We start from the raw sequence: 57526 nt of genomic DNA, 5'->3' as shown, positions 1-57526 counted from the left end.
TGGGCAAGAAGCCCAACGGCAACCCGGAGAAGGCACTGAACTTCCTGACGCCGCATCAGAAGTGGGGCATTCACAGCACCTACAGTGACAACCTGATGATGCTGACGTTGTCTCGCGGTGGCCCGATCATTTGGCTGAGTGAAGACGATGCCAAAGAAATCGGAGTGGAAGACAACGACTGGATCGAGGTGTTCAACAGTAACGGCTCTATTGCGGCGCGTGCTGTCGTCAGCCAGCGGGTGATGCCCGGCATGGTGATGATGTACCACGCCCAGGAACGCAACGTGAACGTGCCCGGTTCTGAAATTACCGGTACTCGCGGCGGCATCCACAATTCCGTTACCCGGATCTGCCCGAAACCGACCCATATGATCGGTGGCTATGCCCAGTATTCCTACGGCTTCAACTACTACGGCACCGTAGGCTCGAACCGGGATGAGTTCGTGGTGGTCCGCAAGATGAAAAATGTGGACTGGCTCGACGGCGAAGGCAATGACACTGTTCAGGAGGCTGTAAAATGAAAATCCGTTCCCAAGTTGGCATGGTACTGAACCTGGACAAGTGCATTGGTTGCCACACCTGTTCCGTTACCTGCAAAAACGTCTGGACCAGTCGCGAAGGCATGGAATACGCCTGGTTTAACAACGTCGAGACCAAGCCTGGTATTGGCTACCCGAAAGAGTGGGAAAACCAGGACAAATGGAAAGGCGGCTGGATGCGCGACAGCTCCGGCAAGATTCGCCCGAAAATTGGCGGTCGTTTCCGGGTACTGGCGAATATATTTGCCAACCCGGACCTGCCGGAAATCGACGACTACTATGAGCCGTTTGATTTCGACTACCAGCATCTGCACACCGCCGGTGATGTGAAGCATCAGCCGGTCGCCCGGCCCCGCTCGCTGATCTCCGGCGAGCGCATGCAAAAAATTGTATGGGGCCCCAACTGGGAAGAAATCCTGGGTACCGAGTTCGCCAAGCGCCGCAAGGACAAGAACTTCGACCAGATCCAGGCGGACATATACGGCCAGTTCGAAAGCACCTTTATGATGTACCTGCCGCGCCTGTGCGAGCACTGCCTGAACCCGACCTGTGTCGCCAGCTGTCCCAGTGGCGCTATCTACAAGCGGGAAGAAGACGGCATTGTGCTGATTGACCAGGACAAGTGCCGCGGCTGGCGCATGTGTGTGTCTGGTTGCCCGTACAAGAAGATTTACTTCAACTGGAAAACCGGCAAGTCCGAGAAGTGCATTTTCTGCTATCCACGCATTGAAGCCGGCCTGCCCACGGTGTGCTCCGAGACCTGTGTCGGCCGCATCCGCTACCTGGGTGTGCTGCTGTACGACGCTGATCGCATCGAAGAAGTGGCCAGCACCCCGGGCGAGCACGAGCTGTATGAAAAGCAGCTGGAAATCTTCCTGGACCCGAACGATCCAAAAGTGATCGAACAGGCGAAGAAAGACGGCATCCCGATGAACGTCATCGAAGCCGCTCAACAAAGCCCGGTGTACAAGATGGCGGTGGACTGGAAACTGGCCCTGCCGCTGCACCCGGAATACCGCACCCTGCCCATGGTCTGGTACGTGCCGCCACTGAGCCCGATCCAGTCCGCAGCGGAAGCCGGCAAGGTCGAGTTTGATGGCATATTGCCGAAGATCGAAAGCCTGCGGATCCCGGTCAAATACCTGGCGAACCTGCTCACCGCCGGTGACGAAAAGCCGGTCGTGCGGGCGCTCAAGCGGATCATGGCCATGCGCTTGTACAAGCGGGCGGAAACCGTGGAAGGCAAGGAAGACCTGCGTGCCCTTGAGGAAGCTGGCCTGACCAAAGCCCAGGCGGACGAAATGTACCGCTATCTGGCCATTGCCAACTACGAGGATCGCTTCGTAATCCCGACCAGCCACCGCGAGCTGGCCAAGGAAGCCTTCCCGGACGCCCACGGTGAGCGCGGCGGCTGCGGCTTCAGCTTCGGCGACGGCTGCAGCGGCGGCGACAGTGAGTTCAGCCTGTTTGGTGGCAAGAAGCAAACCACCAGCATGGTCAGCAAACTGACCACCGTGAAGCACGTCGACCCCAAACAGCTGCAGGACTGAGGAGAACACCATGCAACTTCTTAAAGTAATGGCCCGGGTACTTGAGTACCCGACCGAAGACCTGCAGGCCGCCAAGGATGCACTGGTCGCCGCCGTCCTCGAAGACAGCCGGCTGCCCCGACAGAACAAAGAGCAGCTGCTCACCGGCATCGACCGGGTTTGCGATACCGACCTGCTGGATTTGCAGGAAGCCTACGTGAGCACTTTCGACAAGGGCCGGGCAACGTCTTTGCTGCTGTTCGAGCACGTTCATGGCGAATCCCGCGACCGTGGCCAGGCCATGGTTGATCTGATGGAGCAATACCGAGCCAACGGCCTGGAAATCGACGCTAAAGAACTGCCGGACTACCTGCCGCTGTTCCTGGAATACCTGTCGACCCGGCCCTGGGACGAAATCCAGAACTGGCTTGAGGATATCCATCACATCCTCGGCCTGCTGGGCGAGCGCCTGTACCAGCGCGAAAGCATCTACCACGTGATCATGGATGCGCTGCTGGTGTTGTCTGGTCGTAAGGCGGACCGCCAGGAACTGGCCCGTATTGTTGCCTCGGAAGAGCGCGACGACACCCCGGAAGCTCTCGACAAGGTCTGGGAAGAAGAAATGGTGAAATTTGTGGATGATCAGGGCAGTTCCTGCAACACCGGCGGCGTGGTAGGTCAGCGCCGTCGCGAGCTGGAACAGACCCAGACTATCCACCTGAGTGATCAGCTGATGACGGACGTAACCCACCGTCAGACAGGGCGCGCGTAACGCGCAGGAGGAAACAACGATGTCTTATCTCAACACATTGCTTTTCGGGGTCTACCCCTACATCGCCCTGGCCGTCCTGTTCATCGGCACCTGGGCCCGTTATGACCACGGTCAGTTCACCTGGCGGGCACAGTCCAGCCAGATGCTGAGAAAGAAAAACATGGTACTGGCCAGCGTGTTGTTCCACGTCGGCATCCTGGTGATTTTCTTCGGCCATCTGGTCGGCCTGCTGGCCCCGAAATGGGCCTATGAGTGGCTGATGACTCCCGGGCAGAAGCAGATTATGGCTGTGGTGGTCGGCGGCCTCGCCGGCGTCATGTGCCTGATCGGCGGCGCCATGCTCGCCTGGCGCCGCCTGACCGACCCACGGATCCGCGCCAGCAGCACCCTTGCGGACAACCTGGTGATCTGCATCCTGGTGGTACAGGTTACCCTCGGCCTGCTGACCATCATCCCGACCACCGGCCACCTGGACGGCTCCCAGATGCTCAAGTTCTCTGCCTGGGCGCAAGGTGTACTGACCTTGCAGGGTGGCGTGGCGGCCTATGTTGCGGATGCCCACTGGATCTTCAAGGCCCATATTTTCCTTGGCCTGACCATCTTCGTACTCTTCCCGTTCACCCGACTGGTGCACATGCTCAGCGTGCCGGTCGAGTACTTCGGCCGAAAGTATCAGGTGGTCCGCAAGCGGGCGTGATGTGAGCTTACAGCCAGGGAGACCCGGTGCGGTCTCCCTGGCCCACGCATTTCAGAGGTAAACACCATGCAAATGATCCCCGTCGGCCAGGCCGACCAACCCAGAAATCAGTTCCCGCCGGTCTATGTGGGTGACACCCTGATCCCGGAAGCCGACATCGCCCGGGAAATGCAGCATCATCCGGCTGAAGAAGCGGCAGAAGCCTGGCACCAGGCCGCCAAGAGCCTCGTCATCCGCGAACTGCTCCTGCAACAGGCCGCCCGCCTGAACCTGGACAACATCGAAGACGAAGAAGACCGCATCGCCCGCGTACTGGAACAGGAACTCGATGTCCCTGATCTCAACGAACAAGACTGCGAACGCTTCTTCGCCGCCAACCCCGGCCGCTTCCGCAGCCCCACTATTATGGCCGTCAGCCACATCCTGCTTGCTGCTGCCCCGGACGACGTCCAGGAACGCATGAGCCAGGAGGAAGTAGGCCGCCAACTGTTGTCATCGTTAATTGATGGCCGCGCCCAGTTCGCGCCACTCGCCAAACAATACTCTGCCTGCGAATCCCGCCATCAAGGCGGCAGCCTGGGCCAGATATCCAAAGGCCAGACCGTCGAAGAATTCGAACGCCCGGTGCTCAGCCTGAATCAGGGCCTCAATCCAGAGCTCATCGAATCCCGCTACGGCTGGCACATCGTCCGGGTTGACCAGCGCATCGACGGCGAGCAACTGCCGTACGAACACGTCAAACCCCAGATCCGCCAGTACCTGAGCGAAAGCGTCACCCGCCGAGCCTTCCGACAGTACCTGCAGGTTCTGGCACTGGAAACCGGCATCGAAGGCGTCGATCTGGAACTGCCGGATTCGCCGTTGATGCAGTAAACGAATACCACACCTGAGATCGAAGGCCGGCAGTCATAGCCCCTTCCAAAACCTTGCGGAGCCATGGGTGGAGCGCGTAAGCGCTTCACGGGCTGGCCATGGATGGCCTGCCCAGGACCCTCAGCGCGACGCAGGAGCAATAAGCGTTGAGGGGCGGAGCAGAGCGTACAGGGACGTATTCACAGCGTGTTTTGGAAGGGGCTATGACTGCCGGCCTGGCACCACAGTTTGTTTTCGGATTTTGGTTAGCAAAGCGAATAGTTGACTTAACTCAACTACTCAACAAGAACCCGCTTTATACCCCCATCGGGGGAGCGCATTTTCACCCGTATCCTCCTATTATTTAAAACAAGATTTCGCATGCATGAATATGCACAGAGGGATACACCATGGCCATCACCCAAAGCGCCGACAACCGACACAGCAAACCGGTCCTCGTCGCCGTCAACAACACACTTGATGAAAACGATGGCCTGGAAGCCCTCCGCAGCCATGCCCTGTTCAGCAGCCTCAAATCCAACGACCTCGACAGCCTTATCCACCAGTCCCGTCGACTTCGCCTTGGCCACCACCAGCTGCTGTACCGCCAGGACATGCCGGCCCACCACTTCTTCTTCGTGCTCTCAGGCCGACTCAGACTCTACCGCCTGGATTCATCCGGCATCGACCGAACCCTCGACAGCATTGCCCCCGGCGACTGCTTTGCCGAAGTCATGATCTACGCCGACCCGCCCCGGTACGCTTGCTACGCCGAAGCGCTCAAGTCCAGCGAAGTACTCATGATCCCGGTCAAAGCCTACCAGGAACTGCTCGATCAGCGCCCGGAATACGCCCAGGCCGCGCTGCGACACTACGCCATGCGGGCCGTCAGCCGTTTTCACGACCTGGAAATCATGACCGTCCAGAACGCCCGTGACCGCCTGATCCGCTACCTGATCGACCTGTTGCCCAACGGCACCCACGAAGGCGGCGAAGTAGAGCTGCCACTGCCCAAATGCCTGGTGGCCTCGCGCCTTGCCATGCAGCCAGAGACCTTTTCCCGCATCTTGGCAGACCTCAAAGCCAACGGCCTGGTCCGGGTCAATCGCAGCAAACTGTTTATCTCCGACCCTCAGCGACTGATTGCCATCAGTCAGTAACCTTTCCGGGTCCTCCGGGCCCTTTTTTTCAGCCTTGAACACCAGGGGAGTTTTATGATCACCAGTTACCAGGAACTTGTTCAGGCCAGCCAGCAGGAACACGAGCCCCAGCGTTTTTTGTTCGTGTTCTGCAAAGCCGAGCTGCCGGATGACGCCTCGGCGGGTGAAAAATCCGCCTTTGAGCGTGGCGAGGGTGGGGCACTGACCCCTGTCATCTGCGTAGATAAAACCCCGAAAGAAGCCCCGGAGTTCAATGTGCTTGCCGAAGAATCCCGCAGCACCGGTCAGGACTGGGACATGGTCTTTGTCGCTGCCATGTCTGGCCGTGGCGGCACTGAGCCCAGCAGCGATGAGGCCCAGCAGCCCCTGACCATGATGGTCGAAAGTATCCGCATGGGGCATATCGGGAATTATCTGCCTCTGGACCGATCGGGTCAGGCGGTCAACCTCGGGTAACCGTGGTCAGCTTACCGAATGTTGTATCCAGATAGAGGCATTTGATTTCTATCAATGGTGGTTCACCCTTGTTGTATTCCAAACGGACTGGGGGTTTGAGTGTTTAACGGAATCCGCTTAGTTTTTATCCTGCTGATGGTTCTGGCTGCGGCCGCGAACGCCCAGCCTTTGAGTGAGTATGCGCCCGTCGCGGGGCGTCAGGTGATCCAGGGCGCCATGCCCTCCGTGACCAGCTTCCAGCCGCGCGAAGACAATCGCGCCATACAGGAACTATACGCCGGTGACGAGCTGGTGGGTTACGCCTACCAGACCCTCGATTTTGTGCAAACCCCGGCCTATTCCGGTAAGCCCCTGAACGCCATGGTGGTGCTGAATACCGAGGGGATTATTCAGGGTACCCGTGTGATCCACCACGATGAGCCGATTCTTCTGATCGGCATTCCTGAAATCAAGATGCATAACTTCACCGACCAGTACACCGGCTTGAAGGCAGACCAGCGAGTTACGGTGGGCGGTAAATCATCAGAACGCCGCGTGGCCGTGGATGGACTGTCTGGGGCAACGGTTACCGTGATGGTCATTAACGAAGTGATCATGCGTACCGCGCACCGTGTGGGTGGTGAGCTGGGCCTGATTGAAGTTACCGCGGCCGGTAATCGCCCGCCGATTGCGGAAATCGACAAAACCACCTATGCCGATAAAACCTGGGAAGAGTTAACCGGCGACGGTTCAATCCGGCGACTTTTGCTGACCCGCGGCATGGTGGACGATGCCTTCAAGGGCGGCCCGGCTGAAGGCGTTGAGACTGCCGGCCCGGATGAACGGGATGACACCTTTATCGATCTCTATGCCACCTACCTGGATGTCCCGACCATTGGCCGTAACCTGCTGGGTGACAAACAGTACGAATGGCTGATGTCCGAGATGAAGGAAGGCGAGCATGCCATCGCTGTAATGGCCACAGGTACCTATTCCTTTCGGGGTTCAGGTTATGTGCGTGGGGGTATTTTTGACCGGGTACAGATCCGCCAGTTTGGTGACACCTTCAACTTCCGTGATCTCGACTATCACCGGCTCAGCGATGTCTACATTGAGGGCATGCCCCGGCTGCCGGAAATGGCCATGTTCATTGTTCGTCAGCAGTACAACTTTGATCCGGGTACTCCCTGGTCGCTGGAGCTGACCATCAAGCGCCAGACTGGGCCGCTCGACAGTGAGTTTGCGGTGGTCCCGCTGGAATATCAACTGCCAGAGCAGTACTACACGCGTGCAGAAGTGGAGCTGAGCCAGGAAGAATGGTTGGAAGAACAGCCGCTGTGGGTTCAGGTCTGGTACAAGAAGCAGTTTCAGATCGTGGTGTTGGGACTGGGCATCGGTGTTCTGCTGTTCATTCTGTTCTTCCAGGACTGGCTGGTGAAGAAACCGCAAATGATGCGCTGGATACGCCATGCCTTTCTGACCTACACCCTGTTTTTTATTGGTTGGTATGCTCTGGGGCAGCTGTCCATCGTCAATGTACTGACTTTTGCGAACAGCCTGATCAGTGGTTTTACCTGGGAAACCTTCCTGATTGACCCGATGTTGTTCGTGCTCTGGTCGGTGGTGGCCGGCATTGTGCTGCTGTGGGGGCGCGCCGTTTACTGTGGCTGGCTGTGCCCGTTTGGTGCCCTGCAAGAGCTGATCAATGAGATTGCCCGAAAACTCAAGGTTCCCCAGTACACCGTGCCTTTTGCCTGGCATGAGCGCCTGTGGGCCATCAAGTACATCATTCTGCTGGTGCTGTTTGGCGTGTCACTGGAGTCTCTGGCGACTGCTGAACGAATGGCCGAAGTGGAACCCTTCAAGACGGCCATTACGCTGCATTTTGATCGCACCTGGCCGTTCGTGACTTACGCCGTATTGCTGCTGGCGGTCAATCTCTTCACCCGCAAGGTCTATTGCCGCTACTTATGCCCGCTGGGCGCGGCCTTGGCCTTGCCCACCAAACTGCGGGTGTTTGACTGGCTCAAGCGCCGCAAGGAGTGTGGTAACCCATGCCGGCTGTGTGATCACGAGTGTGAAGTCCAGGCTATCCACCCTGATGGCCACATCAACTACATGGAATGTCACTACTGCCTGGATTGCCAGATGACCTATTTCGATGACCATAAGTGCCCGCCACTGATCGTCAAGCGTCGCGGCAAACGCCGTGGCCACAACGCACCGGACCACCCGGAGGAAATACCGGTAGTTCAGGTGCACTGAAAGGTATCGGGGCCACCAAGACGCTCCGAACAGAATGAGAACTTAAACCGCCATAACCAACAACGGAGTTGGACGCTATGAAAAAAAGAGATGAACTGACCAAAGATACGCCTGAAGCCCCGGAAAGCGGGTTTAGCCGTCGACGCTTCATGGGTGCGGCAGCACTGGCCGGTGTTGCCGGCGCCACAGGCTTGGGCGCCACCATGATGACTCGTGAATCGTTCGCCGCCGCGGCCAAGGAAGCCCGAAACAATGCGCACGTAGCGCCAGGCGAGCTGGATGAATACTACGGTTTCTGGAGTGGCGGGCACCAGGGCGAAGTTCGTGTGCTGGGTGTGCCGTCCATGCGGGAGCTAATGCGAATCCCTGTCTTTAATGTGGACTCCGCGACGGGTTGGGGGATTACCAACGAAAGCAAGGAAATCCTCGGTGGTGATCAGCAGTACCTGAACGGTGACTGTCATCACCCCCACATTTCCATGGAAGACGGTCGTTACGATGGCAAGTACCTGTTCATCAACGACAAGGCCAACACCCGGGTAGCCCGTATCCGCCTGGATATCATGAAGACGGACAAGGTCACTTTCATCCCGAACGTTCAGGCAATCCATGGCCTGCGATTGCAGAAGGTACCGCGCACAAACTATGTATTTTGCAACGCTGAGTTTGTGATCCCGCAGCCGAATGATGGCAGTGATTACAGCCTGGAAAACAGTTACACCATGTTCACTGCTCTCAATGCAGAGACGATGGACGTAGCCTGGCAGGTGATTGTAGACGGCAACCTGGATAACACCGATGCCGACTACACCGGCAAGTACGTTGCTTCTACCTGCTACAACTCCGAGAAGGCCCTGGACCTCGCGGGCACCATGCGTAATGACCGCGACTGGGTTGTGGTCTTCAATGTTGAACGCATCGAAGCGGCCATCAAGGCCGGTAACTTCAAGACCATCGGCGACTCCAAAGTACCGGTTGTGGACGGCCGTGGCGAATCTGAGGTAACCCGTTATATCCCGGTGCCGAAGAACCCGCACGGACTGAACACGTCACCGGACGGCAAGTACTTCATTGCCAACGGTAAGCTGTCTCCGACTTGTTCCGTGATCGAGATCGCCAAGCTGGATGACCTGTTCGACAACAAAATCGAGCTGCGTGACACCATTATTGCCGAGCCTGAGCTGGGCCTTGGACCACTGCATACCACCTATGATGGCCGTGGCAATGCCTATACCACGCTGTTTATCGACAGCCAGGTGGTTAAGTGGAACATCGCAGACGCGATCAAGCACTACAACGGCGAAGACGTGAACTACATCCGTCAGAAGCTGGACGTTCACTATCAGCCTGGTCACAACCACGCGTCTCTGACTGAGTCCCGCGATGCCGATGGCAAATGGCTGGTGGTTCTGTCCAAGTTCTCCAAGGACCGCTTCCTGCCGGTTGGCCCGCTGCACCCGGAAAATGATCAACTGATTGATATTTCCGGTGAGGAAATGAAGCTGGTGCACGATGGCCCCGCCTTTGCTGAGCCGCACGACTGTATTCTGGTACGTCGTGATCAGATCAAAACCAAGAAGATCTATGATCGTGGGGATGCGTTCTTTGCCAGTTGTCGTGAGCAGGCTCAGAAGGATGGCGTGACTCTGGAGGCAGATAACAAGGTTATCCGTGACGGCAACAAGGTTCGTGTCTACATGACCTCTGTTGCGCCCATTTACGGCATGCTGGAGTTCAAGGTCAAGGAAGGTGATGAGGTGTCCGTTTATGTGACCAATCTCGATACCATCGAAGACGTTACTCACGGCTTCTGTATGGTGAATCATGGTGTGAGTATGGAAGTGAGTCCGCAGCAGACCGCGTCTGTGACCTTCACGGCCGGTAAGCCTGGTGTGTACTGGTATTACTGCAACTGGTTCTGCCATGCGCTGCACATGGAGATGGGTGGTCGCATGTTGGTCGAGAAGGCCTGATAGGCTCTCTTTAATACCAGGGCCCGCAGGCCCTGGTATTAAAGCCTGCTAGTTTGGGAGTAGCAAATCGATGGGATAGAACTTTCCGAAACACGCTGTGAATACGTCCGTGTACGCTCTGCTGCGCCATCCATGGCTCCGCAAGGTTTCGGAAAGTTCTATCCCATCGTTTTGCCTGACACTGTGCGGTCCTCGGGCTGATTTTCACTTTTTTTAGAGAGCATTTGATGCATCAACTTTTGCGTTATGGGGTGGCCCTGACCGTCGCTCTTTTACCGCTTGCCGCCAACGCGGACCTGCAACAACAGCTTGATAATCTGGAACCGGGTGCTTCCATCGAGCTTCCACCAGAAACACTTTCAGCTCTGGCTATCAGGGTGCCGGGGGTGACGGTGTCCTGTGTTCCGGAAACCGTAATTGACGGCGCAGGCCAAGGTAATACTGTGGATATCCTGGCCGAGGGCGTAACGTTTGCCGGCTGTACGGTGCGTAACTGGGGCCGGGATCTGAATACCCTGGATACCGGGATTTTTGTGGCCCGGGAGGCCCGGGGGGCGGTGGTTGAGAATAACCGGCTGCAGGGGCCGGCGTTTGGGGTTTGGCTGGATGCTACGCCGGATGTGATAGTGAAAGGCAATGTCATTCGCGGCGAGCTCAGCCTGCGGTCGCAGGATCGGGGCAACGGCATTCATCTGTTCAATACCACCGGGGCGTTGATTGAGGGCAACGACGTCAGCCAGACCCGGGATGGCATTTACATCGAGACCGCCAACAACAACGAGATTCGTAATAACGTGATGACGGATCTGCGTTATGGCATTCATTACATGTATTCGATGCACAACTTGCTGGAGGGCAATGTCACCCGGGGTACGCGCACGGGGTACGCGCTGATGCAGAGCAAGTACCTGACGGTGGTGAATAACCGGTCGGAGAACGATGAGAATTACGGGATTCTGATGAACTTCATCACCAACTCCACCCTGAAGGGCAATGTGGTGACCGGGGTGTCTCAGGGGCAGACCGGCGGGGTCATGATTTCCGGGGGTGAGGGCAAGGCCGTTTTTATCTACAACTCTTTGTACAACATCTTCGAGGGCAACCTGTTTGCGGACAGTAACATCGGCATTCATCTGACCGCGGGCTCGGAGGAGAACGAGGTGTTTGATAATGCCTTCGTGAACAATGAGCGCCAGGTTAAGTACGTGGCGACCCGCACCCAAACCTGGGCGAAGGACGAGCAGGGTAATTTCTGGAGCGATTACCTGGGCTGGGATCGCAATCAGGACGGCATTGGCGATGTGGCTTATGAGCCTAATGATAACGTCGACCGGTTGCTGTGGAAGTACCCGGAGGCGAAAGTGCTGATGTTCAGCCCGGCGGTGGATACTTTGCGCTGGGTACAGGATGCGTTTCCGGTGGTGAAATCTGCCGGGGTGAGTGATCCCCATCCCTTGATGCGAATTCCCGAACACCTGCAATCGGAGACCCGATGAACTGTTTTCAATTAGATAATGTCAGCCACCGTTATGATAAGGCAACGGTGCTGCACGGAGTGGATCTGCGGCTGGAGCCTGGGGAAATCCTCGGGTTGTTCGGCCATAACGGGGCCGGCAAGACCACGTCGATCAAGTTGATTCTGGGCCTGATGAAGCCGACCGAGGGCAAGGTGTCGGTGCTGGACGGCGCGGCTGGTGATCCGCAGGTGAGCCAGCACATTGGTTACCTGCCAGAGAACGTAATGTTCTACCCGCAGCTGACCGGTCGGGAAATTCTAAGCCACTTTGCCCGGCTTAAAGGCGCGGCGTTGAAGCAGGTGCCGGAGTTGCTGGAACAGGTGGGGCTGGGCGATGCCATGGATGCCCGCACCAAGACTTATTCCAAGGGTATGCGCCAGCGCCTGGGTCTGGCGCAGGCGCTGCTGGGCAAACCGAAGTTGCTGATGCTGGATGAACCCACGGTAGGCCTGGACCCGGTCGCAACGGCGGATCTGTATCGGTTGCTGCGGCGTTTGCGGGATGAAGGGGCGGGTATCGTGTTGTGTTCACACGTGCTGCCGGGCGTCGAACCATACATCGATCGCGCCGCCATCCTTACCGATGGCGCCCTGAAAGCCGTTGGTGATCTGCCGGCTTTGCGCCGACAGGCCAATATGCCGGTAACCCTCATCCTGGAACCGGCCAACAGCCTGAGTGCCCTGGAGCAGGTAGTTGAAGGTGCCGGCTCGAGTGCCGGCCTGATGATCAAGAGTGACAACGGCCGACTGCTGGTCGATGTAAGACCGAAAGAGAAAATGGCACTGATACAAACCCTGGTAAGCTCCGGCGAAGTCGCCGATCTGGGTATCCACCAGCCCAGCCTGGAAGATATCTACGTCCACTTTATCGGCTCGGGTGGCCTGGCCCATCGGGGAGGCAGTCAATGAACGCGATCTGGACCATAGCCCGTAAAGAGCTCAGCGACAGCTTCCGTAATCGGTGGCTGGTGGCCATCTCACTGGTATTCGCCACCCTGGCCCTTGGCATTGCCTGGTTTGGTGCGGCCGCCTCGGGGCAGGTGGGGTATGCCTCCACCCCCGCCACCATTGCCAGCCTCGCCAGCCTGGGCATCTTCCTGATCCCCCTGATCGCCCTGTTGCTGGCCTATGATGCCATCGTAGGGGAAGAAGAGGGCGGCACTCTGTTGCTGCTGATGACCTATCCGCTCAGCAAGAGCCAGCTCCTGCTCGGGAAATTTCTCGGCCATGGTCTCACCCTCGCCCTGGCCACACTGATCGGTTTTGGTGTGGCCGGCATTGCCATTGCACTGCTTGTGGAGAATGTCGCCATTGGCGCACTGGCCGTCGCCATGGGCCGATTCATTGGCTCTACCATCTTGCTGGGCTGGGGCTTCATCGCCCTGGCGTACCTGGTCAGCGTCCGCGTCAGCGAAAAACCGATCGCCGCCGGCATGGCCCTGGCGATCTGGTTCTTCTTCGTATTGATCTTTGACCTGATGCTGCTGGGCGTTCTGGTCGCCAGCGAAGGCAAATTCAATCCTGATTTGCTGCCCTGGCTACTCATGCTCAATCCGACCGACATCTACCGCCTGCTCAACATCGTTGCCTTCGGCGGCAGCGGTCAGCTAAGTGGTGTCCTGAGCCTTGGTTCCGACTTGCCAATCGGTGCAGGTGGCCTGTGGTTCGCCCTTGTTCTCTGGTGCGCCATCCCGCTGGCGGGTGCACTGTTGTTGTTCAAAAACCGAAAAATCTGACCCCGACCGGAGACACCCGAAACATGGCACACCCAATCACCAAATGGTTCATCGCCGGCCTGGCAGCCATCACCCTCGCCGGCTGCTCCGGCGATGACCCGCAAACCCTGGCCAAACCCGATCCGGTCCACTTCGAATCCGGCGACGAATGCCACGTCTGCGGCATGGTCATAACCAATTTCCCAGGGCCCAAAGGCCAGGCCTTCACCGAACGGGAGCAGAACATCCGCAAATTCTGCTCAACCAAAGACATGTTCGCCTGGTTCCTGCAGCCTGAAAACGAAAACCGCGACCACACCCTCTACGTTCACAACATGGCCCAAACCCACTGGGAACACCTGGAAGACACCCACCTGATCGACGCCCGTAAAGCCTGGTACGTCGTCGGCTCCAACCGCACAGGCGCCATGGGCCCGACCCTGGCGTCTTTCGAAACCAAGACGGAAGCTGTCGACTTCGCCGCGGAGCACGGTGGTGAAGTACTGGCGTTTTCCGACATCACCATGGGCCACCTGAACGCAGGCATAGCGATGCATGGTATGGATGGTATGGATGGCATGGGTAGTCACCAAGACATGAATGCTGACCATTCAATGGCAGAGGATCGCAACGTGCGCTCAGGCCACTGAAGTCGCCTCATGTGATCATTTGGGGGTTAGTGGATTGGCAAGGACAGCCAATCGAAAGTCGGTGTTTTAAAGACTACCATTCAGAAGTCTGAAAGAGCTGGTGAGGGGCCCCCTTCCAAAACTGTGCGGAGCCATGGATGGCGGAGCCCAAGCGTTACAGGGATGTGCCGAAGGAGCGTGTTTTGGAAGGGGGCCCCTCACCAGATCGCTACCGCGAAATCAGAAGGCTAGGGACAAAAGTACGAAATCAGCCGCCGGTCATATTCATAAACCGAAGAATCTCAACATCCCCATTGGCAGAAAAATGATGCCGCTCAGGCTTCAGATCCATCGCATCGATAATCGTTTGCCGCAGCTTATCGTCCGTCACCGGGTGACCCCGCAGCACACGCATCAAATCCACCGAATGCTCATTGCCCAGACACAGCAACAGCCGCCCCTCTACCGTCACCCGAACCCGGTTACAGGTAGAACAAAAATTATGGGAATGTGGCGAAATAAACCCGACACGAATTGAGCTGTCTGGCATCCGGTAATAACGCGCCGGTCCACCAGAATTCTCCGTAGCCTCAATCAACTCATGATGCTCGCTAATCAGCTCGCGCACCTCATCGCTGGTACACAGCGCCAAGCCGCGATCGTGCTCGGAAATTTCACCCAGCGGCATCTCTTCAATAAACGTGATGTCCACCTGCTTCTTCCGGGCAAACTCGACCAGCTCCGGAATCTCCTCATCGTTACGGCCCTTCATCACCACCGTATTCAGCTTGATACCCCGGAAACCAGCGTCTCGCGCGGCATCAATGCCGTCCAGCACCTGATCCAGATTGCCGGTACGGGTGATGTTGCGGAACTTGTCCCGGTCCAGTGAATCGAGACTGATGTTGAGTCGATGCAGGCCCGCGTGGCGCAGTTTTTCCGCCATCACCGGCAGCTGACTGCCATTGGTGGTCATGGCAAAATCGCGCAGGCCATAACTGCCGATTTCCTGAACCAGCTCAAGAATGTCTTTGCGGACCAGAGGCTCGCCTCCGGTTAACCGGATCTTCTCGGTGCCAAGGCCAACAAAGTTGCGGGCCACCCGGGCGATCTCTTCCAGTGTCAGCACCTGCTGTCGGGGCAGGAAGGTCATGTCCTCCGCCATGCAGTACACACAGCGGAAGTCGCAGCGGTCAGTTACCGACAGGCGCACATAATTGACGGTGCGGCCAAATCGGTCGGTCAGCTTGGCTTGCGGCATTGGCAGGTTTCCCTGTCTGGAGGTGTATGTGTAGAGGATAGACAAAGTATCACAGAAAACCCAACTCAATCCGATACCTCTCGGGGGGTAATCCAGCCCTGGGGAAAATAGACCATTCACGACCTGTCCGCTGAGCGTCAGTCAGAATGGTGGCAGTGTTCACTATGGCTCCCATGATCAGAAACGTTGTCCCCCCCCATCATAGTGTTTGATTTTTATTCAAAGTGGGGATAATCTAAACATGTAAAATATATAAATGTTAAAAGGGGTGTTATGGAATACTTAGAAAGATGGCTGGCCATATCGAACGCGGCGATATGGGTGTCGGTCCTGGGGCTGTTGCTAACGGTTCTGCTGGCCTACCCCTTGGCGAGTGCGTTGGCATTACCGGTACAGATCGCCGCCCACATGGGAACCTTACTGTTTGCCGTTGGGGTGAAGATCGCCTACGTTGCTCGCCTGGCATTTCTCAGCAAGTTGGGCAGACCCGTCCACTGATTCGCGGTAGAATAGATGCAGTTATGAACAGTCCCCAGGCCCGCACCAGAGAAGCACAATCCGGTAAAACCGGTTTTCGAATTCTTGCGTATATGTCAGTAGGCATAGCTGCAGTGGGAGTTGTACTTCCCTTGCTGCCAACCACGCCCTTCGTGTTACTCGCCGCGTATTTTGCCAGCAAAGGCTCACCAGCCTTTGCGGTATGGCTGGAACAACACCCGACGTTCGGCCCAGCCATTGAGCAGTGGCGGCACCGACGGGCGATTCCGGCCAAGGCAAAATTGCTGGCCTGCAGCATGATGGTGATCAGCTGGAGCATGCTTGTATGGCTGGGTTTCCCAGCGTTCGTGTTGACCGTATCGGGGCTGTGTTTGCTGAGCGTTGCAGGGTACCTGCTTACTCGGCCGTCCTGTTGAAGGTTTCATTCATCTTTGGAGTATTGAATGCATATCACCCGTTATACCGACTATTCGCTCAGGGTTCTGATTTATCTGGCTGAACAGGGTGATCGGCTGGCGACGATCCAGGAAATTGCCGATAGTTACGAAATTTCCAAAAACCACTTGATGAAAGTGGTGCACCAGCTCAACAAGAAAGGCTATATCGAGACGGTTCGGGGCAAGAAAGGTGGCATGCGGCTGCACATGGCGCCGAATGAAATCAATATTGGTGTGCTGGTTCGGGAAACCGAGCAGGATCTTAGTATTGTTGAATGTTTTTCCACAAAAAACGCCTGCAAGATTGCGCCGGTGTGCGGCCTGAAAGGCATGTTCGGCCAGGCACTGAAGGCATTTCTGGATACACTCGATAAATACACGTTGGCCGATGTGATCCAGGATCATCACCGGCCGCAGTTGGTGCGCTTGCTTCAAATCGCCTGAAGCTCGCGCTTGCCTTCCAGGCGAGTTCTCAGCGAATCTGGCAGAGAGTAGCGGGCGATGCGGCTTAACACTGTGCCGTATTGCTTCGCAAACGTGCCGGTGTTGTAGGGAATGTCGTGCTTCTTGCACACGGCCTGTACCTTTTCCGAGATTTCCGGATAGCGGTGTGCCGGTAGGTCCGGGAATACGTGATGCTCAACCTGATAGCTCAGGTGGCCGCTCAGCACGTGCAACCATTTACCGCCGGTAAAGTTGGATGAGCCCGTCAACTGGCGCAAGTACCAATGGCCTTTGCTCTCGCCTTCGCATTCTTCTTCGCTGAACGTTTCCGCATCCTGGGTGAAGTGCCCACAGAAAATCACGGTCGACGCCCACAGGTTACGGATCAGGTTAGCGCCCACGTTACCTGCCAAGACAATTGGCGCTACTGGCAATGTCAGTAATGGAAAAAACACGTAATCTTTGAACGCCTGACGCCCACCCTTGCGAGCAAAGTCTTTCAGGAAGGGGATCTTGTCGCGCAGACGGATTTCACGGCGAGTCAGTTTCTCTGTTTCCAGCTCGTGCAAGCCCACGCCCCACTGGAACAAGGTGCTGAGCAGAACATAGTTAATGAACTGCAGCGAATGCCGGGGCTTCCAGCGTTCTTCGTCGCTCAGGCGTAGCACCGCATAGCCGTAATCCCGGTCTTTACCAATGATGTTGGTGTAGGTGTGGTGTTCGTAGTTGTGGGTGCGGCGCCAGGAGTCGCTGGAGCAAGCAGTATCCCACTCGTAAGTCTGAGAGTTGAGGCTGGGGTCGTTCATCCAGTCGTACTGGCCATGCATTACATTGTGGCCAATCTCCATGTTCTCCAGAATCTTGGCAATGCCCAGACTGGCAGTGGCGGCTACAAAAACCGGGGGAATAAAGCCAAAGGGCATCATCACCCGGCCACCAATTTCCAGCGTGCGGTGCAGGCGAATTATTTTGCGGATGTAGTTGGCATCACGTTCACCCAGGTCGGCCAACACTTCATCACGGATGGCGTCCAGATCTTTCTGCAGTTCGTTCAGCTGATCATCGTTAAGTTTTTTCATGGATTGCTCCTTGCGACCCGTTTGGTCGCAGCATTGAATTTTGGTTTATACGTCCAGTACGACAGCGCCCTGAGGAACTGAAACACACAGTTGCACGGTCTCTTCACCGGGCCCGGATACTTTGCCGGTAAGGCGGTTAACCACGGTGCCACTGGTTTTGCGGCAGCTGCACTGATGACAGATGCCCATGCGGCAGCCGTGCTGTGGCTTGAGGCCGGCGGCCTCGGCTATTTCAAGCAGGCAGGCATCGCCCTCGGAACCGACGTTCAGGTCACTGCGGGTAAAGGTGACTTCGCCGCCCAGCTGGCCGCGGTCCAGTTGCGCCTGGGCCGGAGGCGCAAAGAAAGTGCTGTGAATCTGCGATTCTTTAACACCGCGCTTGTCGAGCAGATCGTTGGCCAGGTCCATCAGCCCCTTCGGGCCACAGAGGTACACTTGTCGGGCTTTCAGTCCGGCAACCGACTCCAGATCGCTATCTTTCAGGTAGCGGGGCGCCTGATCTTCATCGGTCGCAATAATGTAGAGCGTCAGCGCAGGCCAGCGCTCAGCCAGAGCGGTCAGCGCTTCCCTGGCAATCACGTCATTCTGCGTCCGTACGAAGTAGAGCAGGGTAACCGGCGCCCGATAGTCCTCGGCCGCCATGGTTTCGAGCTGGCTCAGAATCGGCGTAATGCCACTGCCGCCGGCGATATAGAGCAACGGCTTGGCTGGCTCCGGGATCAGGAAGTCGCCGAACGCCTCGGTCAACCCGATGACATCGCCTTCTTCCAGGGAGTCGTGCAGCCAGTTGGTGATCAGGCCGCCGGGCAGACGTTTGATGGTTAACGTGATCTGCCCCTGACTTTCCCAGAGCAGCGGTGAGCTGGACAGACTGAACGTGCGGGTGCGACGAATGCCGTTCACATCAGTACAGATGTTCACATGCTGTCCCGCCTTAAAACCTGCCCAGCGTTTTGCCGGTGTCAGTACGAAGGTTTTGGTGTCCAGGGTTTCCGCAACAATCCGCTCAACCCGAGCCGGTGTGTACTCTTGTACCCACATCGGGTTGATGGTTTCAGCCAGTGGGTCTAACCAGGCGGCCGGGTTGTCCCGGTTCAGTAACTGCCGGCCCAGCCAGTGAAGTGCTTTGGTATTTGAAATGCGTGCCAGCATAGTCTTTTCTCCGAAATTGTTGATACTTGTCTACTCTGATGTGTACAAGTGTTCACTAATGTGTACGACTGTACACAGCAACGATGAAATCAACAATCTTTGTTTTGGTGTTGGCACAAAATGACAAGCTGGCAGGACTTTTCTTCTGTCTAATGTGTACACTTGTGAACCTGATAGAGTGGTACGGGCAGACGGATGACAGACAAACAAAGGCGCAAACCTGGTGAAACCCGCGATAAGCTGATGGCTGCGGCTCTGGCACTGGTTGGAAAGGGGCGGCATTTTGCCAGCCTGGGGATTCGGGAAGTGACGCGACAGGCTGGCGTGGTGCCCACCTCGTTCTACCGCCATTTTCGCAGCGTGGACGATCTTGGCTTGCAGCTGGTGGATGAACTCGGGCTGGTTCTGCGTCGAATGATGCGGGAGGCGCGGGCCAACGTGCTGCAGGCGGATAAGCTGATTGAAGAGTCGGTCGGCATTTTTGTGGCCCACGCCCAGGCCAACCGCAGTTTCTTCCGATTCATGGCCCAGGGGCTGGCGGGCGAGAGCCGCGCGGTGCAGGAAGAGATTCGCAGCGAAATGCGCTTCTTTGCCAGCGAACTGGCCAACGATTTGCGTCGGCTCCGGTTGATGGAACACCTCAGCGATGCCGATCTGGATCTGACCTGCGATCTGGTGGTGCGCACCGTGGCCTTCAGCCTGACCGATCTGCTCAGTATTTCAGAAGACGACGACTATCAGATCGCTCAGGTGCGCAAACGCACTACGCGTTTTCTGCAGTTGGTGTTTGTCGGCGCTGCCAACTGGAACAGCGGCAGCGCCTGACGACGCCGTTATTTAGTCGTCGCAGTTGTCGCCTTTTTCGTCCTGGTTTTGCGGGGTTTAGGAGCAAGAATCAGTTGCTCCAGTTCATCCAGCGCCTCCCCGGTGTACACCGCCAGTTTCTGCATGCTGGGCAGGGTATCCCTGCAGCCGGTATAGCCAAAGTTCAGGGAACCGTTGTAACTCAGGCAGGTGATGTTCAGCGCTCCGCCGTGTGCAATCAGCGACACCGGATAGGTAGCTTCCAGCCTGGCGCCTTCATAATAGAGTGTTCTCTCCGGCCCCGGCACGTTGGAGATGGTTACGTTGAACACCGGGCGCATGCGCCCGCCCAGGCCCGACATCAACTGCAGAATGTAAGGCGACATCAGCAACATGGTGTACTGGGTAAGGGCGCTGCGGGGCAGTTTTGACAGGTGCTCTTTGGCGCGCCGGGTCGAAGCCTTGATCTGTTGCAGGCGGTTCAGTGGGTCCGCTTCATTGGTTGCCAATGAGGCAATCATAAAACTGATCTGGGTGCCGGTGCCCTGATCATCGGCCGGACGGATGTTCACAGGAATGCCAGCGGTCAGCGGAATGTCGGGCACGCTGTTCTGTTCCTCCAAAAACCGCCGCAGAGCAGTGCCGCACAGGTATAGAACAATGTCGTTCAGTGACCCCCCGGAGGCATGGGCCAGAGTTTTCAGCCGGTCCAGCCGGTAATGCTGAGTGGCAAAGCGTCGCTGCCCGGTTACCCGATGATTGAGGATGGACACTGGACCCGTGAACGGCGCCGTCAGGCCATCTTCCGGATGCCTGACCGAGTGCAGCAGGCGGTTACCGGCCTGCCAGAGGCGCGGCGCCATATCCGCCTGGAGCTTCAAGGCGTCCATGGCTTGGGATACGGCCGCCGGAAGGCTGGCTTCTTTATCGGCTTTGTGGCCCCGCCGACGCTCTGGTCGAACCGTCCAGGGCGGTAACATGTTTCTGCGATCCGGGTCTGTGGTCAGCACCCGCTGCATCAGCCGCACGCCACTGATGCCATCAATCATCGAATGATGCATCTTGGTGTACAGTGCAAACCGGTTGTTTTCGAGCCCTTCAATAACATGGCATTCCCAGAGCGGGCGTGCAAAATCCAGAGGATTTGAGTGCAGGCGCGACACCAGGATGCCCAGCTCCCGTTCGCCACCCGGGCGGGGCAGGGCGGAGTGCCTGACGTGGTAATCGAGATCGATGTCCTTATCGAGTTTCCAGGCTGGTGCGATCAGGCGCCCGAGGAAGCCGGACCAGGCCAGCTTGTAGCCCCAGGGAGCGGCGACATCGCCTGCTTCTTTCATGCGGAGAACCATGTCCCGCAGAAAGGTTTCTGGTGCGCCATCCGGCAACGAAAAAATCTGCAGCGTGCCTACATGCATCGGGGTGTCTTCAGATTCTACCGCGAGCCATGATGCGTCCAGTGTTGAGAGACGTTTCATTCCTTGTTGTTCTCCGCCAGTCAGTCGTATTGTGATTGTTACTTGCAAGTATACTGATTAGCGCCGGAACAGACGATCAAAACACGACTATTCTCGACTAAGGGAGGGTGCTATTTTTCAATCTTTCACCGTTACACAATGTAGCGATCCTGCGCTGCAGATCTCTCTGGTAGTGTGCTAATTTCTGCTGATAACTAACGAATAACAAAGAATTTCGGAGGCATTGTGGAATCCAGCCCGCTGATTTCGGCAGGTTTGCCGGTGGCGCTTTTTATCATCATGATCGGTATCGGGATGACCCTGACCGTCCGCGACTTTCGCCAGGTAGCGGTCTATCCCCGCGGGATTGTAGTTGGCACTGTTGCCCAGATCTTCCTCATGCCGCTGGCAGCCTTCGCGCTGGCCTATCTGTTTTCGGTATCTCCGACGATCGCCGTCGGGCTGGTGATTATCGCGGCCTGCCCTGGCGGTACCACGTCCAATCTTTTCGTGTTGCTGGCGCGGGGCAATATTGCGTTGTCGATTGTGCTGACGGTGACGGCCAGCCTGATTACCATTCTGACCTTGCCGTTGTTAACCAACCTGGCGCTTCAGCATTTCATGGGCACCGAAGAAAATATTTCCCTGCCCGTCGGAAAAACCATCGGCATGCTGGTTGGTATCGTGTTGTTTCCGGTAACTATCGGTATGTTGGTGCGTACCCGCAAGCCGGAGTTGGCACGCAAGGCAGAGAGCGTGGTGAGCATCTTTGGTGGCGTGGTGCTGGCGGTTCTGATTGTGGCTCTGGTCTTTGGTGTGCGGGATCAGATCTGGGATCTGCTCAAGCAGGCCGGGCCCTCAACTATTATGCTGAATGTGGTAGGTATTGCTCTAGGACTTCTGGCGGGGAGGATGGCAGGATTGACTCAGCGCGAATCGCTGGCGGTGGCGGTCGAACTTGGGGTCAAGAACGGCACCATTGGACTGATGGTGACGCTGACGTTGCTGGAATCCAGCGCCATGTCGATACCGGCGGCTGTGTATGGGGTGCTGATGTTCCCGATCGGGTTCTTGCTGGCGATGTATGGCCGCAGCATCATTCCCAAATCCAACATGCAGGCCGCCTCCCGGTCAGTCGATTGACAGATCTGCCAGCCCCTCGCTGCCACCAGAGACAGAGGGGGATGAAGGCATCACTGTTACCCTGAGCCCACAGATTTTCAGCTCAGGATAACAATAATGATGCCTCTTGCCCTTCGAACGCCCCCTTCCTGCCACTGGATCACCCGGTGCCTTTTACTGGCGACCACCTTCGCGATGTCCTGCCTCCCGGTTGTGACCTGGGCCAACGAAGACTTGCGGGCGAAGGTTTATGACCAGAGCCTTCCCCTGGAACAGCGTATCAACGCCATGCAGGAATTGACCGGCCTGCAGCCCGATCCAGACCGGAGCTACCGGGTCTGTGTCTGGGATATCTTTGGGCGCTCCGGCCCGATTTATGGCGCAGCCCAGGATCAGCGGCACAGAATTCTTCAGTACGGTATCAACGTAGAGATGGTGCCATACACCAGCGAATCGGTGATGGTAGAAGAGCTCAAATCCGGTACCTGCGACGCCGCCCTGATGAGTGGGCTGCGTGCGCGATTGTTCAATCAATACACCGGCACCCTGGATTCGATTGGCGGCTTCCCGGATCACGAGCAAATGCGGTTGGGCTTGCAGCTGATGGCCGATCCCCGCAGTGCGGATCGCATGGTGAGCAACGGCTATGTGGTGATGGGTATTGCTCCGGCAGGCGCCGCCCACGTGTTTGTGAACGACCGCAGTATCGATACCCTGGCAAAGGCATCTGGTAAGCGAGTGGTGGTGCTGGATTACGATCCTACCCAGGCGGAGATGATTTCTGGTGTGGGCGCTACCCCGGTGGTTGCTGACATTGTTAATGCCCCCAATATGTTCAATACCGGGGTGGTCGACGTACTGGCAGCGCCGCTGGCAGCCTATGAGGTAATGGAACTGCACAAAGGGATGGAGCCGGACGGTGGCATTATCGACCTGCCGTTGACCCATATCACCATGCAGCTGATTGGCCGCGCCGAAGTCATCCCCAACGAACTGGCGCAGCTTGTGCGAGAGGCGTTTTTCCAGGGTTCCGATGAAATCATCAGCCGTGTCCGGATGGAAGAGGAAAAGGTGCCGGACAAGTGGTGGATCAGAATTCCCGCTGAAGACCGCCGGGAATACGATGCGATGATGCAGGCAGCGCGGCTGGAGTTGCGCGAGCAAGGCTACTACAGCGGGGACATGTTGACCCTGCAGCGCAAGATCCGGTGCCGCGCTGACGGTAGCCGTGAGGAATGCAGTAATCCGGTGGAGTAAGCCATGACCACCGATTCCCGGACTGCTCCCGTAACGGCCAGTCGCACCTGGTCAATGACCCTGGCCAGTGTGCCGATGCTGGCCATTCTTGTGCTGACGTTGTTGGCCTCGGTAGGCGAAACCCTGCACTCACGGATACTGGAAATCGGCGGGGAAACCTGGCCCGACTACTTCAACTTGCGGGTGATCGACCGGATCAGTGCGCCGGGTTGCCAGGTCGTGGTCGACGAAGAGGCGGCGGTAGACCTCGCTGTTGCGGTCAAAAAAGCCGAAAAATCTGCCGACCCATTTGCCGATGTGTTCGGCGACCAGATCGACCGTGAACAGATCCGCGCCTCGGTGTTGGCCGCATCCCGCACCTGCGCGAATCGCCTGGCTAATTGGGAGCGCTTACAGTCGCTCAATGGTCCAGGGGTTCAGGCTTTCGTTCTGATAGAGACAGGGCTGTCTCAGGCCGTACTGCTGGTAACCGGAAACCGTCGGGTGTTGCTGGGGCTGATGCTGCTGTTCTGTGCAGCGGCCGCAACCCTGGGGCGCCAGCACATTGCCCTTCGGCCGGTAGAAAGCCGCCTGGATGACCGGGTCGCCACGGTTTCGCAACTGGTGGCCAATGCACTGCTGACCGCCTCTACCTGGCTTTATCGGCAACAGGAGCTGGCTCAGGCAGAGGCCGGCATGCCTCTGGCTCATCTGTTCATGCACGATATCTGGGTGGCGGGTTTTGGTTCGCTCACCCTGATTTCCCTCTGGCAGCTGCGCCAGCGGAGGGATGACCTGCCTGTGGGCAGAAGCTGGCCCCGGGCCATGCTGAGCGTGCCTCTCTACAGCTTCATGTGTATTACTGCCTCCATCCAGTTTGCGTTTCACGGCTTCTACCACGGTATTGCCGTCTACCTCACCATGATGGCGGAGTTATCGGCATTGTTCCTCAACCTTGGGCTCTACGTGTGGGTGGGTATGTTGCTGGCGCGCACCCATCTTCCCAGGAAGGTATTCGATGTTCTGCGACCCTGGCGGTTGCCTCCGAAATGGCTCGGGGTGGCGGTGCTTCTGCTCACCGCCTTGCCTACTGCGTATAGCGGCGCGTCCGGGATCTTTATTCTGGCGGCCGGTCTCACGCTTTACCGGGAACTTCGGCGCGCGGGTACATCGGAGCAACTGGCACTGGCGACCACGGCGATCTCCGGCTCCATGGGGACCATGTTGCGCCCCTGTTTGCTGGTGGTCATTGTTGCCACCCTCAATAACAGTGTGACCACCGACGAAATGTTCAGCGCCGGCGCCAGGGTATTGTTGTTGACCGCGTCGGTGTACGCGATTTATGTGTTCCTGATCGGCGGGCCGTCGAAAGGAAAAATTGCGCCTTTGCGGGTGGCGGTGCCCGGCATGCTGCGTGCGTTGGTGCCGCTTCTGCCTTATGTGGCCATTTTCGTGGGCGTGATCCTGCTGTGGAACCTACTGCTGAATCGGGGGCTGGATGAGTTCTCTGCACCAGCCATTCTGCCGTTGATTCTGCTGCTGGTGCTGGCGTTCGAGCGTTGGGTGCTCAGGTCACCGGACCCTGACGCTGATGATTTGCCAGAGGATGCCCGTGCTCCGCTGGCAAGCGGCTTTTCACTCGCTGTGCTGCGCGCTACCCGTGATTCCAGTGCCCTGATCGGTGCCCTGCTGATGTTGATGGCGCTGTCCGTCAGTGTCGGCGGCCTGATCGAACGTTCGGGCCTGCTTGAGTTGTTCCCGGAGCAACTGGGGTCGGTATGGCTGACACTCACGCTGCTGATGGGCTTGTTGGTGTTTATTGGCATGATCATGGACCCCTATGGCGCGGTACTGTTGGTAAACGCCACGCTGGCACCCATCGCCCTGAACAATGGAATCGATCCGCTTCACTTCTGGGTGATGACCGTGCTGGCATTTGAAATGGGGTATCTGACTCCGCCGGTGGCGCTCAACCATTTGCTGACCAGGCAGGTGGTGGGTGTGCCCACATCGCCGGAGAGCCTGAATGGCACCTTCTGGCAACGCAATTTCCGTTTCATTCTCCCAGTGCTGGTCATGGGCACTACGCTGATGATGGTGACTTACCTGCCAGCCTTTGGGAGCACAATATTCCAACTATTGTTGGGTATTCAGTCTCCGGCTTAGTCGTTATGCTCAGGTCTGCGCGGATGTGATCGGCTTCGTGGCTGGTGCGTATCATGCAACTGATGGCAGGGGAGTAGTGAAGTGGAAGAGAAAGCCCAGGGGCTTGGTTACTCACGGCGGTTGGTGATTACGTTCGCCATTGTGTCGTTCATGATGCCGTCTAGCGAGTTGGCGGCACAGGTTGCGGACGAGGGCGAGGCAATCGGGGAAGTCGTTCTGGAAGTGACGTCACCTCGCTTGGCTCGTGACCTTTACGATACCCCCGCGGCGGTCAGCGTAGTGGACGCGCCCGCCATCCGCCAGGGCCAGCAGCGCCTGCAACTGGACGAATCCCTCAATACCGTGCCTGGGCTTTTCTTCCAGAACCGTTATAACTTCGCCCAGAATCTGAGGCTGTCGACCCGTGGCTTTGGCGCCCGCGCGCCCTTCGGTATTCGCGGGATCCGCATTCAGGTCGACGGCATTCCCTACACCTTGCCGGATGGCCAGTCGCAGATCGATGCCATTGACCTGGATTCCGCTCAGCGCATTGAGGTTATTCGGGGCCCGTCCTCGGTGCAGTATGGTAATGCCGCTGGTGGTGTGCTGGATATCACCACGGCCCGTGGCGATGATTTGCCCCCCGGTGCCCGGCTGCGCCTTGATGGCGGCAGCGATGATTACCGCAAGGCCGCCATTCAGGGTAATGGTGTTCGCGGCGACACCAGTGCCATCGCAACGCTGTCCTGGATGAATGTAAACGGCCACCGGGAACAAAGTGAGGCGGAAAAGGGCCTGTTCAACGCCCGAGTTTCCCATGAGCTGGATTCCGAGAGGGAGCTGACTGCCACCTTCAACGCCTTACATAATCCGAAAGCCCAGGACCCGGGCGGCTTGACCCTGGCCCAGGTAGAGGAAGACCCAAACCAGGCCACCTTCATGGCCAAGCGCCTGGATAGCGGTCAGACGGTGAATCAGCAAACCCTGGGGCTGCAGTATCAGGACGCCGCTGTATTGCCCGGTGAAGTGACCGTGAACACCTTTTACAGTCATCGGGATTTCGCCCAGCAGTTGCCTTTTCCCGGCGCCAGCCGAGTGGCCTACGACCGTCATTTTTACGGAATCAGTTCCCAGTACCAGCAAGGTTCCGAGCTGGCCGGGCGACCTTTGACCTGGGTGATCGGCGCGGATGTCCATCGGCAGTCGGATGACCGCAGGCGCTACCAGGTATCACCCATGGGCGAGATTACCGGGCAAACCCAGGCGGAAACCCAGAACGCGACAAATGTGGCTGTATTCGCCCAAGGGGATCTGGCGTTGACGGATCGGTTGAATTTTTCACTCGGGACCCGCTGGGATCATTTAAGGCTTTCGATTGATGATCATCTTGCATTGATAAATGACGAATCCGGAAGTCGTACTTACAGAGAGTTAAGTAGCGTTGCCGGTGTCAGCTACCGCGTCGCGACCCGGCATCAGGTATACGCCACTATCGGCACAGCGTTCGAGTCACCTACGTTTACCGAGTTTGCCAACCCCTCTGGCACCGGTGGTTTTAACCCCGACTTGGAGCCTCAACAAGCGCTCAATCGCGAAATTGGCGTTCGAGGCTTGTGGGGGAGCTCACTCACGTACGATCTGGCGTTGTTCTCCATCCGTGTCGATAATGAAATTGTGATAGATACTCAAGGGGCAAATTCGTTCTATAGAAACGCCGGCGAAACCCGGCGCAACGGTGTTGAACTTGGCTTGGGTTGGGATATCTCCTATGCCTGGCGGGCGACCACGGCACTGACTCTGGCGGACTATGAGCTGCGCGACTTCACAGACGAACAGGGCAATGAGGCTGACGGCAATGACATTCCCGGCCTGCCCGGCACGCTCTGGGTGTCTGAACTGGAGTGGCGGGGCATGGCTGGCCGGTTCGCAGCGCTGGAGTGGCAGTACGTTGGCAGCTTTTTTGCCGAGAACAGCAACCAGACCAAGGTAAGCGATTACTGGTTGCTGGGCGCCCGCGCGGGTGACTCCTTGCGCCTGGGTAATCAGACCCTCAATCTCTATGCCGGTGTCCGCAATGTGTTGGATGAGGATTATTTCAGCAACGTGCGCATCAACGCCAACGCGAACCGGCCCATCGAGGACAGAGGTTACTTTGAACCGGGCGCCGGAAGAACTTTTTATGCGGGCCTTGAATGGGTATTCTGAGGCTCCCAAAGAAGAATAGCCCAGGGTAGTCAACACTATGCAAACCAAGTTTCTTCTCGACGAAAGCCAGATGCCGAAATACTGGTACAACCTGCAGGCGGATTTTGCCAAGCCGCTGCCAGCGGTACTGCACCCGGTAACCCAGCAACCCGTTGGGCCGGCTGATCTCGAGCCTTTGTTCCCGCCGGCGCTGATCGAACAGGAAGTGACCACCGAGCGTGAAGTGGAAATCCCCGAGCCGGTTCGTGATGTCTATCGGATGTGGCGACCAGCCCCGATGTTTCGGGCTCATCGTCTGGAGAAGGCGTTGGGCACCCCGGCCAAGATCTTCTACAAATACGAAGGCGGCAGCCCGGCAGGCAGTCATAAACCGAACTCCGCCATTCCGCAGGCTTTCTTCAACCGGGAAGCCGGCATCCGCACGCTGACCACCGAAACCGGGGCGGGCCAGTGGGGTACCTCACTGGCGTTTGCCGGCTCCCTGTTCGATATGGACGTAACCGTGTTTCAGGTTCGGGTGTCCTATGATCAGAAGCCCTACCGTCGTGCGGTGATGGAAACCTACGGTGCCAACTGCGTGGCGTCACCTTCCAACCTGACCGAGTTTGGCCGCAAGGTGCTGGCGGAAAATCCGAACCACACCGGCAGCCTCGGTATTGCCATCTCGGAAGCCGTGGAGCAGGCGGTCAAGGACCCGAAAACCAAGTATGCCCTGGGCTCGGTGCTCAACCACGTGTTGCTGCACCAGACCGTGATCGGCCTGGAATGTATGCAACAGATGGAAATGGCCGATTGCTGGCCCGATGTGATCGTTGGGTGTACCGGCGGCGGCTCCAATTTTGCCGGCATTGCCTTCCCGTTCATGGGTCATGCGATACGGGGCGGCGAGAGCCCCCGTATCGTCGCGGTAGAGCCTTCGGCCTGTCCGACCCTGACCCGCGGTAAGTACGCCTATGACTACGGCGACACCGCCCAGATGACCCCCCTGACCAAGATGCACACCCTGGGCTCCGGCTTCACGCCACCGGGTTTCCATGCCGGTGGTCTGCGCTATCACGGTATGGCACCAATGGTGTCGCATGCCAAGGAGTTGGGTTTGTTCGAGGCGGTGTCCTACACCCAGCGGGAATGCTTTGAAGCCGGTGTACTGTTTGCCCGTAACGAGGGCATTGTGCCAGCACCGGAAGCCAACCATGCGGTCAAAGGTGCCATTGATGAGGCGCTGCGCTGTAAGCGCGAGGGCAAGGCAGAAGTGATTCTGTTCAATCTGTGTGGCCACGGCCACTTTGATATGGCCGCCTACACGGCGTACTTTGCCGGCGAGTTGAGTGACCACGAGTATGACGATCAGGAGCTGGCGATGGCGCTGTCTGGTCTGCCGTCCGTCAAAGGCTGATACACACTAAGGGGTGACCTTTTGGGTCACCCCTTAGTGTTGGTTTTTGGAGGGCAGTGATGTTCCTCTATCAGAGTTCCTTCATCCACACTTTCCAGATGCACATCAAAACCCCACAGCCGGTGCGCGTGCCGGAGTACTTCTCCGGTCTCTTTGCCCAAAGGCACTCGGTCGACTGGAATATGCCGTAAGGTCAGCGACCGGTCACCGCGCACATCGACATTCCACACCTGAATATTCGGCTCCCGGTAACTCAGGTTGTACTGGCGGGCCAGTTTCTCTCGAAGAATCCGGTAGCCGGGTTCGTCGTGGATGGCGGTCACCTGGTAATGGTCTTCTTCGTCATCGTTCTCTATGGCGAACAGCCTGAGATCCCGCATCACTTTGGGTGACAGGAACTGCTGGATAAAGCTCTCGTCCTTGAAGTTGCGCATGGCGAAGTGCAAGCTTTCCAGCCAGTCCGTGCCGGCAATGTCCGGGAACCATTCACGGTCTTCATCGGTCGGGTTCTCGCAGATTCGGCGCAGATCCGTGAAAATTGAAAAGCCCAGGGTGTAGGGGTTGATGCCGGAATACCACGGACTGTTGAACGGTGGCTGATACACCACGGCGGTGTGGCTCTGCAGAAACTCCAACATGAAGCCGTCGGTTACCAGGCCTTTTTCATACATGCGGTGCAGCAGGGTGTAGTGCCAGAAGGTGGCCCAACCTTCGTTCATCACCTGGGTCTGGCGTTGCGGGTAGAAGTATTGCGCCAGCTTGCGCACAATCCGCACCAATTCACGCTGCCAGGTTTCCAGCAAGGGTGCATTCTTTTCAATGAAGTACAGCAGGTTTTCCTGGGGTTCGGTCGGGTAGCGGGGTTTGCGCCGGACCGGATCCTCATCTTCCTCTGGTTTGGGAATGGTGCGCCAGAGGTCATTGATGCGCCGCTGCTGATACTCTTCCCGTTCTTGCTGGCGCAACACTTCGGCTTCCGCGGAGATGGGAGACGGTCGCTTGTACCGATCGACACCGTAATTCATCAGTGCGTGGCAGGAGTCCAGAATCTGTTCCACCGCATCCACACCATGACGTTCCTCGCACTCAGACACGTAGTTCCGGGCAAACACCAGATAATCAATAATGGCACTGGCGTCGGTCCAGGTGCGGAACAGGTAGTTGCCTTTGAAAAAAGAGTTGTGGCCGTAACTGGCGTGGGCAATGACGAGTGCCTGCATGGGCAGGGTGTTTTCCTCCATCAGGTAGGCGATGCAGGGGTTGGAGTTGATCACGATCTCGTAAGCCAATCCCATCTGCCCGCGCTGGTAGCCTTTGGAAGTCTGCAAAAACTGCTTGCCGAAGGACCAGTGGTGATACCCCACCGGCATGCCGACCGAACTGTAGGCGTCCATCATCTGCTCGGCAGTGATCACTTCTACCTGGTTGGGGTAGGTGTCCAGGCCGAACTCGGCGGCGCATTTGGCAATTTCTTCGTCGTATGTCTGGATTAGCTCAAAGGTCCACTCCGAGCCAGTGGAAATGGGCGATCCTGCCTTGGGTTGTTCGCTCTCCGGTGCGTTCGGGCGATCAATCAGGCTGCTCATGCCACTTTCCTCTCGAACAACTGTCGGAATACCGGGTAAATATCACCAGGGTCTGCAATCTGTTGCATGGCAAAACTCTGGGGGAATTGCGCCATGATTTTCTCGTACTCGTACCAGAGCATCTGGTGATCCTGGGGCGTGATCTCGATATAGGAGTAATACTGCACCAGTGGCAGAATGCTGTCGGCCAGCAGTTTGCTGCACACCGGGGAGTCGTCGTTCCAGTTGTCGCCGTCCGAGGCCTGGGCCGCGTAGATGTTCCACTCCGCCGGTGAGTACCGGGATTCGACAATTCGGTGCATCAGTTTCAGGGCGCTGGAGACAATGGTGCCGCCGGTTTCTCTCGAGTAGAAAAACTCCTCTTCGTTCACTTCCTTGGCGCTGGTGTGATGGCGAATAAACACCACCTCGATCTTCTTGTAGTTCTTCTTCAGAAACAGATACAGCAGAATAAAGAAGCGCTTGGCGATGTCTTTGTGCATCTGGGTCATGGAGCCAGACACGTCCATCAGGCAGAACATGACGGCACTGGTGGCCGGTTTCGGCTGCTTCTGGTGTTGGCGGTAACGCAGGTCGATTTCGTCGATGAAAGGAATGCGCTTAACGTTGGCCTGCAATCGGGCGATTTCTTCTACGAGTACCTTGATTTGGTCTTCGTGGCTGAATGCTGCATCCAGGTCATCGGGCGCGCTTTGTAAGGCTTCCAGCTGCTTTTGTAGGTCTTTGATCTTCTTCTTGCGAGCGCCACCCAGGCCAAGCCGTCGGGCATGGGCGCCGCGCAGCGACCGCACCACATCAAGCTTGGCCGGAACGCCCTGGCTGGTGAAGCCGGCCCGCACGTAGCTGAAAGCTTCGGTGTCTTTGAGCTTCTTGCGCGCCAGGTTGGGCAGCTCGAGGTCATCGAACAGGAATTCCAGAAATTCTTCCTGGGTGATCTGGAAGGCAAATTCGTCCATGCCTTCGCCGTCCGGGCTGGCCTGGCCCTCGCCTTGACCTTGCCCTTCACCCCCTTGAGGTTTCGGGATGGTGTCACCGGCTACCCACTCCTGGTTGCCGGGATGAACCACCTCCCGGCGGCCACCGGGGCCATGGTGGAAGATGGGCTCCTCTATGTCCCGGGCCGGGATGCTAACTTTTTCGCCCCGTTCGATATCAGTGATTGAGCGTTTTTGAACGGCTTCAGATACCGCCTTCTTGATGTGGTGACGGTAACGGCGCAGGAACCGTTCCCGGTTCACCGCGCTTTTGTTCTTGCCGTTCAGGCGCCGATCGACAATGTGGGTCATCCCCATGGTACTGCTCCCGCTGGCCGTTAATGGGACTTGCGAACGCGCAGATACCACTCGGCGAGCAAGCGGACCTGTTTCTCGGTGTACCCACGTTCGACCATGCGCTCAACAAATTGCTTATGCTTGTTCTGGTCTTCCTGACTGGCTTTCGGGTTGAAGGAAATCACCGGCAACAGGTCTTCCGTGTTCGAGAACATTTTCTTCTCGATCACGCTGCGCAGCTTCTCGTAACTGAGCCAGGACGGGTTCTGGCCCTGGTTGTTGGCCCGGGCCCGCAGCACAAAATTGACCACCTCGTTGCGGAAGTCCTTCGGGTTGCTGATACCGGCGGGTTTTTCGATCTTTTCCAGCTCGTCGTTGATCGAGGCCCGGTCCAGAATCTCCCCGGTTTCGGGATCGCGGAATTCCTGGTCCTGAATCCACAGGTCGGCATAGGTGACGTAACGGTCGAACAGGTTCTGGCCGTACTCGCTGTAGCTTTCCAGGTACGCGGTTTGAATTTCCTTGCCGATAAACTGCACGTAGTGGGGAGCCAGGTATTCCTTGATAAACCGCAGGTACCTTTCCTGAATTTCGGGGGCGTACTGCTCCTGCTCGATCTGCTTTTCCAGCACATACAGCAGGTGCACTGGGTTGGCGGCAATTTCGGCGGTGTCGAAGTTGAACACTTTCGACAGAATCTTGAAGGCGAACCGGGTGGACAAGCCATCCATGCCTTCCATCACACCGGCCGCGTCCCGGTATTCCTGAATGGATTTGGCTTTCGGGTCGGTATCCTTGATGCTCTGGCCGTCGTACACCTTCATTTTCGAGAAGATACTGGAGTTTTCCGGCTCTTTGATGCGCGACAGCACCGAGAACTGGGCCAGCATGTCCAGGGTGTCCGGGGCGCAGGGTGCGCCCGACAGCGAGCTGTTTTTCAGCAGTTTTCGGTAAATCTCGATCTCTTCGGATACCCGCACACAGTAGGGCACCTTGACGATATAGACCCGGTCCAGAAACGCTTCGTTATGCTTGTTGTTGCGGAAAGTCTGCCACTCGGATTCGTTGGAGTGGGCCAGGATTACACCATCAAAGGGCACCGAACCCATGCCTTCGGTGGTGTTGTAGTTGCCTTCCTGGGTGGCGGTCAGCAGGGGATGCAGCACCTTGATCGGCGCCTTGAACATCTCCACAAACTCCATCAGGCCCTGGTTGGCTTTGCACAGGCCACCGCTGAAGCTGTAGGCATCGGGGTCGTCCTGGGAATAATCCTCCAGCATGCGGATGTTGACCTTGCCCACCAGGGCGGAGATGTCCTGGTTGTTATCGTCTCCGGGCTCGGTTTTGGAAACGGCGATCTGGTCGAGCACTGAGGGGTAGCGTTTCACTACCCGGAACTGGCTGATGTCGCCGCCGAATTCGTGCAGGCGTTTCACCGCCCAGGGCGACATGATGTTTTTCAGGTACCGGCCGGGAATGCCGAATTCTTCTTCCAGAATCGGACCGTCTTCACCCGGGTCAAACAGGCCCAGCGGGCTTTCGTTGAGCGGGGAGTCTTTGATGGCGTAGAAGGGCACTTTCTGCATCAGTGCCTTGAGCTTTTCGGCCAGCGAGGATTTGCCGCCGCCGACGGGGCCGAGCAGGTACAGAATCTGTTTCTTTTCTTCCAGGCCCTGGGCAGCATGACGAAAGAACGACACGATGTTCTCGACGGCTTCTTCCATGCCGTAGAACTCGGAGAATTCGGGGTAGCGTTTGATGACTTTGTTGGAAAAGATGCGTGACAGGCGGGAGTCACGGGAGGTGTCGGTCAGTTCTGGTTCGCCGATGGCAATCAGCATTCGCTCCGCGGCGGTGGCGTATGCTGTTGGGTCCTTTTTGCAGATCTCCAGGTATTCCTCAAGGGAGTATTCTTCCTCCTGAGTGGATGCATACCGGTTTTTGAAGTGCTGCACGATGCTCATAGATGGCCCCTCGCTTACTCTTGCTTGTCATAAAAACGGTTTTACTTCACACAATGTCCCCGTTGCTTATACGCCGCCGGTCCCGGCGGTGTGCTCTGGTAGTTAAGTTGATGGGATGTTTTCATCAAACAGATATACGTTGTCCGGTGTGTTCCGGCCTGTTTAATCTGAGCTTAGTTCACACTCGCGGGGTTGGACAGGTGGCGGTCAAATTAGGTTCATTAAATTATGTTTTGGGCTTCGGGCTTTGGGGGCTGACGTACACCGGGGAGGTTTTTCAGAGCAAATTGGGAACTCGCTGGGCTCAGACATCAAATTTGCTCTGAAAAACCTCCCCGGTATACGTCGATCAAGCGATCTTGGGGATTCCGGTCGCCTTTATTTTTTGATCAGTTTGAACACACTTTCTGTCGCGCCGTTTCTCAGGCCTCTTCGCTTGGCGAAGGGGTTGTCCCGGGCCATGTCTTTTTTGAGCACCTGGGTAATGTCGTAGTCTTCACCATAGAGCTGGTGGACTTCTTCATCGCTGACGTTGAACGGCGGACCTTTCATTTCCTTGCTGTCGTAATCCAGGGTGATCAGCAGTATTTCAGTGCCATCCGGGATGACCGCCGTCAGGTGGTCGACGTAACCTTTGCGCATGTCCTGGGGCAGGGCGATCAGGGCGGCGCGGTCGTAGACCAGGCGGATGTGTTTGAGGTCATCCGGCACCAGTTGGAAGAAGTCACCGCACCAGAGTTGCAGATCGTCATGCTTGAAAGTCGTGAAGGGTTCGCCCGGGTGCACCATGGCTTTCTCACCGGCTTCTTCGAAGAAGTCTTTGCAGGCGATGTCGCTCAGTTCTACGCCGATGATCGGGTGGCCGCGATCGTTGAGCCACCACATGTCGTGGGCTTTCCCGCACAGGGGCACAAAAACGGCCTCGGTTCCGGTACCGGCCAGTTCCGGCCAGTGGTCGTGCAGGTACTGGTTTACAGTGCCTTCGTGGAAGCCGGTTTGTTCTTTTGCCCAGCGTTCGTGCCAGAATTCGTGTTCCATAATGTGCCTCCCGGGATTTGCTCGTTTTCCTCAGTCTACCTTACTCTGTGCCAATCGTGATTCGGGAGAAAAGTATGAAAGCGGTCTTTCTGGATAGCCTTACCCTTGGTAATGACGTCGATCTGTCACCGATTGAGCGGGTGACCGGCGGTTTCACCTGCCACGAGCGCACTCCACCGGAGCAAGTGCTGGCGCGGATTCGGGGCTTCGATACCGTTCTGGTAAACAAGGTGGTGCTGGGTCGCGAGCATTTTGAGGCCTGCCCGGAGCTGAAAACCATTGCGGTGGTGGCCACCGGGCTCAATAACATCGACCAGGCGGCAGCGCGGGAGCATGGTGTCCGGGTGATGAACGTGACGAATTATGGCCGCTCCACCGTGGCTCAGCACACCATGGCGTTGATTCTGGCCTTGGCGACCCGGTTGATGGATTACAACCGGGATGTTCGCGACGGGCGCTGGGGCAAGAGTGACATGTTCTGCCTGATGGACCACCCGATCATGGAGCTGGAAGGCAAGACCCTGGGCATTGTCGGTTTCGGCGATCTGGGGCAGGGCGTGGCCGAGCGGGCCAGGGCGTTCGGTATGAACGTCGTGCTGGGTTGCCGGCCAGGGCAGACGCCGGGGGAGGTGGACGGTTATCCGCGTGTTCCGCTGGATGAGCTGCTGGCTCAGGCGGATGTGTTGTCACTGCACTGTCTGCTGACTGAAGGTACCCGCAATCTGATTGGCAAGCGGGAGCTGAGTTTGATGAAGCTAACCGCACTGCTGATCAACACAAGCCGGGGTGGCCTGGTGGACGAAATGGCGCTGGCGGATGCGCTGCGCGCAGGCCGGATTGCCGGGGCGGGCTTTGATGTGCTGACGGAAGAGCCGCCGCGCAACGGCAACCCGCTGCTGGCGGAGGATATTCCGAACCTGATTGTTACGCCTCACTCCGCCTGGGCCAGTCGTGAGGCCCGTCAGCGGATCGTGGGGATTACGGCCGCAAACTTGGCGTCGGCTCAGAACTGATAACCCACACTGACAGATGCGCCTATCTGAGCCATACTCAGCTCGATTTGCTGGCCGGGGCCCAGCGGATTGTCGCCCCGGACAGTTTTGCGCGGTGAATAGAAGGCCATGCCAGACACTTCCACGGCGTCACTAAAGCCGTGGGTGAAGCCGCCTGTGAAATGCCATTCCTGCACGCCCGGAGCCAGGATATTAAACAGGACTTCCTCATCGGGAATGGGCTGCTCGCCATAGCTGACGCCGGCGCGCCAGGTCTGCTCCTGGCTTTGCTGCCATTGCCAGCCGAATTTGACGATGGTCATGTTATCCCAGCCAAAGCCAGCACCCCGAACATCGCCCAGCGGCGCTTGCATCAGATTGGGTAGCATCGGATTGCCAATGCTATTGATTTCGCTGTAGCGGATATGTTGCACGTCCAGAAGCAGCCAGTGATTCTGGATGCCAGACCAAGCCACGCCGGCGTTGAACATCTGCGGAATATCAAAGCCACCCTGCTCGGCAAACAGGCCTTGGTATTTACTGAATTCTTCCATCTCCAGAATGGTGCGCCAGCTCAGGCCCGCACGCAGGGTGTCGGTGACCTGACCCTGCCAGCCGATTTGCAGGCCGTAGCCCCAGGCGTCGTCCGTGCCGTTGTTGGTCAGAGCATCAGGGTTAGATGAAAAACCGGAGAAGTTTGTTAACCCTTTTGCTTCAAAGCGCTGGTAGGCAATCAGCGGCGAAACGCCAAGAGCCTGGCCATCGGCAAATTCCCAGGACCAGGTTGGGGCGATAAACAACTGTTCCAGGTTGACGCCGGTTTTGCCCGCCCCGAACGTGCCTCCATTGGCTCCGCTATACTCGGTATTCATACCGCCATTGGCGAAGATGGACAGGCCAAGGCTGTGGCCGTTGTCCAGAGCCCGGTTATAGCCGAAATGAGGGATCAGGAAAGCGTCGTTTTTGCTGGATACCTTACCTGGCGCCAGATAGAAGGTTCCTTGTGGTGGGGTCATGACGCCACCTTCGACGCGGTAGTTGCGGCGCGGAGAAAAAAACTCCAGCCCGCCATCCATCCGACTGCCAACAAACGCCATACCCGCCGGATTTGTGGCTGCGGCAATGCTGTCCTGCGACAGCGCGGTGCCGGCTCCGGCCATGCCAGCATTAATAGTGCCATAGCCGTGGCTGAAATAGCCGTTGGTAGCAAAGGCTGCCGATGGCAACACGGTGGTGAGGGCGGCCGTGGCCAATGCGTGCTTGAAGCGCATACGTCTAACCCTGTAACGGTAAAGAGAATAATGACAGAAGGTGCTTTCTACTTGAATGTGGTTATAAATAGAAGGAACTAAATTTAATATGGTTATATCGAGTGGCGGCTTACCCTATCTTGGCTTGAGCAATGGTGCGCCAGAATCCGCTTGTGTACTGGCATCTGACTGATAAGCTGTAGAAAAGACTGACAAGCAGGACATTGAGTGGCTTCTATTGAAATGAAAGAGCGGTTACAGGCCGTAGAAACCTGGATTCTCGCCAACCCCAATCCGCCCCAGAAATGGCCGTGGACCTGGCTCTACAAGACCGGTCGCTCGGTCTATGCGGTGGCGCGGGATGTCATCAGCGGTCAGTTGACTCTACATTCCATGAGCCTGGTCTATACCACCCTGCTGAGTATTGTGCCGCTGCTGGCGTTGAGTTTTTCGGTGCTCAAGGCAATGGGCGTGCACCAGCGTATGGAGCCTATCCTGTTCCAGTTCTTCGAGCCGATGGGACCTCAGGGCATCGAAGTGGCTGAGCGGATACTGGGATTCGTTGATAACATGAAGGTGGGGGTGTTGGGTTCGGTCGGCCTGGCGTTGTTGGTGTATACCGTGGTTTCCCTGGTGCAGAAGATCGAACGCTCTTTCAATATGATCTGGCGCGTGCCTGAGATGCGTTCGATGGCCCAGCGTTTCAGCAATTACCTGAGCGTAATCATGGTAGGGCCGTTGTTGATGGTGTCCGCGATTGGCGTCACGGCCACTATATTTTCATCGGATGCCGTGCAGCAATTCATGATGTTCGAGCCGTTCGGCTCACTGATCGTCTTTATCAGCAGCTTTACGCCGTTTTTCCTGGTGGTCGGCGCATTCACCTTCGTCTACGTGTTTATTCCCAACACCCGGGTAAAGTTTCGGTACGCATTTATTGCGGGCCTGGTGGCGGGTGTTTCCTGGCAGGCGGCGGGCATGTTGTTTGCGTCGTTTGTGGCAGGCTCTACCAAATACGCGGCAATCTATTCCGGCTTTGCCGTCGGCATTATCCTGCTGATCTGGACCTACCTGAACTGGATGATTCTGCTACTTGGTGCCAGCCTCGCTTTTTATATGCAAAACCCGGGTTCGGTCGCCAAACGCCAGAATGTGCAGTTGGCTCCTGAGCTTCAGGAGCGTGTGGGGCTGGCGTTGATGTGGATGGTGGCCAAGCCGTTCAGCCGGGGCGAGCCAGCCCCGCAACAGGAAGCGCTGGAGTATGAGCTGCGAGTGCCCGGTGAGGTTACCCGTAGTGTCAGCGACAAACTGATTCGCGCGGGCCTGCTCACCCTGGCCGGTCGCAATGGTGACCAGCTGGTTCCTGGCAAAGCCCTTGAACTGATTACCGTCGGTGGCGTGCTAAAGACTGTTCGCCGTGATGAAGATCGGGTGGTTGACCGGCTGCCGGCAGTTGCGGTGCCGCTGCAGCTGATTGATGTTGCCGGCCAGCGGGACGATATCAGTTTTGCGGAACTGTTGGGCGTCGACAACAAAGAAACTCAGGACAAGGCCGCCCAGGCCTGATCAGTTCTGGGGTTGGGTGCCTTTGCCTTCCTGCAGCATTCTGAGCAGTGCATTTCGCACCGGAGTGATTTGCTCCGGGGTTAAATGCACGATCTGTTTCAGGTCGTCTTCCGGCAGGTTGCGCTGGCGTGCGTGACGAAGCACTTCACGAGTGCCCAAGAGCAGCCCGTCGGTGAGTGCTGTGTGTGCCTGGCGGGGAGCCGGGCGCTCGGCAGCCAACAGCCATGCGTGATACTTGGGTGGCAGGTTCCAGACGTTGGCCAACAACTGGCAAGCCGACCATTGATACCGGGTCAGTGCCGTCCGCAATAAAACCGGGTCCGGCTCGCTACCGATATTCTGAGACCGACAAATGCGGGTCAGCTCCCGGCGGATAGTGATGTAACCAAGGGCGGGCAGCAAGCCGACCATGAAATGGGCGCTGGTGTCGTTGTGATGAATGCGTGCTACCAGTTCGGAGGCTCTGGCACAGGTCAACCCCCAAAGCCAGGCCCGCTGGGCAAACAACGCTTCGCGACTGTTTCTGGCGGCCATCATCGGGCGCATCACCGCGGCCGAAATTACACTTCGAATTCCATCCAGCCCTAACACAAACACTGCCTGATCAACCGATTCGATGGTGTGGTCGCCGGGGCGGAAGTAAGGGCTATTGGCTACTTGCAGCAGTTGGTCAGTGAGGGAAGGGTCGCTGAGGATGATGTCGGTGATCTGTTTGCGGTCGGTGGTTTCACTGGAAAGTGCCCGCATCAGCATAGGCAGGGTGCCTGGCTTGCGGGGCAGTTCTTCCATGTCACTGTCGCGAAGACGTCGCTCCAGCTCGATCAGCGCACGGTCAGGTACCGTGGAATCCTGCTTGAGTTTGGTCTCGGGAACATCCAGAAGCCAGCCAAACAGGTGTTCTTCCAGTTGCCCGACGATGTCTGAATCTGATGAATGCTGCTCAGGGCTATCGCTTTGCACCGGGTTGAACAGCCGTGTTTCCGTAAGATCGGTGGCAGGCGGTTTTGAGGGCGCGAACAAGCCCGAAATCCAGGATAAAAAGCCCGGCATCCATTGCCTCCGGATTAATGTGTATTAAAACGTGACTGATTGCTCGAGGCAGTATAGTTGCGTCAATCAACCCTGCACAGTTCTTTGCTGCGCATCAAAAAAAAGATTCGCCAAAGACAAACACCAACTGGCAGACGCCGGCGATAAAGCCGAGAAACGCCCCCACCAGAATCAGTTTGATTTCGTCTTCCTGGAAGCAGGGTCGAAGCAAATCCTGAAACTCTTCGGACGACAGCGCAATCATCCGTTCCACCATGATGGATTCAACCGCCCGGGCCCTGTCTGTTTCGAATACCGGGTTGTTGAAGGAGCTTCGTGAAATCTCGATGGCTTTTTGACCCACCTGGTTTTTAAGGGTGGCAAAACCGGTTGGACCGAAGGCCACCTGAGTCAGTGCTTTGCCCATGCCGGCGGTTTCATCGACCAATGGTTTGATGTGCTTTTTCACCATGTTGCGGGCGCGCTCACCTTTAGGGCCTTCCATGATGGCGTTGATAATGTTGCCCACAGTAAGAATCTCATGGGTAACGATGTGGCAGAACGACTCCGCTACCGCTGGCTGGCGTTTCAGGAACAGGCCTTGTAACCGCAGGGGGCCAACTTTGTGCTCATGGAGAGGGCGGAAGATAACGTTCAGGGCGATCCAGTTGGTAGCCCAGCCCACCAGCAGGCCGAACAAAGGCAGCACCCAGATGGCGGGGTAGAGGTACCAGACAACCATCTGGATCAGGCCGAACAGGAATCCGAAATAGAGGCCGGAGTTAATAATAAAACGGAACTCGACGTCGCCGCATTCCAGGAAGATACGGTTGAGCAGTTTTTTGTCTCGGGCCAGGCGTTCGATAACCATGCCTTTGATGTCGAGCAGATCTTCAATGTTGTCGGAGATGTCTTCGACCAGGTTGTCGACCAGCTGCGGCGTGGATTTGCGTACCCGGTCGTATACCATTTTCCGGGCGGAGGCTGGCAGGTTTTCCCAGAAGGTGGGGTATTCCTTGAGCATGAGTTCGTCTACGTATTCTTCAACCCGGGGGTCGACGGTGTAGATGATGTGGGTCGCAAGAACTTTGGGGTCGATCTGTTCGAAGATTTCCTGGACGGTGCCGATTTTGGAAATGGTGGCATCGACGCTGATGGCGGCCATTTTTCGGGCTTTGGAGGGAATGATGCCTTGCCAGCCCAGCAGGGGTGGTTTGCCAATGAACTCCAGGGGGTAGAAGGTCATTTTGATGGCGAGCCAGTTAGTGCTCCAGCCAATCAGGGCAGCAATCACGGGGATGCTGAGGTATTGCCAGAATTCTGGGTTGGTCAAAAGGCTAGTCATTCGGGGCTCTTATTTGTTTTGCTTGGGTGCATGCGGCCGGCCAAGTTTTTGTCAGACAAGGATAATGTTGTTCATCGCCAGATCTGTCAATGACTGCGGTGCCCATACGGTTGCCTTTCCGGGCCACAAGCCTCAATTGCCGATGTCTCCCCACAGCCATTGGCACAGCGCGATGGCTGCAACCGGTGCGGTTTCGGTGCGCAGTACGCGGGGCCCGAGGGCAATCGGGAGAAAACCATTTTGTTCCGCCAGGGTGATTTCATCCGCCGTCAGGCCACCTTCGGGGCCGATCATCAGGGCAACATTGGCGGGCCCGGTCAAGGTGGTCAAGGATTGCTCCGTGCGGTGATGTAGCACCAGGCGCAGGTCGCAGGTCTGGCTGTGCGCCAGCCATTCCTGAACGGTCATGACCGGCAGGATGTCTGGCACCCGTGCGCGGCCGCATTGCTCGGCCGCGCTGATGGCGACTTGTTGCCAATGGCGCAGGCGTTTGTCTTCCCGGTCGCCCCTGAGTTTTACGTCACAGCGGTCGGTGCTGAGCGGGACGATGGTGGTAACGCCCATTTCGACCGCTTTCTGAACCGCGTAGTCCATGCGGTCGCCTTTGGAGAGAGCCTGGCCCAGGGTGATGTTGAGGGGTGATTCGGTTTGGGTTGCCTCGGCACTCCGGATTTCTACAGTGACGTTTTTTTTGCCGGCCTGGATGATGGTGGCGTTGTAATCCTGGCCATCGTTGTTGAACAGGCGGAGTTCCTGGCCAGGTTGCATGCGCAGTACCCGGCCGACGTGGTTGGCGGCGTTGTCGTCGAGTTCGCACTCGCCGCCCAGGTGCAGCGGGCTGTCGGTGAAGATTCTGGGTATGCGCATGTTGGTGCTTTCCCTCAACCTTTGACAGCGATGCCGATACCTTCGGTGGCAACCTGGGCCAGGTGGCGGATCTGGTCTTCGGTGATCACATAAGGAGGCATGAAGTAGATTACGTTCCCCAGCGGGCGCAATAGAGCCTGGCGGGTGAGGGAGTGTTGGTAGACTTTCAGGCCGCGGCGTTCCTGCCAGGGGAAGGGGGTCTTGGTGGCTTTGTCTTTGACCATTTCGATGGCGAGGGTCATGCCGTGCTGGCGGATGTCGCCAACGTTGGGGTGATCGGCCAGATGAGCGACGGAGTCGGCCATGCAGCGGGACAACTGGCGGTTGTTCTCGATGACGTTTTCATCCCGGAAAATGTCCAGGGTGGCCAGGGCCACCGCGCAGCCGATGGGGTTGCCGGTGTAGCTGTGGCTGTGCAGGAAAGCACGCATGGTCTCATAGTCGTCGTAGAAGGCGTCGTAAACATTATCGGTCGTCAACACCACCGACAACGGTAGGTAGCCGGCCGTGAGCCCTTTGGACAAGCACATGAAGTCCGGGGTGATGCCAGCTTGCTCGCAGGCAAAGAGGGTGCCGGTGCGGCCGAAACCTACGGCGATTTCGTCTGCAATCAGGTGCACGCCGTAGCGGTCGCAGGCTTCGCGCAGTTTGGTGTGGTAAATCGGGTGATGCATGCGCATGCCGCCGGCGCACTGGATCAGGGGTTCAACCACCACCGCACAGATCTCATCGTGCCTTTCGGCGAGCAGCTTCTCCATGGCCTCGAACTGGCGCAGGGCGTAGCCTTCGTCGGTTTCGCCGGCTTCTTTGTTGTAGGCATCCGGAGAGGGTGCAGTCAGCACTTCCATTAGTAGTGGCTGATAGGTGTCTTTATAAAGCGCAACATCACCCAGTGCAAGCGCTCCCAGGGTTTCGCCGTGGTAGCTGTTGCTCAGATTAACGAAGTTTTTCTTGCTGGGTTTGCCCAGGTTTTTCCAGTAGTGATAGCTCATTTTCAGAGCCGCTTCGATGGCGGAGGAGCCATTGTCAGCATAAAAACACTTATTAAGGCCTTTAGGGGTCACTTCGATCAGTCGTTCTGACAGATTGATCACAGGCTCATGGGTAAAACCCGCCAGGATGACGTGCTCCAGTTGGCCGATCTGCTCCTGAATCGCGGAGTTGATACGCGGGTTGCCGTGGCCGAAAAGATTGACCCACCAAGAGCTGACCGCATCGATATAGCGATTGCTCTCGAAGTCTTCGAGCCACACGCCTTCGCCTCGTTTGATGGGAATCAGCGGAAGGGTTTCGTGATCCTTCATCTGGGTACAGGGGTGCCAAACGGATTTCAGGTCCCGTGCGACCAGATCGGCATTGCGCATTGATGTCTCCTGTCAGCCCTGAGCGGGTCAATGTTAGTTGAGAGTGCACATGATACTGCCCGCACCGCTGCCTTAACAGCTCCGAAGTGTGATCCAGTCGGTCTGGCTTCCATGCCAGCGGCGTCCGCCCGGGCGGCCAATGCTGGTGTGGGCCGTTGCAGCAACAATAAATGTTAACTTAACAGGAGACGAATATGGAGCTGACTCTGGAACATCCTTACGATGCCGGGCTTGATCGGGTAATTGAAAGCTTCTTCTGTGAGAACCGCATTCATCAGAAAAATGAGAAACTGGGTTGCCGCAATGTGCGGGTGGCGGAACGTCAAAAAGATGATTCGGCCGGAAAGCTGGTGATCGAGCGGGAGATGACCGCCTCGGCCCCGGTGCCCGGTGTGCTCGCCAGCTTTCATCGGGAATGGAACCGGGTTCGTCAGGAAGAGCACTGGTTCAAGAAGGATGACGGTGAATGGCACTGCGAGTTCAGGGTCAGGATTGATAGTGTGCCGGCCCGTATCAAAGGTGTGATGCGTCTGCAGGGTAACGGCGATCGCTGCATCAATTATGTGACCTTGACAGTACTGTGCGAGGTGCCGTTTCTGGGTCGAAAAATTGCAAAATTCCTCGCGGAAGATTCTCACACCAAGATTGTGCAGGAGTACGAGGTGATCCGGCAGTTGTTATAGCGCGGGCGTCGCCTGCCATTCCTCACTCGAGTGCCCGTTTGAGGTTCTGGAGCAGCGCATTCTTGGCCGTGCCCGATTCTCGAGCCGGGCGATGCAAAACCCGCTTCGGATCGGTAGAATCGCGGTTCTTTTTTAACCAGATTGCCGGATTCCTGTCATGAAACTCCTCAAAGAATTGATCCATCCCGAGCTGGCCACCCGCGAGGGCCGCATCCTCCGGCGCCATGCGGCGCGCGGCATTGTGCTCCGGGAGGAGAAGATTCTGCTGCTGTTCACCGAGCGCTACAACGATTTCAGTTTGCCCGGTGGCGGCATTGACGACGGCGAAGACATCACCGTGGCCCTGGCACGAGAGCTGGAAGAAGAAACCGGCGCACGAGATGTTCAGGTAAAACACCACTACGGCTTTATTGAAGAGTACCGCCCCCACTGGAAGCCGGAATACGACCTGATGCACATGACGTCCCACTTTTTCGTGTGCGACGTGGCCCCCGAGCTGGCGGAGGTCCGTATGGAAGACTACGAAGTTGCCAACGGCATGAGACCCATCTGGTTGTCGGTATCCGAGGCGGCCAAGCACAACCGGCAAGTCATGGCGCGTCAGGAGAAATCCATGGGTCAGTCCATTCAGCGGGAAACCTTCATGCTGGAGAAGATCTCCAGAGAGCTGGTGTTGCAACCGAGTTAATCACGGCTCCGAATTGCTCCGGCGCACCGTTTCGAGCGTAAACAGTGAATTCACGCACCGCACTTGAGCGGTGTTGTCGCTCAAATCGATTCGCCGGGGGTTCTTTTGTGATCCATGATTTATCCGTTTCAGACCGCGTTGCCAGTGCTCTGAAAACCCAGTTCATCGCAGACGCCCTGGCCATGCCGGTGCACTGGTATTACAACCCCCTGGATATCGACAAGGCCTTCCCGGGCGGTATTCAGCGGTTTGAGGCCGCGCCCGATTTTCATCCCTCGTCAATAATGTCTTTGCATTCGACCACCAGTGGCGGCCGTCATTTCGGTAAAGACGCGTCGCGAGACAAGGTCCCGCAAGTGGTGGGCGATGTCATTCTCAAGGGCAAAGCGCAGTTCTGGAACGTGCCCAATGTGCATTATCACCAAGGACTGGGGTCTGGAGAGAATACGCTCAATGCGCATTGTGCCCGCGTGCTGATGCGCTCTCTGGCGGATGCGTCAGGTCATTATGACCGGCAGGCGTTTGTGTCGGCTTACATCGGGTTCATGACCGCCGATCCCCCGGCGCATCCGGATACTTACGCTGAGTCTTACCATCGGGGTTTTTTCGCCAACCTGGCGCGGGGTCTGGCGCCGGAGCACTGCGCCATGACCACCCACGACACCCCCTCCGTTGGCGGTTTGGCGACGGTTGCTGCCCTTGTTTTTTATGAGATCCTCAGCGGTACGGCGGTGCCCGACATACAGGCTCTGTGCCGGAACCACCTGGCGTTGACTCATCCGGATGAGGGTTTGATGAGGGTGTGTGACCGCTACGTGGATTTACTCTGCGGGCTGCTGGCAGGACCTGACGATGAAGGTGTGAAGGCGCTGTTGTCAGAAGCGGGTAAAGGCAAGCCTGGCCTGGATGTTGAAGCCCTGGTCAAGCGCAACCTGCCGGACCACCAGATTGTAGGCCGCCTGTATTCACCGGCCTGTTACATCTCGGATTCCTGGCCGGTGGTGCTGTATCTGGCCTATAAATATCGCAACGATCCCTGGCTGGCGCTGCGCGTGAACACCAACCTGGGTGGCGACAACGTGCATCGAGGCATGGTGCTCGGGGCCATCCTGGGGTTGTTCAGTGACGAAGTAGCCACCGGCCGGTTCGATCAGCTGGTGGCTTATGACGCGATTGGTCGAGAGATCGCTGCGCTAATTAGCTCGGCAACCGCTCCCAGATAGTCACCTCCGACAGGGTGTGCTGGAACTTGTGTTGAGTCTCACGGATGACGAACGGCACTTTCCGGGGCGCCCCCACTAATCGGAAGTGGCTGCCAAGATGTTCTTTCAGGCCATCCAGCGTGGTGTGGTTTTCACCGTCTTTCTTGTAACCGCCAATCCACTCTTCCTTGGGCGTGTGTTCTTCCAGCCAGGTGTAAGGTGAGGCAATCACCAGCAAGCCGCCATCGTTGATGCGTTCGTGAATGCTGGCCAGGAAACGCCCTGGCTTATAAAGGCGATCGATCAGGTTGGCTGCCAGCACCAAGTCGTAACCGCTGTATTGAGACTTCAGGTTGCAGGCGTCGCCCTGATGGAAAGAAACCCTTTCAGCGCTGCTTTCCAGCCCGAGTTCTTTCAGGGTGCGGGTGTGGTAGCTGACCAGCTCACCCTCTTCAGCAAGGGCGTAACGCACGGCCCCCTGTTCAGCCATTTCAACGCCCAGACGAATGAAGTTGGCAGAAAAATCGACCCCTTCGACTTCGCTGAACTGTCTGGCCAGCTCAAAGCTGGAGCGACCACAGGCGCAGCCCAGATCCAGAGCCTTGCCGGTGGGTTTGCCATTCATCGCTTCGAGGGCTAGATCTGCCAGAGCTTTAGGAAAGTTTTCGACGCCGAACCAGCGGTCGCCGAAGTGAAACTCTGCGTATTCGGTCAGTAACCGGTCACTTTCATAATAGCCGTTGGGCTGCGTGGCCTCGGCTTCTGAGGCGATGTAGCGGAAGCCGGCATGCTGGAAGAAATGTCGTCTGAACGCATAACGGGCCGACAATCGAGCTTCGTTACCACAGGAAATCCACGAGCCGCCTTTGATCAGGTTATGCTGGCCATCGTAGGTGGGGGTTGTGAAATCATCGTAGAGCGAGTGCACCTTGAAATTGTCAAACGGGTAGATCGGTGTCTCGGTCCATTGCCAGACATTGCCCACCACATCAAACCACTCGCCGTGCCGGAACCGGGTAACCGGGCAGGACGACGCGCCATGGTCCAGATGCAGGTTGGCGTTGGCGGCCTGGCTGCCAACTTCCTCGACGCCCGCCGCCGAACAGAGCCGATACCACTCGTCTTCCGTGGGCAGCCGGATGGGTTGTCCGGTCTGCTCTCGTTTCCATTCACAGAACGCTTTGGCCTCCAGGCAGTTGACTTCTACCGGCCAGTCCCAGGGCATCTCGACTTCTTCGGTCATCAGGCGCAGTTGCCAGCCGTTGTGCCAGCGCCAGAAGGTGGGATGTTGGGCCCGGGCAAACTGGCGCCAGGAAAGGCCTTCATCACTCCAGAAGTTGTCGCGTTCATAACCACCGGCCTCAACAAACTCAAGGAACTCCTGATTGCTCACCAGGTACTGGCTGGCCTTGAATTCTTCAACGTCGGCCTGGTGTTCACCGTATTCGTTGTCCCAGCCGTAATAGGGGGCTTCATGTGGCTTCCCAATACGTATGGTGCCCGATGGAACCGTGATCAGTGTGTTCTCTGGCGCCTCACCGGTTTCGCGATTGGGTGCCCACTCAGGTTGGGGTTGGACTCTGGCCAGATCATGCTGGCGGATCAGTACAGAAGACGTTTCCAGATGGATGCGTTCGTGCTCGATGCCCATCACGATTGGCCACCAGGGACTCTCCCAGTTGATGGGCAGCGTTAGAGGCAAAGATTCGATCAGCTCAAGCACGCTGGCTCTCACCTTGGCGCGGTAATCAAACACTTCCGAAACACTGGGCCAGTTGTAGTGATCGTCGTTCAAGTCATCCCAGCTCATTTCATCCACACCGACCGCGAACGTGGATTCCATATGTGGATCAATGCGTTCGGGTAAAAGCTTGGCCAGCACCAGCTTGTTGACGAAAAAGGTAGCGGTATGACCAAGGTAGAAAATAAGCGGATGTCTCAGCGGGATGGATTTCTGGAAATAGCCCGCATCATCGGCCAGACAGTCAAACAGGCGCGTGTACGTGTCGAAGGTATTAGCGAAATAGCGGCCTATCTCCCTTCGTTTGTCATCAGGAATGCCGTCGTCAAGTTCGGGTGTCCTGAGCAGTAACAGTGGAGCGCTCAGCGATCTGGCAGGATATTTATTGTCTTGAACTGGCGATGTCATGGTTGACCACGTCCTTTCGTGTATTGGCTCCGAATTCAATACGTTGAACCCTGGTGTCCTGGTTCAACCCTTGGCGACGGAATAGGGCACAAACAGGTTTCTTTGAAATTGATGCCTTCCGGCGAAATACGCGTAAATAACCGCGCACACGTGCAAGATCGCTGCAATTCCTGTAGCCTGCGCGGCTTTTTCTCCGAGAGGCAGAATTTATGATCGCAAATCCCAAGTCCGCCCCGCGGGCCAAATCCAGCGCCTTGACTGACAGCGACCCGGTTGTTTTGGTGCTCACCATTGGTTTCATTCTGCTGTTTGTTGGCGCCTCAGTTATTAACAGCGAATTTGTTGCCGAGCTCATTGGCAGCGGTTTTACCTGGACTGCGATGTATCTTGGCTCCTTCTTTCAGATTCTTTTGTTGTTGACGTTCTTTATTGCCGTCGGCACCGCGCTAAGTCGTGCCGGGGCTGCCCGGGTCGGCGGCCTTGATCGCCCTGAGATTGGCCGTTTTCGCTGGTTGTCGATGATCATGTGTACACTGCTGGCAGGCGGTGGCGTATTTTTTGCCGCCGGTGAACCGGTATACCACTTTGTGGTGACGCCACCGGCGTTCGACACCGAGGCAGGAACGGCAGCGGCCGTCGCGCCGGCGATGGCCCAGTCGTTCACTCACTGGGGTTTTCTTGCCTGGGCGGTGCTCGGCTCGTTGACCGCCCTGGTCCTCACTCGCGCCCATTACGATCAGGGCAAGCCGCTTCAGCCAAGAACACTGTTGTACCCGGTGTTCGGCGAAAAGGTGATTCAGGGTCGGCTTGGTGGTGTGATTGATGCCTTTTGTGTGATTGCTGTGGTTGCCGGCACCGTGGGTCCAATCGGGTTTCTGGCCACTCAGATGAGCTTTGGTTTGCATGAATTGTTCGGTGTAGCAGACGGCTACGGCACCCAGCTGACGGTTCTGGTAGTGCTCGCTGGTGTGTACATGACCTCCGCCATGACCGGTTTGCATAGAGGCATTCAGCTGCTCAGTCGCCTTAACGTCTTGCTGGCCCTGGCGATCGCTGCGGTCATCTTCATCTTCGGACCAACGCTGTTTCTCGCCAACACCTATACCCAATCGATGGGTGAGTACGTGACGTCCTTTTTTGCCATGGCGACAATGACGGCGCAAACCGCACCGGATTGGTGGATGAAATGGTGGACGGTATTCTTCTTCGCCTGGTTTATCGGCTACACCCCATTGATGGCGGTATTCGTGGCCAGAATTTCCCGTGGGCGCACAGTACGGGAGATGATTCTGGCGGTGGCCCTGCTGGCACCGATTGCAACCACCATCTGGTTCACGCTGCTGGGTGGCTCCGGCATCTACCACCAGCTGGCCGGTACCTTTGATCTTACCGATGCGCTGAACAACTTCCGTTTTGACGTCGCCACTCTGACCGTGGCCCAGGCGCTGCCGGGCGGCACCTGGATGGCAGCAGCGATTCTGGTGCTTACCACTATTTTTGTTGCGACCACAGGCGATTCCATGAGTTATGCGATCGCTATGGTCGGTGCCGGCCACGATGAACCAAGCCCCTGGATACGGGTGTTCTGGGGTGGCGCCATGGCATTGATGGCGGCAATTCTTCTGTACATGGGCGCGGGTCAGATCGGCGTATTGCAACAGTTCATTGTGCTCACCGCGATCCCGGTATCACTGATTATCCTGCCTTCGCTGTGGACCGGTCCGAAAGCGGCCATGGCGATGGCGCGGGAGCAGGGGCTGGTGTAGTCTTCCAGGGAGTGAAGCCGCCCGATACATGAGCGGTTTATTTGTTGATTATGGCTAAAGCCGGGCTCGCGGAGGGCTGATGCTGGAAGCGTTTGAGGCGGGTGTAAAAGCATGGTGGTGGCCCGGAGGTTCGGCCATCCTTGCGGTGCTGACCACCTATGTTGTTTATCGGCTGGCTTTGGCGGTTTTTCGCCATTTTTCTGCATCAAGAACCGTGCTTCGATTGTTTCTTGATGCGGCAGCCGGCGCTCTCGGCGTTGTCTTTTGCCTGCTGGCGTTGACCGGGTCGCTTAAGGTGGCGCCGGCAGACCTGCCACTATTATCTGCTGTTCAGCAAACCACCACGTTGCTGCTCATTCTTGCCATTACCTGGGCGGCAGTCCGGCTGACCTCCGCCATTGGCGAGGTCATCGTGGCGTTGAATCCGGTGCTTGAAGGTCAGTGGAAAAGAGCACGGAAGGTCGAAACTCAAACCCGGTTTCTGGTTCGGGCGCTGAATATCCTGATCGTGATTATCGGGCTCGGCGCGGCCCTGATGACTTTCGAATCGGTCCAGCACATGGGGGCAAGTCTGCTGGCTTCCGCCGGTGTTGGCGGCTTGATTCTGGGCTTTGCCGCCCGCCCAGTCCTGAGCAATTTGCTGGCAGGGATGCAGATTGCGCTCACTCAGCCGTTCCGGATAGACGACGTGCTCCACGTGCAGGGAGAATGGTGTTGGGTTGAAGAAGTGACCGCCACCTATGTGGTGGTCAGAGTGTGGGATCTTCGGCGCCTGGTTATTCCTTTACAGTGGTTTATCGAAAATCCGTTTCAGAACTGGTCGAGGAATACCTCGGATCTGCTGGGAGCCGTGTTTATCTGGGTGGATTACACCATGCCGGTAGAGCCACTCCGGCAAGAGTTCAACCGGTTGCTAGCCGAGTCGACGCTCTGGGACGGCAAACTGGCCACGGTGCAGGTTACCGATGCCAGTGACCAAGCTATGCAGGTGCGTTTTTTGATGAGCGCTGCAGACTCCAGTCGCAATTGGGATCTCAGGTGTGCTGTCCGTGAGGGACTCATCACGTTTATCCAGGAAAATTACCCGGCCCAGCTGCCCCGTGTAAGGGCGCGGCTGGTTGATAACTGAAGGTTCTTGAGGAATTGCCATGCCCGCACAAACTGTCTGGATCACCGGAGCTTCCTCCGGCATCGGCGAGGCGCTTGCCGTGCGTTTCGCAAAGGCTGGCGCCCGTCTGGTTTTATCCGCCCGGCGTGAGAGTGAGTTGGAGCGCGTTGCAGATCGGTGTCGAAATGCCGGGCTGGCTGTCGATCAGGTGTTGGTACTGCCGCTGGACGTGACCGATTGGGATTCTTTGCCGGGCAAGGTTCAGGCTGTCCTGGATAGCTTTGGTAGTGTCGATTTGCTGATCAATAATGCCGGTGTGTCACAGCGCTCTTTGTGCAAAGACACGGACATGGCGGTCTATCAGAAACTGATGGATGTAGACGTCATGGGCCAGATTGCACTGACCAAAGCGGTGCTGCCCCATATGCTGGAACGCGGTTTCGGGCACCTGGCGGTGACCTCCAGCGTTGCCGGCAAGGTCGGTGCGCCAACGCGAACGGGCTACTGCGCAGCAAAGCACGCGGTGATGGGCTTTTTTGATGCCTTACGGGCAGAAGTGGAGGCCGAGGGGGTGCGTGTTTCGACCATCACGCCCGGGTTTATTCGCACCGATATTTCCCGCAATGCCCTGGCCGGTGATGGCTCCGCCTATGGCAAGCTGGACGACGACATTGCCGGTGGCATGGATGTAACGGAATGCGCCGACGTGATTTTCAAGGGCCTTCAGGCAAAGAAACGTGAAATCCCGGTGGGTAAGGGTAAGGAAATGGCTGCACTCTGGGTCAAGCGGCTGTCACCGGAGTTACTGTTCCGCCTCGCCAGGGCATGATGCCCTGGTTATTGAGCGGCCCAAAAGACATGATACAAAGAGCGATTTTATGAGCAATAACGATTTAACCGAGGTGCTCGGTCTGGATGGCGAAGAGCGGTACGACTACTTTCTGAGTCAGGTGGGGGAAGATCGGGAAATCTGGATTCTGGTGAACGCGGAGAACCTATTCCTGAAAATCTCATCAGAGGAAGAGGGCGTGGAATACCTGCCGGTATGGCCCGCCTCGGCGTTTGCCCAGGAATATGCCAAGGACGCAGAGGATCTGTCGCCTAAAAGCATCCCGCTGCCGGATTTTTTCAGGAAGTGGGTGCCAGGGCTGACCAAAGATGGTGTGGAGGTGGGAGTGCTCCCGGGCCTCGATAAAACCGTATGGATTACCGAGGCCGAGGAGTTAAAGCGCGACCTGCAGGACGCGATGTCAGATTTCTAGTGTGCCAGCACCCGGGACAGGAACGCCTGAGTGCGTTCGTTCTGGGGGTTGTCGAAGACCTCGGACGGGTTGCCTTCTTCGACAATCTTGCCCTCGTGGATGTAGATCACCCGGTCTGCCACTTCCCGAGCAAAGCCCATTTCGTGGGTGACCACCATCATGGTCATACCGTCTTTGGCGAGCTCCCGCATCACGTCGAGCACTTCACCGATCATTTCCGGGTCCAGTGCTGAGGTGGGTTCGTCGAACAGCATCAGCTTGGGTTCCATGGCCAGAGCCCGGGCGATGGCCACTCGTTGTTGCTGACCACCAGACAGCTGGCTTGGATATTTGTCGGCCTGATCGCCGATGCCGACCCGTTCCAGCAGCCGCTCTGCGGTGGCATTGGCAATCACTTGCGAGGCGCTTTTGACCTTCATGGGTGCCAGCATGATATTTTTTTTCACCGTCAGGTGTGGGAACAGATTGAACTGCTGGAATACCATGCCCACGCCTTTGCGGATTTCTGCCAGGGTTTTCTGGTTGCCGGCTTTTGGTGCCAGAGGGTGGTTGTCCACCTCCAGGATTCCGGATTCGTACTCTTCCAGGCCGTTGACGCAGCGAATCAGAGTGGATTTGCCGGAACCGCTGGCGCCGATGATCACCACCACTTCGCCCTGTTCAACAGTCAGGTCAATGCTCTTCAGGACATGCAGCTTGCCGAAGTGCTTGTTCATGCCCTTCATTTTTACAATCTGAGTCATGGGTGACGTTCCTTCAGATAGAAGCCAGGCCGCGGCGCTCAACTAACCGCAGAACCAGAGACAATGACAGGGTGATCGCCAGGTACATAAGCGCCACCACAAAATACACCTCAAATGCGGTGAAGGTACTGGCAATGTACACCTGACCCTGGCGTACCAGTTCACCCACGCCTATCACCGAGAACAGGGACGTGTCCTTGATGCTGACAATGGCCTGGTTGCCCAATGGTGGAATCATGCGGCGGAAGGCCTGGGGCCAGATGATGGACCAGAACGTCTGGGTGCGTGACAGGCCAAGCGACAGGCCGGCTTCGTTCTGGCCCTTATCGATAGACTGCACGCCGCCACGTACTACTTCTGATATGTATGCGCCTGAGTTCAGGGCGATGGCCGCAATGCCGGCGGTGAGCGGATCTATCGGGGCTCCGATCAGGTCGGGCAGGCCATAGAAGATGAACAGCACCTGAACCAGAATCGGGGTGCCGCGAAAAATTTCGATGTAGGTAATGGCGGGCCAGCGCAGGAACCAGTTTTTGTTGATGCTGAGCAAGCCAAAAAGGATGCCGAGCAAAAAACCGATGGCCAGGCCACCGAAGGAAATCATTAGAGTATATGGGATCCCTTTGGCCAGAAAGGGAATGGCGTTGATCGCTGCCTGCCAGTCAAATTGAAACTGGAATTCCACGGTGCGAATCTCCGTTGAGTTGGGAGGAGCCGGTCAGGGCGTTGTGTGCCCTGACCGGAGCGAGTGGAGTTTGATTACTCAGGCATCGGGCCAAACCATTTTTCATAGATGGTTTTGTAAGTGCCGTCTTCCTTGATTGAGGCCAAAGCTTCGTTCACCGGGCCGACCCATTTACTGCCTTTTTTCAGGGCGATGCCGTATTCCTGGCCCTCATACAACGGGCCGACGGTTTTTACCCGGCCTTCGCCACGAGTGCTGGCGAAGTAACCAACGTTGGGGGCGTCGTAGAACACCGCGTCGATGGCGCGAGACATCAGCGCCATGTACATGTCGGAGCTGCCGGGGTAGGGCGTTACACCGTCGTCATCATCGAGATTTTTCATCAGGAAGTCGTAGCTGGTGCTGCCGATTTTGGTTCCGATCTTTTTGCCTTCCAGGTCTGACAACTCTGTCACACCGTCGCCTTCACGCACCAGAATGCGCAAGCCGGAGTCGTAATAGGGATCGGAAAAATCAACAATTTTCCCACGTTCTTCGGTGATGGTAATGCCGGCGATGGCGATATCCACGTTGCCGGTCTGGAGCGCCGGAATAATGCCGTTGAAGTCCATGGTATTCAGGTTGTAATCAAAGCCTGCGCGCTCGGCTATTTCGGCAATAATATCCATGTCGAAGCCGATCATTTCGCCGGTTTCCTGATCCATCATTTCGAATGGAACAAAACTGGGGTCTGTGACCACTCTGAGGGATTCTGCGCTGACGGACGTTGCAGCTACCGACAGTGCCAGGCCTGCGCCCAGGGTTTTCAGCCATTTCGTGTTCATGCTTGCTCCTTTCTGTTTTTTTGTGCTCCATCGGACCGGTAAGGCGGTCCGTTCAGGCTCAAGGTCGTATCTGTGCCCAGCGGGGAGCGTTGATGGGATGCATCAAATACACTCTAGACCAAGAAATGAGGATTTGCAGAAAATCAGGAAGTTATGGCGAGCGGGAAAAAAACAAAGCCCTTCCCCGGGGAGGGAAAGGGCTTCAGTCAAGCCTGATTAAAACGCGATCTTTTCGCGATCGGTGATGCCCAGGTTCTTCCAGATGGATAGGCTGGGTTCAGCCTGATTCAATGTGTAAAAGTGCAATCCTGGCGCGCCGGCCTGAAGCAGTTTTTCACACATACGAGTGACAACTTCTTCACCAAACTGGCGAATGCTGTCACTGTCATCGCCATAGGCTTCCAGCTGTTTGCGAATCCAGCGGGGGATCTCAGCGCCGCACATATCGGAGAAGCGCACCAGGCTGGAGAAGTTGACGATGGGCATGATGCCCGGGACCACCGGAATGGTGACGCCCATCTTCTCCAGGCGGTCGATGAAGTAGAAGTAGCTGTCCGCATTGAAAAAGTACTGGGTGATGGCGCTGTTGGCACCGGCCTGTACCTTGCGGGCAAAGTTCTTCAGGTCTTCTTCTGCGCTGCGCGCCTGAGGGTGGAACTCCGGGTAAGCGGCCACTTCAAGATTGAAGTGATCACCGCTGTGCTCCCGGATAAATTCCACCAACTCGTTGGCGTACCTGAGCTCACCGGAGGCGCCCATGCCCGAGGGCAAGTCGCCGCGCAGAGCGACAATCCGGTTGATACCGTGCTTTTTATACAGATCCAGCAGCTCACCGATCTCTGTGCGGGTACCACCCACGCAGGACAAATGCGGAGCTGTGGAAATGCCCTGCTTGTGCAGGCTGAGCACGGTTTCAATGGTGCGGTCCCGGGTGGAACCACCGGCGCCAAAGGTGACCGAGAAAAAATCCGGGTTCACCTCGGCCAGCTGATCCCGCACAGCCTGGAGCTTTTCTTTACCCTGATCGGTCTTGGGCGGGAAAAACTCAAAGCTGAAGCGGCGCTTGAATTGCTTCTGGGATTCCATGATCGCTTCCGCTTAGTACCTGTAAGTTTCCGGCTTGTACGGGCCTTCTACCGGTACACCAATGTATTTGGCCTGATCCGGCGTCATCTTGGTGATTACGCCACCAAAACCTTCGACCATGGCGCGAGCCACTTCTTCGTCGAGGTGTTTGGGCAGAACCTGAACGTAAACGCCCTTGGCCTTCGAGTCTTCCGGCAGGTCGGCAAATTTGCGCTCGAACAGGTACATCTGCGCCAGCACCTGGTTGGCGAAGGAGCCGTCCATGATGCGAGAAGGGTGACCCGTGGCGTTGCCAAGATTCACCAGGCGGCCTTCCGACAGCAGGATCAGGTGGTCATTGGTGGCTTTGTCCCGATAGATCACGTGTACCTGGGGTTTAACTTCGTCCCACTCCCAGTTCTTGCGCATGTAGGCAGTGTCGATTTCATTGTCGAAGTGACCGATGTTGCACACAACGGCGCCGTTTTTGAGCGCTTTCAGCATGTTGGCATCGCACACGTTGACGTTGCCGGTAGTCGTAACCAGTATGTCGGTGGTGCCCAGTACGGCGGCGTTGATGCCATGTTCGGTACCGGTATTAATGCCGTCGATGTACGGAGACACCACTTCATAGCCGTCCATGCAAGCCTGCATGGCGCAAATCGGGTCGGCTTCAGTTACTTTGACAATCATGCCTTCCTGGCGCAAAGACGCCGCGGAACCTTTGCCCACATCACCGTAACCAATCACCAGCGCTTTCTTGCCGGACATCAGGTGGTCAGTGGCGCGCTTGATGGCGTCGTTCAGGCTGTGGCGGCAGCCGTATTTGTTGTCGTTTTTGGCTTTGGTGACGGAGTCGTTAACGTTGATGGCCGGGATCTTCAGAGTGCCGTCGCGCAGCATTTCCTGCAGGCGGTGCACGCCGGTGGTGGTCTCTTCGGTCACACCGTGGCAGTTGCTGATGATCTGCGGGTATTCGTTGTGCAGCAGTTCGGTCAGGTCGCCACCGTCGTCCAGGATCATGTTCGGCTGCCAGCCGTCGACGTCTGCGCCCACGGTTTTGTGCAGGCACCATTCGTATTCTTCGTCGGTCTCACCCTTCCAGGCGAATACCGGAATGCCCTGGGCAGCAACTGCGGCTGCGGCCTGATCCTGGGTCGAGAAGATGTTGCAGGATGACCAGCGTACGTTGGCGCCCAGCTCTACCAGGGTTTCAATCAACACGGCCGTCTGAATGGTCATGTGGATACAGCCCATGACGTTGGCGCCTTTCAGCGGCTGCTCGGCTTTGTATCGTTCGCGCAGCTTCATCAGGGCCGGCATTTCGCCTTCGGCGATTCTGATTTCCTTGCGGCCCCAATCTGCCAGGGTGATGTCGCGGACTTTGTAGTCTTCGAAGGATTTCAGCTGTTCGGCTGGAGTGCTCATGGTGTGCTCCTGTCAGTTCTGGTTTGGCGTATTCAGTCTATGTGAGGTGTTGAATACGCCATTGCGTTCGGTTTGGTCTTAAATGCCGGCAGCGTCTTTCAAGGCAGCTGCGCGGTCCGTCTTTTCCCATGGGAAGGCGGTGAAGGTCTTGCCGCCGACGGTCATCTCGTAGGGATCGCGGCCAAAGTGGCCATAAGCTGCGGTCTGGCGATACATCGGGTGCAGCAGATCGAGCATATTGGTGATCGCGTACGGGCGCAGATCGAAGTGCGCACGCACCAGGTCGACGATCTTGTCATCGCTGATCTTGCCGGTGCCGAAGGTGTTGAGGGAGAT

The 57526-nt window shown here is 57.0% G+C and carries 51 protein-coding genes (2 of these 51 only partly in view); 31 read left to right on the top strand and 20 right to left on the bottom strand.

Going from position 1 to position 57526, the window contains the following annotated elements; all coding sequences use genetic code 11:
* The 13 genes from C7H08_RS06915 to C7H08_RS06855 all read left to right on the top strand — a co-directional run.
* A protein-coding gene (locus tag C7H08_RS06915) for a nitrate reductase subunit alpha (RefSeq protein ID WP_106671018.1) crosses the window boundary here: on the top strand, window positions 1-521 show its final stretch. Its footprint begins 3223 nt before the window's first position; only the last 521 of its 3744 coding nucleotides appear in the window; its start codon lies off the left edge, out of view; it ends in the stop codon at window positions 519-521.
* Window positions 518-2089: a nitrate reductase subunit beta gene (narH, locus tag C7H08_RS06910; RefSeq protein WP_106671017.1), complete on the top strand. Its 1572-nt coding sequence runs from the start codon at window positions 518-520 to the stop codon at window positions 2087-2089. The genes C7H08_RS06915 and narH overlap by 4 nt, the downstream gene beginning before the upstream one ends.
* A 10-nt stretch (window positions 2090-2099) precedes the next feature.
* Complete coding sequence (gene narJ / locus C7H08_RS06905) at window positions 2100-2840, top strand: nitrate reductase molybdenum cofactor assembly chaperone (protein ID WP_106671016.1); 741 nt, start codon at window positions 2100-2102, stop codon at window positions 2838-2840.
* A 19-nt stretch (window positions 2841-2859) separates the two neighbouring features.
* Window positions 2860-3537, top strand: coding sequence for a respiratory nitrate reductase subunit gamma (gene narI, locus C7H08_RS06900; RefSeq protein ID WP_106671015.1), 678 nt, complete (start codon window positions 2860-2862; stop codon window positions 3535-3537).
* Window positions 3538-3603: 66 nt separating this feature from the next.
* On the top strand, window positions 3604-4410 hold the full coding sequence (locus C7H08_RS06895; RefSeq protein WP_106671014.1) for a peptidylprolyl isomerase: 807 nt from the start codon (window positions 3604-3606) through the stop codon (window positions 4408-4410).
* Between the two features lie 389 nt (window positions 4411-4799).
* A complete protein-coding gene (locus C7H08_RS06890; RefSeq protein ID WP_106671013.1) occupies window positions 4800-5549 on the top strand; it encodes a Crp/Fnr family transcriptional regulator in 750 nt (249 codons plus the stop codon).
* A 54-nt stretch (window positions 5550-5603) separates the two neighbouring features.
* Window positions 5604-6005: a ribonucleotide reductase subunit alpha gene (locus C7H08_RS06885; protein WP_106671012.1), complete on the top strand. Its 402-nt coding sequence runs from the start codon at window positions 5604-5606 to the stop codon at window positions 6003-6005.
* 135 nt (window positions 6006-6140) lie between these two features.
* The gene (nosR, locus tag C7H08_RS06880; protein WP_106671531.1) at window positions 6141-8249 is read left to right on the top strand and encodes a transcriptional regulator NosR; all 2109 of its coding nucleotides are present in this window, start codon (window positions 6141-6143) and stop codon (window positions 8247-8249) included.
* Between the two features lie 77 nt (window positions 8250-8326).
* Complete coding sequence (nosZ, locus tag C7H08_RS06875; protein WP_106671011.1) at window positions 8327-10222, top strand: TAT-dependent nitrous-oxide reductase; 1896 nt, start codon at window positions 8327-8329, stop codon at window positions 10220-10222.
* 227 nt (window positions 10223-10449) lie between these two features.
* Entirely contained in the window at window positions 10450-11718 is a 1269-nt protein-coding gene (locus tag C7H08_RS06870) for a nitrous oxide reductase family maturation protein NosD (protein WP_106671010.1), read from the top strand.
* Window positions 11715-12647 (top strand): ABC transporter ATP-binding protein, encoded by a 933-nt coding sequence (locus C7H08_RS06865; protein WP_106671009.1) that lies wholly within the window; start codon window positions 11715-11717, stop codon window positions 12645-12647. Before C7H08_RS06870 ends, C7H08_RS06865 begins: the two co-directional genes overlap by 4 nt.
* Complete coding sequence (locus C7H08_RS06860; RefSeq protein ID WP_106671008.1) at window positions 12644-13474, top strand: ABC transporter permease; 831 nt, start codon at window positions 12644-12646, stop codon at window positions 13472-13474. Before C7H08_RS06865 ends, C7H08_RS06860 begins: the two co-directional genes overlap by 4 nt.
* A 23-nt stretch (window positions 13475-13497) precedes the next feature.
* Window positions 13498-14103: a nitrous oxide reductase accessory protein NosL gene (locus C7H08_RS06855; RefSeq protein WP_106671007.1), complete on the top strand. Its 606-nt coding sequence runs from the start codon at window positions 13498-13500 to the stop codon at window positions 14101-14103.
* Between the two features lie 247 nt (window positions 14104-14350).
* On the opposite strand, the gene moaA is transcribed toward C7H08_RS06855, so the two are convergent.
* Complete coding sequence (gene moaA / locus C7H08_RS06850; protein ID WP_106671006.1) at window positions 14351-15343, bottom strand: GTP 3',8-cyclase MoaA; 993 nt, start codon at window positions 15341-15343, stop codon at window positions 14351-14353.
* 273 nt (window positions 15344-15616) lie between these two features.
* On the opposite strand from moaA, the gene C7H08_RS06845 reads away from it, so the two are divergent.
* The 3 genes from C7H08_RS06845 to C7H08_RS06835 are packed head-to-tail and all read left to right on the top strand — an operon-like array spanning window position 15617 to window position 16722.
* Window positions 15617-15841, top strand: a complete 225-nt coding sequence (locus C7H08_RS06845) for a hypothetical protein (RefSeq protein WP_106671005.1) — start codon at window positions 15617-15619, stop codon at window positions 15839-15841.
* Window positions 15842-15864: 23 nt separating this feature from the next.
* Window positions 15865-16257: a YbaN family protein gene (locus C7H08_RS06840; RefSeq protein WP_106671004.1), complete on the top strand. Its 393-nt coding sequence runs from the start codon at window positions 15865-15867 to the stop codon at window positions 16255-16257.
* 27 nt (window positions 16258-16284) lie between these two features.
* Entirely contained in the window at window positions 16285-16722 is a 438-nt protein-coding gene (locus C7H08_RS06835) for an RrF2 family transcriptional regulator (RefSeq protein ID WP_106671003.1), read from the top strand.
* Here C7H08_RS06835 and C7H08_RS06830 read toward each other — a convergent pair.
* Together C7H08_RS06830 and C7H08_RS06825 are read right to left on the bottom strand one after the other, a co-directional pair.
* Window positions 16710-17801, bottom strand: a complete 1092-nt coding sequence (locus C7H08_RS06830) for a fatty acid desaturase family protein (RefSeq protein WP_106671002.1) — start codon at window positions 17799-17801, stop codon at window positions 16710-16712. The genes C7H08_RS06835 and C7H08_RS06830 overlap by 13 nt on opposite strands.
* Window positions 17802-17846: 45 nt before the next feature.
* Complete coding sequence (locus tag C7H08_RS06825) at window positions 17847-18953, bottom strand: ferredoxin reductase (RefSeq protein ID WP_106671001.1); 1107 nt, start codon at window positions 18951-18953, stop codon at window positions 17847-17849.
* Between the two features lie 195 nt (window positions 18954-19148).
* Here C7H08_RS06825 and C7H08_RS06820 point away from each other — a divergent pair, with 195 nt between their 5' ends.
* The gene (locus C7H08_RS06820; protein ID WP_106671000.1) at window positions 19149-19778 is read left to right on the top strand and encodes a TetR family transcriptional regulator; all 630 of its coding nucleotides are present in this window, start codon (window positions 19149-19151) and stop codon (window positions 19776-19778) included.
* 8 nt (window positions 19779-19786) lie between these two features.
* Here C7H08_RS06820 and C7H08_RS06815 read toward each other — a convergent pair whose 3' ends face one another.
* Entirely contained in the window at window positions 19787-21232 is a 1446-nt protein-coding gene (locus tag C7H08_RS06815; RefSeq protein WP_106670999.1) for a WS/DGAT/MGAT family O-acyltransferase, read from the bottom strand.
* Between the two features lie 225 nt (window positions 21233-21457).
* Here C7H08_RS06815 and C7H08_RS06810 point away from each other — a divergent pair, with 225 nt between their 5' ends.
* The 5 genes from C7H08_RS06810 (at window position 21458) to C7H08_RS06790 (ending at window position 29315) form a co-directional block, all read left to right on the top strand.
* Window positions 21458-22354 carry a bile acid:sodium symporter family protein gene (locus C7H08_RS06810; protein WP_106670998.1) on the top strand — a complete coding sequence of 299 codons (897 nt, stop codon included), beginning with the start codon at window positions 21458-21460 and terminating at the stop codon, window positions 22352-22354.
* Between the two features lie 96 nt (window positions 22355-22450).
* On the top strand, window positions 22451-23590 hold the full coding sequence (locus tag C7H08_RS06805) for a putative solute-binding protein (protein WP_106670997.1): 1140 nt from the start codon (window positions 22451-22453) through the stop codon (window positions 23588-23590).
* A gap of 3 nt (window positions 23591-23593) precedes the next feature.
* Window positions 23594-25735 (top strand): TRAP transporter large permease subunit, encoded by a 2142-nt coding sequence (locus tag C7H08_RS06800; protein WP_106670996.1) that lies wholly within the window; start codon window positions 23594-23596, stop codon window positions 25733-25735.
* 81 nt (window positions 25736-25816) lie between these two features.
* Window positions 25817-27919, top strand: coding sequence for a TonB-dependent receptor family protein (locus C7H08_RS06795; protein WP_227663133.1), 2103 nt, complete (start codon window positions 25817-25819; stop codon window positions 27917-27919).
* 37 nt (window positions 27920-27956) lie between these two features.
* Window positions 27957-29315 carry a TrpB-like pyridoxal phosphate-dependent enzyme gene (locus C7H08_RS06790; RefSeq protein WP_106670995.1) on the top strand — a complete coding sequence of 453 codons (1359 nt, stop codon included), beginning with the start codon at window positions 27957-27959 and terminating at the stop codon, window positions 29313-29315.
* A gap of 26 nt (window positions 29316-29341) precedes the next feature.
* Here C7H08_RS06790 and C7H08_RS06785 read toward each other — a convergent pair whose 3' ends face one another.
* From C7H08_RS06785 to tmpT, 4 genes are all read right to left on the bottom strand, one after another.
* A complete protein-coding gene (locus tag C7H08_RS06785; RefSeq protein WP_106670994.1) occupies window positions 29342-30901 on the bottom strand; it encodes a SpoVR family protein in 1560 nt (519 codons plus the stop codon).
* On the bottom strand, window positions 30898-32187 hold the full coding sequence (locus tag C7H08_RS06780; RefSeq protein WP_207768303.1) for a YeaH/YhbH family protein: 1290 nt from the start codon (window positions 32185-32187) through the stop codon (window positions 30898-30900). Before C7H08_RS06780 ends, C7H08_RS06785 begins: the two co-directional genes overlap by 4 nt.
* 26 nt (window positions 32188-32213) lie before the next feature.
* Entirely contained in the window at window positions 32214-34136 is a 1923-nt protein-coding gene (locus C7H08_RS06775; RefSeq protein ID WP_106670992.1) for a PrkA family serine protein kinase, read from the bottom strand.
* A 378-nt stretch (window positions 34137-34514) separates the two neighbouring features.
* Window positions 34515-35174 carry a thiopurine S-methyltransferase gene (gene tmpT, locus C7H08_RS06770; RefSeq protein WP_106670991.1) on the bottom strand — a complete coding sequence of 220 codons (660 nt, stop codon included), beginning with the start codon at window positions 35172-35174 and terminating at the stop codon, window positions 34515-34517.
* Window positions 35175-35248: 74 nt separating this feature from the next.
* Between tmpT and C7H08_RS06765 the strand changes: the two genes are divergently transcribed.
* Entirely contained in the window at window positions 35249-36187 is a 939-nt protein-coding gene (locus C7H08_RS06765; RefSeq protein WP_106670990.1) for a D-2-hydroxyacid dehydrogenase, read from the top strand.
* Here C7H08_RS06765 and C7H08_RS06760 read toward each other — a convergent pair.
* Window positions 36178-37437 carry an OmpP1/FadL family transporter gene (locus C7H08_RS06760; protein WP_106670989.1) on the bottom strand — a complete coding sequence of 420 codons (1260 nt, stop codon included), beginning with the start codon at window positions 37435-37437 and terminating at the stop codon, window positions 36178-36180. The two genes, C7H08_RS06765 and C7H08_RS06760, sit on opposite strands and share 10 nt — an antisense overlap.
* A gap of 207 nt (window positions 37438-37644) precedes the next feature.
* Here C7H08_RS06760 and C7H08_RS06755 point away from each other — a divergent pair, with 207 nt between their 5' ends.
* Window positions 37645-38982, top strand: a complete 1338-nt coding sequence (locus C7H08_RS06755; protein ID WP_106670988.1) for a YihY/virulence factor BrkB family protein — start codon at window positions 37645-37647, stop codon at window positions 38980-38982.
* On the opposite strand, the gene C7H08_RS06750 is transcribed toward C7H08_RS06755, so the two are convergent.
* From C7H08_RS06750 to C7H08_RS06735, 4 genes are all read right to left on the bottom strand, one after another.
* Window positions 38983-40032 (bottom strand): HDOD domain-containing protein, encoded by a 1050-nt coding sequence (locus C7H08_RS06750; RefSeq protein ID WP_106670987.1) that lies wholly within the window; start codon window positions 40030-40032, stop codon window positions 38983-38985.
* A 94-nt stretch (window positions 40033-40126) separates the two neighbouring features.
* Window positions 40127-41356, bottom strand: coding sequence for a DUF445 domain-containing protein (locus C7H08_RS06745; protein WP_106670986.1), 1230 nt, complete (start codon window positions 41354-41356; stop codon window positions 40127-40129).
* 132 nt (window positions 41357-41488) lie between these two features.
* Window positions 41489-42223 (bottom strand): 16S rRNA (uracil(1498)-N(3))-methyltransferase, encoded by a 735-nt coding sequence (locus C7H08_RS06740; RefSeq protein WP_106670985.1) that lies wholly within the window; start codon window positions 42221-42223, stop codon window positions 41489-41491.
* 14 nt (window positions 42224-42237) lie between these two features.
* Window positions 42238-43587, bottom strand: coding sequence for an adenosylmethionine--8-amino-7-oxononanoate transaminase (locus tag C7H08_RS06735; protein ID WP_106670984.1), 1350 nt, complete (start codon window positions 43585-43587; stop codon window positions 42238-42240).
* A 194-nt stretch (window positions 43588-43781) separates the two neighbouring features.
* On the opposite strand from C7H08_RS06735, the gene C7H08_RS06730 reads away from it, so the two are divergent.
* The 3 genes from C7H08_RS06730 (at window position 43782) to C7H08_RS06720 (ending at window position 46181) form a co-directional block, all read left to right on the top strand.
* Complete coding sequence (locus C7H08_RS06730; protein WP_106670983.1) at window positions 43782-44270, top strand: DUF2505 domain-containing protein; 489 nt, start codon at window positions 43782-43784, stop codon at window positions 44268-44270.
* Between the two features lie 157 nt (window positions 44271-44427).
* The gene (locus C7H08_RS06725) at window positions 44428-44958 is read left to right on the top strand and encodes an NUDIX domain-containing protein (RefSeq protein ID WP_106670982.1); all 531 of its coding nucleotides are present in this window, start codon (window positions 44428-44430) and stop codon (window positions 44956-44958) included.
* Between the two features lie 107 nt (window positions 44959-45065).
* A complete protein-coding gene (locus C7H08_RS06720; protein WP_227663132.1) occupies window positions 45066-46181 on the top strand; it encodes an ADP-ribosylglycohydrolase family protein in 1116 nt (371 codons plus the stop codon).
* Here C7H08_RS06720 and ovoA read toward each other — a convergent pair.
* Complete coding sequence (gene ovoA, locus C7H08_RS06715; RefSeq protein ID WP_106670981.1) at window positions 46156-48309, bottom strand: 5-histidylcysteine sulfoxide synthase; 2154 nt, start codon at window positions 48307-48309, stop codon at window positions 46156-46158. The two genes, C7H08_RS06720 and ovoA, sit on opposite strands and share 26 nt — an antisense overlap.
* 209 nt (window positions 48310-48518) lie before the next feature.
* Here ovoA and C7H08_RS06710 point away from each other — a divergent pair, with 209 nt between their 5' ends.
* The 4 genes from C7H08_RS06710 to C7H08_RS06695 all read left to right on the top strand — a co-directional run bounded on the left by C7H08_RS06710 (window position 48519) and on the right by C7H08_RS06695 (window position 52445).
* Complete coding sequence (locus C7H08_RS06710) at window positions 48519-50075, top strand: BCCT family transporter (protein WP_106670980.1); 1557 nt, start codon at window positions 48519-48521, stop codon at window positions 50073-50075.
* Between the two features lie 79 nt (window positions 50076-50154).
* Complete coding sequence (locus C7H08_RS06705; RefSeq protein WP_106670979.1) at window positions 50155-51204, top strand: mechanosensitive ion channel family protein; 1050 nt, start codon at window positions 50155-50157, stop codon at window positions 51202-51204.
* Between the two features lie 19 nt (window positions 51205-51223).
* The gene (locus C7H08_RS06700; protein ID WP_106670978.1) at window positions 51224-52012 is read left to right on the top strand and encodes an SDR family oxidoreductase; all 789 of its coding nucleotides are present in this window, start codon (window positions 51224-51226) and stop codon (window positions 52010-52012) included.
* 49 nt (window positions 52013-52061) lie between these two features.
* The gene (locus tag C7H08_RS06695) at window positions 52062-52445 is read left to right on the top strand and encodes a DUF2750 domain-containing protein (RefSeq protein WP_106670977.1); all 384 of its coding nucleotides are present in this window, start codon (window positions 52062-52064) and stop codon (window positions 52443-52445) included.
* On the opposite strand, the gene C7H08_RS06690 is transcribed toward C7H08_RS06695, so the two are convergent.
* The 6 genes from C7H08_RS06690 to metK all read right to left on the bottom strand — a co-directional run.
* The gene (locus C7H08_RS06690; RefSeq protein WP_106670976.1) at window positions 52442-53188 is read right to left on the bottom strand and encodes an amino acid ABC transporter ATP-binding protein; all 747 of its coding nucleotides are present in this window, start codon (window positions 53186-53188) and stop codon (window positions 52442-52444) included. The two genes, C7H08_RS06695 and C7H08_RS06690, sit on opposite strands and share 4 nt — an antisense overlap.
* Before the next feature lie 13 nt (window positions 53189-53201).
* Window positions 53202-53873 carry an amino acid ABC transporter permease gene (locus C7H08_RS06685; protein WP_106670975.1) on the bottom strand — a complete coding sequence of 224 codons (672 nt, stop codon included), beginning with the start codon at window positions 53871-53873 and terminating at the stop codon, window positions 53202-53204.
* A gap of 74 nt (window positions 53874-53947) precedes the next feature.
* On the bottom strand, window positions 53948-54697 hold the full coding sequence (locus C7H08_RS06680; protein WP_106670974.1) for a transporter substrate-binding domain-containing protein: 750 nt from the start codon (window positions 54695-54697) through the stop codon (window positions 53948-53950).
* Between the two features lie 216 nt (window positions 54698-54913).
* Entirely contained in the window at window positions 54914-55783 is an 870-nt protein-coding gene (metF, locus tag C7H08_RS06675; RefSeq protein WP_106670973.1) for a methylenetetrahydrofolate reductase [NAD(P)H], read from the bottom strand.
* 12 nt (window positions 55784-55795) lie between these two features.
* Window positions 55796-57190 (bottom strand): adenosylhomocysteinase, encoded by a 1395-nt coding sequence (gene ahcY / locus C7H08_RS06670; protein ID WP_106670972.1) that lies wholly within the window; start codon window positions 57188-57190, stop codon window positions 55796-55798.
* 78 nt (window positions 57191-57268) lie between these two features.
* Window positions 57269-57526 carry the 3' portion of a methionine adenosyltransferase gene (metK, locus tag C7H08_RS06665; protein ID WP_106670971.1) on the bottom strand. Its footprint extends 933 nt past the window's final position, so the window shows 258 of its 1191 coding nt (coding positions 934-1191); its start codon lies beyond the right edge, outside the window; the stop codon is at window positions 57269-57271.

The organism is Marinobacter halophilus (genome assembly GCF_003007685.1).
Lineage (GTDB): Bacteria > Pseudomonadota > Gammaproteobacteria > Pseudomonadales > Oleiphilaceae > Marinobacter > Marinobacter halophilus.
Note: the sequence above shows the minus strand (reverse complement) of the source record. Positions and strands in the feature narration are given on the sequence as shown.

What these genes read in the sequence shown, in the direction of transcription:
- nosR (WP_106671531.1), top strand. Translation starts at nt 6,141, where the DNA reads ATGGTTCTGGCTGCGGCCGCGAACGCCCAGCCTTTGAGTGAGTATGCG.
- C7H08_RS06870 (WP_106671010.1), top strand. Translation starts at nt 10,450, where the DNA reads ATGCATCAACTTTTGCGTTATGGGGTGGCCCTGACCGTCGCTCTTTTA.
- C7H08_RS06855 (WP_106671007.1), top strand. Translation starts at nt 13,498, where the DNA reads ATGGCACACCCAATCACCAAATGGTTCATCGCCGGCCTGGCAGCCATC.
- C7H08_RS06890 (WP_106671013.1), top strand. Translation starts at nt 4,800, where the DNA reads ATGGCCATCACCCAAAGCGCCGACAACCGACACAGCAAACCGGTCCTC.
- C7H08_RS06760 (WP_106670989.1), bottom strand. Translation starts at nt 37,437, where the DNA reads ATGCGCTTCAAGCACGCATTGGCCACGGCCGCCCTCACCACCGTGTTG.
- C7H08_RS06745 (WP_106670986.1), bottom strand. Translation starts at nt 41,356, where the DNA reads ATGACTAGCCTTTTGACCAACCCAGAATTCTGGCAATACCTCAGCATC.
- C7H08_RS06805 (WP_106670997.1), top strand. Translation starts at nt 22,451, where the DNA reads ATGATGCCTCTTGCCCTTCGAACGCCCCCTTCCTGCCACTGGATCACC.
- C7H08_RS06885 (WP_106671012.1), top strand. Translation starts at nt 5,604, where the DNA reads ATGATCACCAGTTACCAGGAACTTGTTCAGGCCAGCCAGCAGGAACAC.
- C7H08_RS06695 (WP_106670977.1), top strand. Translation starts at nt 52,062, where the DNA reads ATGAGCAATAACGATTTAACCGAGGTGCTCGGTCTGGATGGCGAAGAG.
- C7H08_RS06820 (WP_106671000.1), top strand. Translation starts at nt 19,149, where the DNA reads ATGACAGACAAACAAAGGCGCAAACCTGGTGAAACCCGCGATAAGCTG.
- nosZ (WP_106671011.1), top strand. Translation starts at nt 8,327, where the DNA reads ATGAAAAAAAGAGATGAACTGACCAAAGATACGCCTGAAGCCCCGGAA.
- C7H08_RS06735 (WP_106670984.1), bottom strand. Translation starts at nt 43,587, where the DNA reads ATGCGCAATGCCGATCTGGTCGCACGGGACCTGAAATCCGTTTGGCAC.
- ahcY (WP_106670972.1), bottom strand. Translation starts at nt 57,190, where the DNA reads ATGAGCACTCCAGCCGAACAGCTGAAATCCTTCGAAGACTACAAAGTC.
- C7H08_RS06730 (WP_106670983.1), top strand. Translation starts at nt 43,782, where the DNA reads ATGGAGCTGACTCTGGAACATCCTTACGATGCCGGGCTTGATCGGGTA.
- C7H08_RS06790 (WP_106670995.1), top strand. Translation starts at nt 27,957, where the DNA reads ATGCAAACCAAGTTTCTTCTCGACGAAAGCCAGATGCCGAAATACTGG.
- C7H08_RS06825 (WP_106671001.1), bottom strand. Translation starts at nt 18,953, where the DNA reads ATGCTGGCACGCATTTCAAATACCAAAGCACTTCACTGGCTGGGCCGG.
- C7H08_RS06865 (WP_106671009.1), top strand. Translation starts at nt 11,715, where the DNA reads ATGAACTGTTTTCAATTAGATAATGTCAGCCACCGTTATGATAAGGCA.
- narJ (WP_106671016.1), top strand. Translation starts at nt 2,100, where the DNA reads ATGCAACTTCTTAAAGTAATGGCCCGGGTACTTGAGTACCCGACCGAA.
- C7H08_RS06705 (WP_106670979.1), top strand. Translation starts at nt 50,155, where the DNA reads ATGCTGGAAGCGTTTGAGGCGGGTGTAAAAGCATGGTGGTGGCCCGGA.
- moaA (WP_106671006.1), bottom strand. Translation starts at nt 15,343, where the DNA reads ATGCCGCAAGCCAAGCTGACCGACCGATTTGGCCGCACCGTCAATTAT.
- C7H08_RS06815 (WP_106670999.1), bottom strand. Translation starts at nt 21,232, where the DNA reads ATGAAACGTCTCTCAACACTGGACGCATCATGGCTCGCGGTAGAATCT.
- C7H08_RS06780 (WP_207768303.1), bottom strand. Translation starts at nt 32,187, where the DNA reads ATGACCCACATTGTCGATCGGCGCCTGAACGGCAAGAACAAAAGCGCG.
- C7H08_RS06835 (WP_106671003.1), top strand. Translation starts at nt 16,285, where the DNA reads ATGCATATCACCCGTTATACCGACTATTCGCTCAGGGTTCTGATTTAT.
- C7H08_RS06860 (WP_106671008.1), top strand. Translation starts at nt 12,644, where the DNA reads ATGAACGCGATCTGGACCATAGCCCGTAAAGAGCTCAGCGACAGCTTC.
- ovoA (WP_106670981.1), bottom strand. Translation starts at nt 48,309, where the DNA reads ATGACATCGCCAGTTCAAGACAATAAATATCCTGCCAGATCGCTGAGC.
- C7H08_RS06775 (WP_106670992.1), bottom strand. Translation starts at nt 34,136, where the DNA reads ATGAGCATCGTGCAGCACTTCAAAAACCGGTATGCATCCACTCAGGAG.
- C7H08_RS06710 (WP_106670980.1), top strand. Translation starts at nt 48,519, where the DNA reads ATGATCGCAAATCCCAAGTCCGCCCCGCGGGCCAAATCCAGCGCCTTG.
- metF (WP_106670973.1), bottom strand. Translation starts at nt 55,783, where the DNA reads ATGGAATCCCAGAAGCAATTCAAGCGCCGCTTCAGCTTTGAGTTTTTC.
- C7H08_RS06680 (WP_106670974.1), bottom strand. Translation starts at nt 54,697, where the DNA reads ATGAACACGAAATGGCTGAAAACCCTGGGCGCAGGCCTGGCACTGTCG.
- C7H08_RS06740 (WP_106670985.1), bottom strand. Translation starts at nt 42,223, where the DNA reads ATGCGCATACCCAGAATCTTCACCGACAGCCCGCTGCACCTGGGCGGC.
- C7H08_RS06765 (WP_106670990.1), top strand. Translation starts at nt 35,249, where the DNA reads ATGAAAGCGGTCTTTCTGGATAGCCTTACCCTTGGTAATGACGTCGAT.
- C7H08_RS06690 (WP_106670976.1), bottom strand. Translation starts at nt 53,188, where the DNA reads ATGACTCAGATTGTAAAAATGAAGGGCATGAACAAGCACTTCGGCAAG.
- C7H08_RS06845 (WP_106671005.1), top strand. Translation starts at nt 15,617, where the DNA reads ATGGAATACTTAGAAAGATGGCTGGCCATATCGAACGCGGCGATATGG.
- C7H08_RS06785 (WP_106670994.1), bottom strand. Translation starts at nt 30,901, where the DNA reads ATGAGCAGCCTGATTGATCGCCCGAACGCACCGGAGAGCGAACAACCC.
- narI (WP_106671015.1), top strand. Translation starts at nt 2,860, where the DNA reads ATGTCTTATCTCAACACATTGCTTTTCGGGGTCTACCCCTACATCGCC.
- C7H08_RS06800 (WP_106670996.1), top strand. Translation starts at nt 23,594, where the DNA reads ATGACCACCGATTCCCGGACTGCTCCCGTAACGGCCAGTCGCACCTGG.
- C7H08_RS06750 (WP_106670987.1), bottom strand. Translation starts at nt 40,032, where the DNA reads ATGCCGGGCTTTTTATCCTGGATTTCGGGCTTGTTCGCGCCCTCAAAA.
- C7H08_RS06700 (WP_106670978.1), top strand. Translation starts at nt 51,224, where the DNA reads ATGCCCGCACAAACTGTCTGGATCACCGGAGCTTCCTCCGGCATCGGC.
- C7H08_RS06895 (WP_106671014.1), top strand. Translation starts at nt 3,604, where the DNA reads ATGCAAATGATCCCCGTCGGCCAGGCCGACCAACCCAGAAATCAGTTC.
- C7H08_RS06840 (WP_106671004.1), top strand. Translation starts at nt 15,865, where the DNA reads ATGAACAGTCCCCAGGCCCGCACCAGAGAAGCACAATCCGGTAAAACC.
- narH (WP_106671017.1), top strand. Translation starts at nt 518, where the DNA reads ATGAAAATCCGTTCCCAAGTTGGCATGGTACTGAACCTGGACAAGTGC.
- C7H08_RS06725 (WP_106670982.1), top strand. Translation starts at nt 44,428, where the DNA reads ATGAAACTCCTCAAAGAATTGATCCATCCCGAGCTGGCCACCCGCGAG.
- C7H08_RS06830 (WP_106671002.1), bottom strand. Translation starts at nt 17,801, where the DNA reads ATGAAAAAACTTAACGATGATCAGCTGAACGAACTGCAGAAAGATCTG.
- tmpT (WP_106670991.1), bottom strand. Translation starts at nt 35,174, where the DNA reads ATGGAACACGAATTCTGGCACGAACGCTGGGCAAAAGAACAAACCGGC.